Origin of the sequence: Paraburkholderia sp. RL17-373-BIF-A (genome assembly GCF_046030175.1) — a bacterium.
Lineage (GTDB): Bacteria > Pseudomonadota > Gammaproteobacteria > Burkholderiales > Burkholderiaceae > Paraburkholderia.
Window position 1 is genome coordinate 114,129 of sequence record NZ_JARESO010000011.1, and the last position, 57,671, is coordinate 171,799.

Consider the following 57,671-nt stretch of genomic DNA (forward strand, 5'->3'; position numbering starts at 1 on the left):
AGAGCGCAGCATGAATTCGTTTTATTTGCACCATGACTGCTGCTCTCCTGGATGTAGCGATCATTCACGTGAATGACCTCATTAACTCGAGACGCATAGCGTGCAATTCGCGCCTCCTCATTTTTAGATCATATTGAGGATGGACTCCAGAGCTTCGTAGGGTTCATGTGTTCTTGTCGGTCAGTGACCTCTTGAGCGAAGGTCGACCATCTCCTGTTGGCAGCTAACAGGCTCATGCAAGCGGCATACGCGACTCGCATAGCGCGGGTCTGAGTGGCGTTAGCGCGCGCGGCTTGCAACCTCGCGTGACAAACGCAAGCGCCAATTTAACTCCTCGTCGATGACAGTTCGATGCGCTTGCGCTGCAAGAACCGGCGCACGGCCGGATCGCGTTCGAGTCCGATCGCGAGATCGTAAGCGCCGAGCGCTTCGGCCGTCGCGCCGGCACGCGCGAGCAGATCGGCGCGCGCGGCCCAGTACGGCTGATAGTCGGCCAGCCGCGGATCGTGCGCATACGGTTCGAGCGCGTCGAGCGCCGCCTGCGGGCCGTCACGTTCGGCCAGCGCGAGCGCGCGGTTCACCGCGACCACCGGTGATGCTGCAATCGTAAGTAGCGCATCGTAGAGTTGCACGACCTCGTCCCAGTTCGGCCGATGCGTCCGGCAACGGTGGACGTGCGCAGACTGCAACGCGGCCTCGAGCTGAAAGCGTCCGATTGCGTTGAGCGTGTTCGCGCGCCGCAGCAGTGCATTGGCTGCGTCGATCATCGGCGCGTTCCATGTCGCCGGATCCTGAGCCGACAGCGGCACGTAGTCGCCGGCCGCATCGCGTCGCGCATCGCGCCGCGCCTGCGCATACAGCATCAGCGCGAGCAGACCAAGCGTCTCTGGTTCCTCGGGCAGCAATTCGACGAGCAGTTGTGCAAGAAACAGCGCCTCGCCGGCAAGATCGCGTCGCGCGGTATCGCCGCCGACCGGATCGGTCCACCCTTCCGCATACGCCGCATAGACCGCTTCCAGCACCGCGGCGAGCCGGCCGGGCAACTCCTCGCGCTCGGGTACGCTGAACGGAATGCCCGCTTCGCGAATCTTGTTCTTTGCCCGCACGAGGCGCTTGCTCATCGCGGCCGGCGACATCAGGAACGCGGACGCAATCGTCTTCGCTTCGAGCCCCAGCACCACCTGCAGCATCAGCGGCGTGCGAATCGCGGCCTCGAGCGCAGGGTGCGTGCACGCGAACAGCAGCGCAAGCCGCCGGTCGGGCAACATGCCTGCTTCACGCTCGTCGATCTCGTCGGCGAGGATCGCCAGCTGGTTCACCACTTCGTCGCCGACACGGCGATGACGCGCGCCATCGACCGCCCGGCGGCGCGCAACCGTCATCAGCCACGCTTCGGGATTCGCGGGGCAGCCGCGCTGCGGCCAGTCCGCGAGCGCGGCCGCAAACGCGTCGGCCAGCGCGTCCTCGGCCGCGGCGACGTCGCGCGTGCGCATCGCCAGCAGCGCGACGAGCTTGCCGTAACTGCGGCGCGCGACCGTCTCGGCAATCGCATGCGCGGCGCCGTCAGCGTCACGGTCGCCGCCGCCCGGACTCATGCAGCGGATGGCGCATCGTAAGGCGCAGTCCAGACCGGGCGCACTTCCATGAGGCCGTGCGCCGCGCCGGGACAACGCGACGCCCACGCGATCGCCGCGTCCAGGTTGGGCACGTCGATCAGGTAGTAGCCGGCGAGTTGCTCCTTCGAATCGGAATAAGGTCCGTCCAGCACCTGCGGCTTACCGTCGACGAGCCGCACCGTGGTGGCCGTGCTCGTCTGCTGGAGCCGGTTGGCGCCCACCAGCGCGTCCGCTTTTTTCAACGATTCGGTGTACGCCTGATAGGCGGCAACCCCTTGCTGCCGCTCGCTGTCGGTCATCTGGTTCCAGCCGTTTTCTTCCGAATAGATCATCAATAGGTATTGCATATGAGCCTCCGTCATGGGGTTAAGGCGGCTGAATGACATCGGGCCGCCATTACAATGACGCTCGGGCCGCATGCTGACGGACAGGCGGCGTTAAAAAAATCGCGAACGACGCACCCGCGTCAATCGGTCGCCTCCGTCGAGGACCCTGCGCGCGGTCACTTCGGGCGAGCCCGCCATCCGCTCCGCGCGGCTATCAATTTCACCGCACCATTGCAGACTGCATTAAAGCCCGGTTCCCGCAGGGATCGCAACAATCTCGGTGAGGATATCTGACTTTCAACTGTCCCACGCTCGACACCCACCAAGGTCGCTCGACTTCTCCCGCAATCGCTCTATCGATAACCTGCCGAGTAACTCGAAGAGTCAATAACTACACCTTGAAGCTGTCGATCAGGTGACACCCGGCCCGCGGTCCGTTTCACCCGCGACGATGCCTGACTGTCGGCAATGGCCGATTGCACGACAGCGGCGATTACGGATGTACAAACCCCTCCACCTCCTGCAAGAATGCGGGGCAACGAGGGCTCCACGATCCGATCCGCGCACGGCGCCCCGCAACCTGAGCCAAAAGTAGGAGTGCGTCCATGAGCAGGCTTGCCAAATCTGCAGCAAGCAACCGCAGTCAGTGGCTGATGGCCGCGATGCTGGCGGTGCTCTGCTGCCTGTGCCAGAGCGCCTTCGCGCAAGCGGCCGGCAACGCAGCGAGCCTGCGCGACAAATTCCAGAGTCTGACGCAGCAGCTCGCGCACAACCAGTTCCAGCGACCGCTCTACCTCGAATCGCAGGAGTTGCCCTCGGCGCTCAAGGGCGATATTTACGGTGTGCTCAACTATCCGTTCGCGACGGTCAACGGCACGCTCAACGACCCGACTCAGGGCCCGGCCAACTGGTGCGACGTGCTGATCCTGCACCTGAACACCAAGTACTGCCATGCATCGACGAGCGCCAGCGGTACGGTCCTCGCGGTGAACATCGGCAAGAAAACCGAGGAATCGCTTTCCTCGTCCTACCGTGTGCAATTCAACTATCGGCCGGCCGCGACCAACCCGGATTATCTTCGCGTGGAACTCTCGGCCGCCACGGGTCCGCTGAGTACGAAAGACTACCGTATCGTGATGGAGGCGATACCCGTGGGCGATAACCGCACCTTTATCCATCTGACCTACGCCTACGGCTATGGCACGACAGGACGGCTTGCGATGAAAACCTATCTGGCGACCATCGGCAGCGACAAGGTTGGCTTTTCCTCCACGCCCGATCAGTCGACGGGCGAGACGCAGTACATCGGCGGCGTGCGCGGCCTGGTGGAACGCAATACCATGCGCTATTACCTAGCCATCGATGCGTACCTGGGTGCGCTTTCCAGCCCGCCCAACGCCCGCCTCGAAAAACGCCTCACCGACTGGTTCGATGCGACCGAGCAGTATCCGCGGCAATTGCACGAGGTCAGCCGCGCCGACTACATGCAAATGAAGCACAACGAGTATCAACGTCAGCAGACCGCCCAGTAGATTGCGCAGCAGCGCGGGCGTCGTTGGGACCGGCAGGTTCTGTGAGGTCGCGCAATGGATTCGGAAGCGCGTCGTCCGATATCAATTCTCGCCGGCGTTGCACTGGCGCCGTCACGACTCAAAGTTTTGATCCCTTGGCAAGACCGAGTTTTTCCATTGCCTCATGTGCATCGATCACTAGCGTAGCGATCTCGCTCACCGTGACCCGGAGACTTGTCGCTCTCGAACGAATGTGCTCGTAGGCTTCATTTTCGCTGAGCTGGTGCGCCTCCATGAGGATGCGGATGGCCTTCTCGACGTGGCGTCGCGCCTTGATCGCTTCCTCGAGCTTCGCGACCTTGCTGTGCAACCGCTGCTGATAGCCTGAGGACGCGCGCGCGAGCACCAGGGTGCTCAGGATGCCGGTGGAACGGTAGGGCTTCGTGATGACGCCATGCGCCTGCGTATCCACCAGCATTTTTAGCGCCGTTGGATTCTCGTAGTCGGATAGCGCGATCAACGTTGCTTCGGTATCGGCTGCGCACCAGTTGCCCGCGCTGCGGGTTTCGGGGCCGACGAGAAAGAAAATCGCGTCGACATCGGCCGGCAGCTGCGACGGAAACGGCCAGAGCACGCGCACCGGACAGCCGATGCGGCGCAACTGCTCTTCCAGAACAATGCGGTCGTCGCCCGGCGGATGAATCACGAGGACGCGCAGCGTGCGTAGATCGTCGAAAAGGCGACGGGCCCCCGTGCTCATACCGATTCTCCATCGAGCCAGAATTCCGCGAATCCGTACGACGTCAGATACGGATCAGGTTTGATCGGACCTCGCCCCTCCCAGACTATGTCGAACGAGCCGTCCGGCCGGCACACGGCAATGCGCGGCGTCAGTATCGCGTGATTGTTCTCCGGGTCGATTTTCAGCAGCCCTTCCGGCGAATCGAATTCGACTTCGTGCACCGCCTCCACCAGCTTCGCCGTATCGAGACTTCCGCTACGGGCCAGCGCCAGCGCAAAGAGATGCACCTGGTTATACGCCATCTCCGACCACATGCTGGCCGGTTGATCGCCGAATCGCGCATGCCATGATTTCAGAAAGCGCTCATTACTCGCGAGGTTCAGCGTGTTGACGTAACTCGCCGAGATGATGTGGCTGCCGCATAGTTCGGGGCCAATCATCCGCGTTTCGCCTTCGGTCATCGTCAAGCTTGCAATCGGAATCTGTGCAGGGTCGATATCGTGCTCGCGATACAGCCGATAAAAAGCACGCGCACCTCGCCCGATCAGAGTGGAGAACACGACGTCGGGCTCGACGCTCCTGATCTGCCGCACCACTTCTTCCAGCGCCGCCGGATCTGCGTCGCTCGGCAGATAGAGTTCTTCCACGATTTCACCGCCATGCTGCTCGACCATGTCGCGCATGATCCGGTTCGATTCTCGCGGATAGATATAGTCGGCGCCCACCAGAAAAAAACGGCGGCCATGATTGCGCAGCAGGTAGGCCGCCAGTTGCATGCTGTTCTGGTTCGGCACCGCGCCGGTGTAGATCACGTTGGGCGAATACTCAAACCCTTCGTAGATCGAGCAGTACCATAGCAATGCGTTGGTGCGCTCGATCACCGGCAAAACCGCCTTTCTGCTCGACGAGGTCGAACAGCCGAAAATCACGGTCACGTCGTCTTCCTGCAGCATCCGGGTGGCGAGCCGGCGGTATTCATCGGGATCGCTCTTCGGATCGTAAACAACGGGGTCGAGCAGGCGCCCGCTCACTCCGCCGGCCGCGTTGACTTCTTCAATCGCGAGCGCCGTGCCGAAAAAATGCTCCGACTCGGTTGCCGAAGTCACGCCCGTGCGCGAGTACAACACGCCGATGCGCCAACCATCGTCCGCGGGCGCCGGATTGGCCGACTGTCGCGAGCTTGCCTCCATTTCGCTTCCTCCTTGCATCGCTTCCTCGTTTCCTAGGTCGCGGGAACACGTCCCACTGACGCAGCGATCGCCTGCTCGACGAACGCAGCAGCCTCGAGGCATCGGGCATCGTCCCACGGGCGGCAGATCACCTGCACGCCAATCGGGCCGCCTCGTGTGCCCTTCAATCCGGGCACGTTCACGCACGGGCAGCCGAGCAACGTCCAATTGCGATTGAATGCGGGGTCGCCTGTGGACGCCAGGCCGTCGGGCGCTTCGTCGGGTGCGCTGGGCGTCAGCAGTCCGGTCATACCGTCGAACAACCCGGCAAGCCTGGTCTTCGCCTGTTCCGCGAGAACACACGCCTTGGCGTAGCTTGTCGTATCCACCCTCGCAGCACGCTCAAGAAAACCGGCGAGCAGTGGCGATAGATCGGCACGGTGATGATCGTACTCGAAGCCCAGTGCCCGATATGACTCGTAGCTCTGAATCGTATTGTGCGCGGCGACCAGGTCGGCCATCCACGGAGCGAAACGCACACGCCGCACACGGCCCCCCGCCTGCTCGATGGCCCGCACCGCCGTGTCGAGCGCGGTGCTGGCATTCGCGGACGGTTCGGTCCATGGGTAGCTGTCCGGCACGCCGAATACCGGGTTGGCGGATACATCGTCCACGGCCAGTTGGTGGCCCGACAGCACCTGCGCGAGGTAAGCCACGTCGCGCGCGCCGGCGCCAAACAGGCCAACCGTGTCCAGCGACCACGAAAAGCACTTCATGCCGACGGTCGGCAACATGCCGAGCGTGGGCTTGTAGCCAGCGATGCCGCAGAACGAAGCGGGCCGGATGGTCGAGCCGCCGGTCTGCGAACCGATCGCGAAAGGCACGATCCCGGCGGCCACCGCGGCGGCCGACCCGGATGACGATCCGCCGGGGGTACGCGCCAGGTCGCACGGATTGCGCGTCACCGGCGGGTTCATATAGGCAAACTCGCTGGTGACGGTCTTGCCGATGACGATGCCGCCGTTGCGCCTCAACAGCGTGACAATCGCGGCATCGGACTTCGGCTGATGGCCTTCGTAAATTGGAGAGCCGTAGCAGGTGAGCAGGTCGCTCGTGTCGAAGATATCTTTCACCGCGATCGGCATGCCGGCCAGCGGCCCCGTTGCACCAGCAGCCGCGGTCAACGCCGTTTCGCGCTGCGCAACGGCCGTCAACGCCCTCACCTCCGGCTCGACTTCCTCGATGCGCGCGAGCGACTCGAGGACGACGCGACCGCGCTCGCGAGGGTCGGCGGCAGTTTGCTCGAGCATGTCCAGTCCGGAGCGGGGTCGATAAAATGAGTTTGCGTTCATCATGTGTCGCCTATCGTCATGGTCGTCCCGCATGTTACACACGCAAGTGTTCGAAGATCGATCCCACCGCCGCTTCATCCTTCGCGTTGCCATGCTCGAGGATCTCGCCTTGCTTGAGTACCGCGTAGCGGTCGGCAACCTCCAGCGCAAAGGGAACATTTTGCTCTACCAGCAGCAGCGCCGTGCCGTGCTGGCTGCGTTCCCATAGCAGCGCGTCGGCGAGACGTTCGATCACGGACGGTTGCAACCCTTCCGTAATCTCATCGAGCAAAATGAGCGAAGGACGCATCATGAGCGCGCGCGCCACCAGCAGCATCTTCTGTTCGCCGCCGGAAAGCGTGCCGGCCAATTGCTTCAGACGACTCGCGAACACCGGGAACACCGGCTCGATCCCGGCAAAGCGTTCGTCGAACGCCGATGCCTTCGCGAGCCCAAGACGCAGATTGTCGCGGATGGTGAGGTCCTGAAACAATGCGTGTTCCTGAGGCGCGTAAGCAATGCCTTCTCGCGCGATCTGGTGAGGCGCCATGCGCGTGATATCTTGCCCCCGCGCCCGGATGGCGCCGGCTTGCTTCGGCAGATAGCCCATGATTGTCTTGAGCACCGTCGTCTTGCCCATGCCGTTCTTGCCGAGCAGCGCGACGGCCTCGCCGTCGGCAACGGTCATCGACAACTTGCGGAGCACGACCGAAGCCTTGTACCCGCTCGTCACGTCCTGCAATTCCAGCGCGATCCGGCTCATGACGCCTCCTGTTGTCCGACGTTTTCGCCTGCCGCGGCGCTTTGCGCGGTCCCTGCATAAATCGTTCTGACCAGCTCCGAGTTGACTACTTCGTCGAAGTTGCCTTGCATCACGATACGCCCCTGATGCAGCACCACGATGCGCGTGGCAATCCCGGCCACGAAATCGAGGTCATGTTCCACCAGCAGACAGCAAAGCTGATACTGGTGAGCCAATGCGGCGAGCACATCCCCGATTTGCGTGCGCTCCGTTTTGGTCAAACCTGCCGTGGGCTCGTCGAGCAGCACGATCCGTGGCTCCAGGGCGAGCACCATCGCCAGTTCCAACGCCTGCTGCTGCCCGTGCGACAGATCCTTCGCCACGGCGCCCAGCCTCTGATCGAGATGAGTGGTACGAAGCACCTCCAGCGCATACGGCGGCAGCGCAAGCGTAGTGGAACGTCGGAACAGCGATGGCCGTTCGATGATGGTGCCCGCGATTTTCAGGCACTCGGCAACGGTAAGCGTCTCGAAGATATTCGCGTTCTGGAACTTGCGCCCCAACCCGAAATGCACGCATCGGTCCGGCGGCAATTGACGGACATCGTGGCCACACAGCACAACCGTGCCGGCGGAGCGTTCCGCACCATCGCTCATGCAGCGCATGAGCGTCGTTTTGCCGGCGCCGTTCGGGCCGATGAGACCAACCAGCTCACCTCCATTGGCGTTCAGGTCGATGCCTTGCAACACTTTCAGGCTGCCGAAATGCCTGGCAACGCCGCTCATCTGCAGGGCCGGCGCTGACAGATCCCGTTGATGAGCCACACCTACGTCGCGTTCGACCAGTTCCGGTTCGGCGCCATGACCGGCCAGATGGCGCAATGGCTTTAGCAACAGCGGCACCAGACCTTGCGGCAATAGCACGATGACGGCCACGAACGCGGCGCCCAGGATCAGTTGCCACGCGAATGGCATGCTGCCGCTGAGATAGGCGGTCCCGACATTGATCAGAAGCGCGCCGATCACCGGCCCCCACAACGTTCCTCTGCCGCCGAGCGCGACCCAGATGATCAGTTGGGTGCCGAGGACAAACCCGGCCAGCTCGGGCGCGACCACGCCGCTGAACGATCCGTAGCCGAATCCCGCGAGACCGGCGATGGCTGCGGTCGCAACCAGCAAGGCGATCTTTACGAGCGACGTATTGATGCCGAGGTACGAACAGCGTGATTCGTTGTCGCGAATGGCAGCCAGCACGCGGCCGCCGTCGCTTCGCACGAATAGCCACGCAAGCGTGGCGACGACCAGCAGCGCCGCACCGGCAAGCCAGTACCAGGCCTGCAGCGAAAGATCGAAGGTCTCGTAGCCGGTGAGTCCCGAACTCGAACCGGTCCACGCGCCGCCGGAGAGTAGCAACTGGCTGAGAACGATCGGCAATACGAGCGACATCACAGTCGCGAAAAACGGCGACGCGCCGCGATAGAACGACAACCAGCCGAGCAACGCAGCCACGGCCGAGGTCACCGCGATTGCCGCGCCCAGTGCGAGCACCACATAACCCGCCGAGAAACCACCGTGCGTAAACACGAGACCTGCGGCATAGGCCCCAAGACCGAAGAACGCCGATTGCCCGAACGTCAGATAGCCGGTGTAACCCCACAGAATATCCACGGTCACGGCCACGATGGAAAAGAAGAAAGCCTGAATGAGGACGTTGAGCAGATACGAGCCGAAAACAAGCGGACCGGCGGCCAGCAGAACCACACCCACCCCACCGGCCATGAGCAGACCGCGTCCGTGAATGGTTGGCCGTTTGCGTGCTTGCCCGTCGCCTTGCACAGTTGGAGCACCGGCACGATGCACCGATTCGTCGACTTTAGCCATGAGAGAACCCCTTGGGACGAATCCGCAACGTGAGCGCCGCCAGCACGGCGATCGTCAATCCGCCCAGTACCGGACTGACGAACGTGCTGACCAGCACCTGGCAAGCGCCGAACACGAGGCACGTCACCAGCAGGCTGAGCATCGAGTGTCCTGAAACCATGACCAGCATGAACGCGCTCACCAGCCACGGCAGCCCCATATCGGGATCGACGCTCGATAGCGGCGTAATGAGCGTGCCGGCGAGGGAACCGAGCGCCGCGCCCAGACTGAAGGTAATGAAACGGATGCGGCCGGAATGAATGCCGAGACCTCGCGCCAGGTCCTCGTTCATGATCACCGCGCGTGTCCTGATGCCAAAGCGCGTTCCCGCGAGAAGCGCGCTCATGAGGACGCACAGACCGAGCGCGATCGGGATCAGCAGCAAACGGTAGGCAGAGTAATCAGTCCCCGCGATAGTGACAGCCCCTTTGAGCGGCGTCTCCACGAACTGCGCCTCGCGGCCAAACGCCATCACGATGAGCTGCCCAATCACGATACCCAGACCCCAGGTGGCGAGGATCGCGTCGAGCGGACGCTTGTAGAGCGGCCGGACGATCACCTGCTCGACGAGCATGCCCACGGCGGTACCCACCACAATCGCGAGTGGCAGCCCGAGCCACGGACTCAGCTTGAGCTGCGTCACGACGAAGCTCGCGTAGGCGCCTATCGTCAGCAGCGCGCCATGGGCGAAATTGACGATTTTCATCACGCCGAAAATCACCAGCAATCCTGCGGTCACGATGAACAGCACCGCCGCGGTTGTGAAAATATCGAGTGCAAGAACCATTGTCTTCTCCAGTCGCATCCGCCTGTGCGTTGCCTGCGGATATGCATCAGGCGGATGCCGTATTTCGAGTTGCTTCTACTTGATGTTCGGGCACTGCGCGCCCGGGTCCACATTCGGGAAGGTCTGCAGGATCCTCACCGAGCCGTCCGGCTGTATCTGGCCGAGGCGCATGGCAAGAGGCGTGTGCCGGCTCCTGTTCATGGCCACCGGTCCGCGCGGTCCGTCAAACGACACTTGGCCCAGCGCCTTGATCACCTTGTCGGCGTCGGTGGAGCCCGCCTTTTCCACCGCGGCCTTGTACAGGAAGAAGGCTTCGTATTGCGGCTCGGACAACTCGTTCGGCGTCTTTAGATCCTTGCCGAATTTTTTGTCCATCGCAGCGAGAAATTTTTTGTTGCCCGGCGTATCGATGCCCGTCAGGTAGGAGCCCGACATGTACATACCGGCGGCGACGTCGCCCATGCTCTTCGCGGTGCCTTCGTCGATCGCCAGGTTGCCATAAGGCAGCGTCATGCCGGAACCCTTCAGCTGTTTGGCAAGCGACACGTTGGGTGCGCCGCCGGCCGTCGCGCTGATCAGCGCATCAGGGTGAGCCGCACGGATCTTGGAAAGGATCGGCGTCCAGTCGGTGCCGTCGATCGGCAAGTACTCCTCGCCGACTACCTTGCCGCCGTGCTCCTCGATATATTTTCTGGTGAATCCAAGCATGCCGCGGCCAAAAACGTAGTCGTTGCCGACCAGATAGAAGGTCTTGGCGCCCTTGCTTTTCGCGAAATAATCGACCACCGGCGCGACCTGCTGCTCAGGCACCCAGCCGTTCACGTACATCCACGGACTGCACGAACGGCCCTCATAAAACGACGTGTACACCAAAGGCTTCTTGCCGCGCGCCACGATTGGCAGCGCCGCGTTACGCGCGGCGCTCGTTTCCATGGAAATGATCGCGTCGACGTTCTTCTGGAACACCAGCGTGTCGTACGCCTTCTGCGCGCCGACTGCACCGGATGCGTCGTCGGTGATGTCGAGCTGCACCTGGCGGCCCATGATCCCACCCGATGCGTTGATTTCGTCGACGGCGAGTTGCGACGACTGCACGACGGCCGGCGCAACCACACTATTTGCGCCGGACAGTCCCACTGCTACACCGATTCTGATCGGATCGGCGGCGAGTGCGCTGATGCAGGTGCAGGCCGTGGCGAGCGCCACGACTGCGCCGACAAGGATGGGTTTGTTGAACGGAAGCATGGATTTTTTCCTCACAGTGGTCGAATGAAATGTTTGTGCTTCATACAGGTGCGATGGGATGCGTCATGAACGCGACGCAGGCCAGCCGGTGCCCAGCATCGGGTCGTACACGTCCGCGCGCCGGTCGTGCAGCACGTGATTGAAGGTGTTCAGCGTGCGTTCCGAACGGGTGCGCTCCAGATCGATTGAGGCGTACAGGATTTCTTCGCGATCGACACTGGCCGGGCCCGCGACAGGCCATCCGTTACCGCCCACGATCAGGCTCTGGCCGATGAACGGCTGACCGCGCTCTGTGCCGATGCGGTTTGCGCATGCGATTGCCACGCCGTTGCTGTGCGCAGCCGCCATGGTGAGCGTCGTGGCCATGGCGGGACGATCGTCCGGTTGCGCGGGCATCGGCACCCAGTTGGTCGGCACGCAAACGATGTCCGCATCCTGCATCGCGGCAAGCCGGTATGTTTCGGGAAACCACCCGTCGTAGCAGATTGCGATGGCGATTCGTCCCAGCGGCGTATCGAATACTGGAACGCCACGGTTACCCGGCTCGAAGAAGAGATGTTCGTTATTCCACAGATGCAGCTTACGATAGACGCCGACGTGACCCGCGGGGCCGGTCAGGATTGCTGAGTTGTAGAGTTGGTTGCCAGCCCGTTCGGCGATACCGCTGACGATATGGACACCAAGACGGCGCGCCGTTTCAGCAAGCAGTTGCGCGGTTTCCCCTTGCGGCAACGGTTCGGCCAGCGCGAACGCCTCGGCGCGATCTGTGAACACGTAGCCGGTATTGGCCAGCTCCGGCAACACCACCAGGGACGCACCGTGATCCACAGCGGCTTCGATGTGCCGGATGCATTGCGCCACGTTCTCGCGCTTTCTGCCGACATGAGGCTCCATCTGAACGCATGCAATGACAAGGCCCTCGAGGCCACGTTCCGCGGAGTTGTACTGCAATGTCACCATTTTGTCTCCCAAAAGCAAAAAGCCCCCGAACCTGCGTTGGACGCGAGTTCGGGGGCTACATAGCCTTCCAAATGTGGCACGGCATCGTTGCCGTGGAACTGCCAAAAACTGACAGTTCAGTGGGAGAGAATTTATGAAGTCAAATTCACGATGTCAAGAGGTTTGGCAGCCTATAGGGAAAGTACTCGCGGGTCGCCCACCATGCCGGCCAGCGTCGCCGCCACAAGGTTCCATGCGTTCCGAAATCCCGCGCCCAGTGCGCCCCTTCCGTCTCGCTGCCGGTGCACTCGACCCGAAGGTCTGATCATCTGACGGAGCGTCGCAACGAACGGCCCTTGAACGCACTCGTTCCCCTAGGCCTACAGTCAGATCGACGCACGCACCTGGATACGATTGACGACGCCCCCGATCGCATCCATGCACCAGGCGTCCTGTTCCGCTTGCCGGCTTTCGGCTTCGGTCGCCACCCAACCTGCTAGCGTGATCCTGTGGTTTTCCACGTTGATGGTGATCTGCGCGGCGCGCACGCGCGGATCGGTTTCGAGCACCAGGTGCAGGACGTCGGACATTTCATCGTCGCCGTCCGCTTCGGCGGGCACCAACTCCAGCAGGTTCACCACGTCGCGGCAGCCGCCGACCCACCAGGCAGTCACACTCGCCAGGCGCCTGTGAGACAGGCTGATCACTTGCCCCGTCAAGGTCACCACACCGTCCTTGACCGTTATCTCGATGACGCCGCTGCCGTCGTTGCCCGCTTCGTCCATGGTGCCGCGCAGCACTTCGAGCTCGCCCTTCACCCGTGCACAGATCACACAGTTGCGGAAATCCACCGCCTGAGCCAGCCGCTCGCAGATACGTGTGCGCAATTCGCCATCCGCGACCGGCGGGTTGGCGGTGACACGCAACTGGTCGACCACGCGTTTGCCCTCGCTGTGTAGCCGGGTCAACTGAAGAAGGCGCTTCTTGGATGCGACATCCGGCACCTCGCCTGCCACGGTCAAGGCATCGTCGTCGAAACTCATATGAATGGGATGATTGTGAAGCTTCAGGTGTGATTCGCGTTCGAAGGCTGCCACCACCTGCTTCAGGACCGTATCGCTGCGTTGCATGATCCGCCTCGCGCAAAGGTTGGGGACGCAGCGCGCTTTAGGCCGCGCTGCGCAAACCGGGCCGGTCACATCGGCATACCCTGCATGCGACGGGCGAAGCGTGCCCGCTCGGCTCGGTCCATCAGATCCAGGAATTGATCCGTGTCCATATGGATCAGCTCTTCATGATCGCCGGCCTCGAAATAAACGTCCGGCTGCAAGGCGAGGCTCTCGTCGAGATAGGTTTGCATGCCATAGGCCGTACAGACCGGCGGGAGCGCTCCCGCGTCGCAATCCTTGAACAACTCCCGCAGATCGGTCTCTTTGGCGAGCACGAGATGGCGTCCGGTCTTTGCCCATAGCTCGGAGAGCCGCACGGCGTAGGTCGATGGCAGCACGGTGGCCACATAGCCATGTTCGTCTTCAAAAAGCACGGTCTTGGCGAGGCGATCGCCGGGAATATGCGCTGCCGCCGCGGTTTCGACGCTGGAATGGCTGTATGGATGATGCACGATTTCGTACTGCGAGCCCTTGCTGCGCAGGCAGTCCTGGAGCGTGGCTGAGATAGACATGACGCACCTCCGCTGAAAGCAAACAGGAAACTACTTCGCGAGATCCTTTAAGAATAGTTCGCTTTCGCTAGCGTGTGAAAAACATGCGGACGGCAGCGCCGTGACTGCGCGGGCGCGACAGTGAATGGGACGGTTACCTCATATGGCAGATGGCCCACCGCCGCTATGATAGGTAACGCCGCCGAAGGTTTCATCGGCCGCCGCGGTGGGCAAGGGCCAGGTCACTGATTTATTTCAATGCCTGACGCGTCACGATGGTTGACCCGCTCCGGAACCTCCGGGCGCTGTTGCGGGTGCAGTCAGGTCGTCAGCCGCTGCATGCCTAGCCGGCATGCCGCCTGATTCGGTTATTTCAACCCGCAGACTTCCTTGATTATTCCAGTAGGCCCAACTGGCATCGTTGGCGAAGCAATACAGGTACCCCGAGTAGGGAGCCTTAATCTCCACTTCCCTACCAATCCTGAAGTAGAAGGGTTCAGGCGGCACGCCTGTCCTGCCCGGTTGTCCTGGATGTGAGATTGCACCGCAGAGTTCGAACCAGTTCGCTTCCCCGACCCGCCTCGCCCACGCAAACAGGTGTTGCATCCAGTTACCCGGCGTTCCTTGCGCGCCGGATGGAGTGTCCCCATTCAGCCACGCTTGCCCTTCAGGCACCTTGAACCGGTAGCTCGTCCCTTCCTTCATGAAAATACCTGTCCAATTCCACAACGAACTGGCGAAAACCCGCACCTGAACCGCCGACGCAGGGTCTATGTTCGGTCGATAGGGAGCCTGAAAGATTGGCGGACTAGCCTGCCGTTTCAATGTCAGATCCGATATCGATTCAGAACATCTTCGTGAACCCTTCGCCAGATACGGAAAGGATCGAGGGCGAAAGCCGATTCTCCTGTAAAAGCCGGTGAGCGAATTGTGAAGCACGCCATGTATTGCCGATGGCGACAACTGGTCCGCATGGGCTAACTGCTTCAACATGTCGGGCTCAAACACCGCGCCGCACTGCGCGGCCTCCGAGATCATCCATTTGAGCGTGGCATCGGAAAGGCCGGTCTCTTTGTAGCCACCCCCAACGTCAGCATGCACGCCAGGAAACCACACTTGCGTCACGCGTGCCAGGTCGCAACCATCCGAGTCCATCCACAACGTTGGAGAGAAGTTGTTCCGCTGCTCATCGATTGCGAGGGCATGTACCGCGCGTTCAACTTCCGGCGGGAGCCTCGTGTCATGAAATTCATAGCGCTTTCTGCCGAAGCCGAATATGTCCACAATTTCCGGGATGCCGAGCGCGCCCACCGTCTCCCACACCCCCAGGAAACGAATGGGCGGAGGTTTGCCATGCTCGATGCGAAACCGTTCCTGCCGGCTGACGCTTTCCGGTATTTTCGGGTCGAGCCGGTAGAGGTTCCATGCTTGCGTCACCAGCGTCCAGCTTGCCTCGCGAGGAAGTCCACAGTGGTGAAGCATGCCGACCAGGCTTCGAGCCGTGAACGCGCCACGCGAGAAGCCGATGACAAAGATTTCGGAACCTCCTTCGTAGTGATCGGACAGCCACTTGTACGCGGTTCGAATGTCGCGGGAGAGGCCTAGTCCTAGCGCGCCATCCACGAGGCGACGCACCCGGCCTTCGTTAGCGCCAATGCCGACGTGATAGTACCGGAGCTGCTCGACGCCATCGTCGCCGCGCTCACGCAATGCGTTGAAAAAACGCACGACATTGGTTGGTACGGGCACTCCCTGAAACTCGTCGCTCTCCGAGTTCCATGTGCCGTCACAGCAAACGAAGAGTCTCTTCATGTTTGCGGCCCTGCTCGTCCGGCGCGATTCTGATACGAAAGCATGACCCGGCATGTCGGGAAACGAAAGGTGCGCCCCGTTTGCTTTTACGGCGATTCACGCGCAGCCCGGCCTTTCCGCCAGGCCCTGGTGATTGACACCAACATGACATTGAACCATGTCCCGGCTCGTTACGCGCCGGCCAACCTTCGCGCGAGCGTATCCGCCACCGTTGCGAGGTTCGGCTCGACGACGAGATCGGTATGCGCGCCGTCGATGTTCTTCACCAGCAGACCATTCTTCGCGACGCGCTGCCAGGCCGGCAGTGGATCGCCCTGCCCGCCTTCCCTGACGGACGCGCGCACGTAGACAATCGGGCTGCCGAGATAGCGGCGCGGACGGTACGTCGCCATCGCGACGCGCATCGACTCGCGCACCTGCCGCAGTACCGGCGGCAGGCCCTGCGTATCGGCTGCCGGCCTGGAAGCCATCTTGCCGAGCCGCATGCGAATCCGGTCGGCGGCTCCGGACACCCTGTCCTTCAGGTAGGCAAGGCGACCGCTTGCGGAAAGCGCGCGGAACGCTCGCACGCGCTTCGCCATGACCTCGCACTGGAAACCGAACCACGCATGCAACGGCAAATAGCGTTCATCCACGTAGGTATCGAGCAGACACAGCAACTCGATCTTCTCGCCCTCCGCGACGAGCTGCTGCGCTATCTCGAACGCGACTAGCCCGCCAAACGAATAGCCGACCAGCGCATACGGACCGCTCGGCTGCACCGCACGCATCTGCTCGACATAGACGCTCGCCATCTCCTCGACGCGCCGCTGCGGCTCCTGGTCGCCATCGAGCCCGCGCGCCTGCAAGCCGTACACAGGCCGCTCGCTTTCCAGCGTGCCGGCCAGCGTCAGGCACTCCATCACCGAGCCTGTGATGCTATGAAGCATGAAGACAGGCCGCCCGCGCCCCGCACGCATCGGCACGACGTTGGGATGCGCGCCCTGCACGCTTTCTCCCGCGATGACGGCCGCGAGCCGCGCAATGGTCGGCGCGATGATGAGCGTCGCAAGCGGCAGGGTTCGGCCGGTTGCCAGCCTTATTTCGGCGAGCATCTGCGCGCCGAGCAGCGAATGGCCGCCGAGTTCAAAGAAGTTGTCGTCGAGACCGACCGGCGAGAAGCTGAAAAGCTGCTCCCAGAGCGCGCATAGATAGACTTCCACCTGCTCGGCCGATTCGCCGGGTTCCGGCAACTCGCGACGTGTGCGGGCAAGCGCGGGATGCGCGCTGATATTCTCGACGCATCCGGGGTTCGCCAGCGACGACAGGTTGCGCACCGGAAGCCCGTTCACCGCATCGCGCGCGGCCGCCTCCGATGCCTTGCCGTTATGCGTGACGGGCAGCGCTTCGACTTCGGCGATCACGTCCGGCACGAGCGCCGCCGAACCCTGCAGCATCAACTCACGCCGCACGCGCGAAGCGAGTGCCGCGCTCATCTTCGCGCCCCTGCGCAACACGAGCAGCAGCACGACGCGCTGGCCTGATCCGCTCGCGTCATGGGCAGTCTGCGCGACGACCATCGACTGATTGATCTCGCCAATACTGCTGACAATGCGGTAGATCTCACCGGGGCTCACGTTGATGCCGCGCACATTCAGCACGCCGTCGCTGCGTCCGTGCAGGCGCGCCGATCCCTGCGCCGAAAACTCGATGATGTCGCCGTGCGTCCACACGCCCGGGTTCGCCTTGAAATAGGCGGAGTGAAAGCGGGCGCCGTCCGCGTCGCCGAAGAAGCCAAGCGGGCGCGACGGAAACGGATTGACGCACACCAGTTCGCCGGTCATGGAGGTGAGTGCGCCCTCGTTCCACGCCTGCACATCGAGGCCGAGACTCCTGCACTGTGCTTCGCCTGCATAAACCGGCAGATTCGGGTTGCCGAGCACGAAGCAGCCGATGATATCGGTGCCTCCTGAAATCGACTGAAGCTGCAGCGGCTTGACGTAGGAGCGCACCCATTCGAACTGCGAGTCGTAGAGCACGGCGCCCGTCGACATCATCGCGCGCAGCGCATCCAGCCCGAACTGCTCGCCAGGTTTCAGGCCCGAGTCCTCGCACATCTTCAGATAGGCGGGACTCGTGCCGAACACGGTCACGCGTTCATCGGCGACCAGCCGCCAGAGTGTGTCGACTTCCGTAACCGGTCCGTCGTACGTGACGATCTCGGCGCCCGAGGCCAGCACCGACAACTGCCAGTTCCACATCATCCACGAGCAACTCGTGTGAAAGTACAGCTTGTCGCCCGGACCCAGGTCGCTGTGCAACTGATGCTCTTTCAGATGTTCGAGCAATGTGCCGCCGGCGCCGTGCACGATGCACTTGGGCTTTCCCGTCGTGCCCGATGAGAACATGATGAAAAGCGGATGATTGAACGGAAAATGCCGCCATTCGAACCGTGCTGCGTCACCGTGAACGATGAGATCGCGCAGCGAGTGCTGAGGCTGGCTGACCGTGCTCGGCAGCGGCGTTTCATCCAGACAGATGACGTGGGTGAGCGTCGGCAATGCCGCGGCCACCGCGGCGACGTGCGCGGCGATCGAGCCAGCCGTATCGAATGAGCGCTGCGTCGTGTGCGCAAACAGCATGCGTGGCTCGAGCGGCTCGAAGCGGTCGAGGATCGCCTGCACGCCAGTCTCAGGCGCCGCGGTGGATAGCGTCGCGCCAACCGCCGTCACCGCGAGCGCCGTGATGATGGCTTCCGCGTCATTTCGCATCATGGCGACGACGCGGTCGCCCGGACGCAAACCGAGTTCGCTGAGCGAATAGGCAAGGCGCGCGACCCGGTCGCGCAGATCGCCGCGCGTCATCGTTTCGCGGCGGCCATCGGCATAACGCGCGGTGAGTGCCGGCGAGTCGTCCGGCGCGATCCTTCGCCCAAGGACGCTTTGGGCGTAATTCAGTTCGACATGCGGAAAGAAAAGCGCGGTCTCGCATTCGTCGCCGATGCAGGCCGTCTCCATGCTACCGCCCCATTCCATTCCTCCGGTCCACTGCAGAAAGCACTGCCAGAAGCGGCGGAATTCGCGCGTCGAATAGGCATGCAGTTCTGGATAGTCCGCGAAACGCTCGCCGGTGAAGTTCTCCAGCGCCGCAGTGAAGCGTGACATGCGCGATTGAGCGACGCGCTCCGGCAAGTTCTGAAATAGGGGTTCGCGCGCATACATGCGTATGCTCGCCCCGACGACCCTCTCGTGATTCATCCGCGCACCCGTATTGGAACAAAGCTTTATAAGTATTTATCTGTCTGCCGGCAGGCGCCGGCGACCAGTCGCATTCCGACAATGCCTTGTGCTTGACCATGAGCACCGTCCCCTCGCAAACAGATTACTGCGCGAGGCAACGATGCTATGTGCGACCTCACACAAAATTACATGCGTCGCAAAGAACGTCTCGCGGCACGATGCTTTAAATACCGATTTGTTGCGAGCAGATGAATCTAATTCTCGCGCCGCTTTGCGCTGTGTTATCTAGCGTACCGAACGCGCGCGCAAAGAACGCTCCAATCGACCGGAAACGATCAAACTGGAAAGAGGATCAGGCTCATGCGCTGCACGATAAGAACATTGGGCGGTGCGTTTGCAAACGAGATTGCAATATCCGTTCTTCGCCACGCGGCCGGCTTCGTGGCCCCTCTTCGGCCGTCCACGAGGGGAAGAATGTGAAACGATGGATTCCAGCGCTTCTAAAAGCGGTCGTGGTCATCTCCATCGCGCTGCCTGATGCAACCCGCTATCGTGCGCAAGGGATCGGGACGTCCGCACCCTGGATAGGCACGTGGTCAGTTTCGCCATCCATCACGGACGATGACGGCTTCAATAATCAGACGTTGCGGCAGATCGTGCGCACCAGCATCGGCGGAACATCCGCGCGAATCCATCTGTCGAATCTATTCGGCTCCGAGCCCCTGGTAATCGGCGAAGCTCAGATCGCGCGGCGCGCGCAAGGTCAAAAAACAGTGGCCGGCAGCGACCGCGCCGTCACGTTCGGCGGCCAGCGGAACGTCACGATTCCCGTGGGCGCTTCGGTCGTGAGCGACCCGATCGCGTTCGAGGTCCCTCCGCTTGCCGATGTCGCCATCAGCCTCTATCTCCCCGTGCGGACCCCGCCGCGTTCGACGGGCCACGTCGATGGCCTGCAAGACCTGTATATTGCCGCTGGAGACGTGGGCGCCGACCCGGCCTTTACCGGCGGGACCACAATCTCCCCAGGCGGCCAGTCCTACTATTTCTTGACGAATCTCGACGTGCAGAACGAGGCGGCGACGGGCGCGATCGTCACGTTTGGCGCCTCCATAACCGACGGCCTCATATCGAGTGTCAATGGCAACCGGCGCTGGCCCAATCGCCTCGCGATACGGCTGCAACAGGCCGGAATGACGGTGGGCGTGCTCAACCAGGGCATCAGCGGCAATAACTTCTTCACGAATAGCGCCGGCCAGGCTGGTCTCAGACGCTTCGGTCGCGACGTGCTCCAGCAACCGGGAGCGAAATGGGTGGTCATCTCGGACGATGCAATCAATAATCTGAATACCGACAGACCTTCCACGGCTCCCCAGTTGATCAGCGCATTGCGACAGCTCGTCGAGCGGGCGCATCGCGCCGACATCAAGGCAATTTGCTCCACGCTGACGCCGTTTGGCGCGACGGACAGCATCGAAGCTGCGCGTCAGGAAGTGAACGCATTTATCCTGAGTTCGACTAGCGGCTGCGATGCGGTACTCGATCAGGCGAAGGCAGTCAGCGACCCCGCCAATCCCGCTGTTTTACTGCCGGCCTATAACAGCGGCGATAACCTCCATCCAAACGAAGCGGGCTTGCAAGCAATCGCCAACGCGTTAGATCTGGATGCTCTGACGGCCGGGTCGCCCATTCAGGCGCCGTAAGCGTGCGGTCAGAGGATCGCGTTCCGCGAGAACGACTTCACCGCAACATGCGAGCCGAAGGCCGTCTGACGGTTGTGCAGGCAAACTCATTTACGCAACCATCTTCGACGTCCGTTCGGCTTTCGTGCTCCAGCATTGTTCTTTGACATCTTCTTTTTGTCGGACGTAGAAAACAGGACGTCCACCACCGCCAGCAACGAGAGCACGACAACCGCGACGAAAACAACCGTCCCGATGATGCCCAAAAGAGTCATATGACCTCCGTGAGTCAAGGGCAAGCGCGGATCGATGCAGGCTTTACCAATCCCAGGGTTTGCAATCTAATCACATGTCATTGCGCATGCGGACGTTGTTGGCACATCCGGGTGCCACACCCGATTAGCTAGCTCAACCCTGCCTTTCCTATAAAGCTCCATTAAGTTGTTAGCAAGACACGCGATACCCGCGCCGCCCCCCCTGAGCGGCTGGCAGGCAAAAGCGCCTGGAGCGGCTCAGGGAGGACGACGAGTTCTGCACTGTACCTCACCTGCCCGCGTCCGTTAAGCCGCAGCAAGAATCCCATGGCTGGGAATATGACCACGGCGGCGTTCATCGCGCCTGGATCACTGCCCATTAGCCGGGTTGCTTATTGTCCGCGTATTCCTGCGCAGTTTGATTTGAGTGTGCGCAGCGCCGCAGAAGAGGCGTGCCTTTAGCTCCAACATCGCCATCAAATACATTAAAAGAAGGGGGACCAAAATGGCGATCGGTAAATATACGGCACCAGGTTGAATCGCCTGGATTGAACGCTCCACAGTCGTTCGCGCCCATCAATCGATTCCAATAAATCAGGCTCGCCATGACCACATTAACCACAATTATTCTAATAGTTTCAGTATGGCTCTTCGTCGTACTCTTCCTTTGCGCGCTGGTTCACAACGGCGCAATACGGGAGCGAGAGGAATACGAAAGGCCGCTCGCAAGCGGGAAGAGGAAGGCTCAAGCACGGCGTCCGGTTACTCGCGACGATGCCGATAGCGCTCACGCAGACTCGCCCGAGATTCATGGGCCGTCCGGACGAAAGAGAACGCCGTGATAGGGAAGGATGTGAATTCTGACAGCCCCGGCGTCACGCGGGGCTGTTTGCTTCAATAGCCCCGCATGCTGGATTCACCGAGTGCCGTCTACGACTCTGCTTGATGACTCGCCATCGCCAAGGCGTTGTGCAGTCTGCCGAGATGCAGTATCGCTAAGGGATTTATGCCGCGGTGAGTCACAATTTACCGCGCGTTTTCATCCCGTCGATAAGAGTCAATCTCCCCGCCCGGTTGAACGTATGCACGCGATCTATGCTTGCGTCCCAGTTGGCTTCTATCCGGCTGGCCGGCGTCTCCTTGTAGGTCGTCTCGTCGATTACGTCGATACGCTGAAACGACAATGCGCGCCCGTACTTACCGCTGCAATCCTGCGCGGGTCGATACCACTGCCCCTGGTGCTCGAAAATGTTCCCTGCGGGGCGGGCAGTTCTGATATCCGACACGATCGGGTTGCACGGATGAGGATGCCAGTCCTGCGTCAACAGCGAATCGGACCAGAACAGAAACAACTCATCGGACAGCGGTGCGTGCTCGTTTTCCCGCATGCAGGCGAACAGCCAATATTTGCCGTCGTGACGCCAGATCGTGGTGTCGACGGCCATGACGTCGTCCATCAGGTTCATGACGTGTTCCCATTGATCCGGGAACCGCGTGCACCGGTAGATCTCGATGGCCTTGCTCTCGTTCGTCTCCGGAATCATGTGGAGCTCACCGTCCTCCTCCAGCATGAAAGGATAAGACAGGTGATACGGCCGCTCCAGAATCTTCACAGGAGGCAAGATCGGTTGATCGTTTGCATCGAAACGGATAACCGAAAGATGACCCCTGTTCTTCGAGTATTCAAGTTCTTCGAGGAACACCGCATACTCGCCATGTCTTTCGACGACAAACGGGTCCGCCCAGAAACGGTCCTTGGGAGGCACCAGTTGCTTGAATTCGAAAAGACGGTCAGGGAGATGACCGTTCTCGCCGAAGTGATACAGCAGCATCCACTGTTCGAACTTGCGCAGTCCGCTTGCCTTCTTTGCAACGGTGCGCGCCAACAACTGGCCGATGAACTTGCCATAGGATCCGCTGGTCGGCTCGGCGATTTTCTCTCCGGAATAGAACGCCGGCGGCGTATCAGCCTTCGTGTATTTCAGCCTGAAGTTTTCCTCGCCGATCTGCCTAAGCTCGCGCAACCTTCTCGGCGCGAACGAAAGCGTCTTCCAGTAGCAGTGGCTGCGATTCCTGTGAATCGACACCGGGTAGGTCATCGACCAGGATCTTTGCAGCGTGTGCGGGCGCTCGCCCGCGCGGGTCTGAAACTGCAAGGCGGACGCCGTCGTTGCGCGGTCGAGAAGAATGTCCCACACGCCGACGGGTCCATCACGTTCGACAACCTCATCACCATGCCGATACGACCAGATGCCGCAAGAAGCCGTATCGAAGATCTCGCCGCAAGGGCGCAGCGAGCCCAGCCGCAAGAATACGGTGATGCCATAGGCGGCGATGTTCGCGAGGTCGCGAGCATCTAAGTGATCCCCGCATTCCCTGCTCTCCACCTCGACATTCAAGGTCGGGATTCCCGGCAGCGTCGAGACCAGCGGCTCGGTCCTGAACGCGTCATGTCCAACCTTGACGAGCCGCTTGTCGAGCGCCATCCACAGCGACAACAGCCACGGAGCGGCCTGCGCAGCGATCTTCTTTTCCGGCCGCTGTTTATACGCATATTTGACGACAAGGGCGACCTCCATGCCCTCCTCCGTGGCAATCTGCCCCAGCATGTGATTCACCCAGGCCGGCAACGCAATGTCGTCGACGAGAACCCCGACCTTTATCTTGTTCATCGCTGATTGTCTTCGTAGATCAATATGCATGTGCCCCGCGCGTCATTCCACCGTCACCGATTTCGCGAGGTTGCGCGGCTTGTCGACGTCGGTCCCTCGCGTACACGCCGTGTGATACGCGAGCAATTGCAGAGGCAGCACGTGCAGGATCGGCGACAACGCCCCGTAGTACTCGGGCATCTGGATGACGCGCAGCCCTTCCTCGTTTGACAGATTCGCATCGGCATCGGCGAAGACGTACACCTGGCCTCTGCGCGCACGAACCTCCTGAATGTTCGACTTGAGTTTCTCCAGCAAGCCGTCGTTCGGCGCGGTCACGACGACCGGCATCGCATCGGTCACGAGCGCAAGCGGTCCGTGCTTCAGTTCGCCGGCGGGATAGCCCTCGGCGTGAATGTACGAAATCTCCTTGAGCTTTAACGCGCCTTCCAGCGCGATTGGGAAGTGCGCCCCGCGGCCGAGGAAGATCGCGCTGTCCGTGCGCGCGATCTCGTGCGCCCACGCGATGATCTGCGGTTCGCGCGCAAGCACGCCCTGCAGCGCCGTGGAGAGGCCCGAGAGCTGCGACCGATAGTTCGCTTCCTGCTGGTCGTCAACGTATCCGCGTGAGCGGCCGAGCGTCACCGCGAGAACGAACAGCGCCACGAGTTGCGTGGTAAAGGCCTTGGTCGATGCGACGCCGATCTCGGGCCCGGCTTGCGTAATGAACGACCAGCGCGACTGTCGCACGATCGCGCTCGTCGCCACGTTGCAGATGGCGAGCGTGTGTTCCTGACCCAGCGATTGCGCATGGATCAGCGCACCCAGTGTGTCGGCGGTTTCGCCCGATTGCGAAACGGGCACCACGAGCGTGTTCTTGCCCGCGATCGTCTCGCCGTATCGGTATTCACTGGATATCTCGACCTGGGTCGGAATCTTCGCGATCGATTCGAACCACGCCTTGGCGGTCATCGCGGAATAGTGACTCGTGCCGCAGCCGAGCAGCAGGATGCGGTCGATCTGCGCGAACGCATTCGGATCGGTTGCGCCGAAGAGCGTGGCGTCGAACGCGCTGTTGCGGGGGAACGTTTTCGACACAGCGAGCGGCTGCTCGAAAATTTCCTTTTGCATGAAGTGACGGTACGGCCCGAGCGCTGCCTCGGTGGGCGGGTGGCGCAACGTGCGCGCCTCGCGCACGACCGGCTCGCCGTCGCGGTTCATGATGCGAGTGCCGCTGCGGGAGAGGTCGGCGATGTCGCCGTCCTGCAGGAACACGAACCGGTCGGTGACATCGGACAGCGCAAGCGGGTCCGACGCAAGAAACGATTCCTTGCCGTTTATCCCGATCACGAGCGGCGAGCCATATCGCGCGCCCACCACGCGTTCCGGTTCGGCTTTGCAGAAGACGGCGATTGCATAGGCGCCGCGCAGTTCGCTTACCGCGCGACGCACCGCATCCGCCAGATCGCCCTGGTAGCAACTGTGAATCAGGTGAGCGATCACCTCTGTGTCCGTCTGGCTCGCGAATTCATAGCCCGCGCGGCTCAGTTTGATTTTCAGCGCCTCGAAGTTCTCGATGATGCCGTTGTGAACGATCGCGACCTCGTTCTTCGAGAAGATGGGATGCGCGTTCTGGGTCGCCGGCGCACCGTGCGTGGCCCAACGCGTGTGCGCGATTCCCGTCGCGCCTTCGAGGCCCATCTCGCGGACCTCGGCATCCAGGGAGCGAACCCGCGTCAGACTGCGCACGCGGTGTGGCGCGCCGTCCCGAAGCACCGCCACTCCGCAGGAGTCATAGCCACGGTATTCCAGCCGCCGCAGGCCTTCGAGCAATACCGGAACGACATTGCGTTCCGCGATCCCCGCCACGATTCCACACATATTCCCCTCCGATGGTTTAGCCCGTATCGCGACTCAACAGTGTTGGAATATCGCGTGGACTTCATAAAGCATGCTGTGATGCGCTAAAGCGATCCGTTGCTTCGCGCATATTTCTTCTCTATAGGCATCCGAATTAAATCGTCCGCCTCCAGGCAACGGCGGCGCCCCACAATCAACTCAAACCGTTTCCCCAAGCAGCTGGTCCGCGCTATGGCTGATGAGTTGCATCATCGCCGCCTTCGCACCCCCTGCATCGCCAGCTTCGATCGCACGCACGACTTTCCCGTAGTCGGCGACCCGCGTATCGTACGCGAGCGCTTGCACGTGGGAGATCGCCTGCATGGCCCTCAGCCCCATCCGGACGATACTGCCCATCTGGCTGAGCAACGCGTCGCCGCTCGCATCGACGATGGCCGCCTGCAATGCGTCTTCGGCGGCTTTCTCCGCGACGTAATTCCCACTCGCACGCTGGAGCGTCTGATACATGGCGGTGATCGCAATGCGCTGATGCCGGTTCGCGCGAGTGGCCGCGAACGCAGCCGCGCGGGGGTCGACGAGCTTGCGGAACTCGATCAGCCCATGCAGATACTCCGGATCTGGCGTGGCGCGCAGCCGCCACTCGGCAACTTCATGATCGATGATCAGCCAGTCTTTCGCAGGCGTGATGCGGGTCCCCGTCTTGGTCCTGACATCGAGCATCCGGCGCGAAACGAGGATGCTGATCGCTTCGCGCATGATGGCCCGGCTCACTCCATGCTTCTTCGAGAGGATCACCTGCGGAGGAAGCACGTCGCCGTCGTAATCCCCGTTGATGATGCCGGTCACCAGTTGATTGACCACTCGCTTGACGAGCGAGGCTTCGAATCCGTGGTTCATTTTATTTTCTCGTCACACTGTGAAGTGTTATGTGCAAGATCCGCCTTTTCTCGAATCTTCGCCGTGGTTTACAAGGCTTTCCCCCGTGCCTTTGTATAACCACATGGTGCATCGGGTTTCGCTCCCGCAACGTACGTCCTCACACACTGACCATCTAAAGAAATTCAAATCGCAGCGCAACACGTCGCTCGCAACAGCCCGGGCGGCACGCATGAGCTACCCCGCCCTGCCGCCCGCACCTCAGTGGCGCGGCCGCTCCGCCCCACGCGGCGCGACCACCGGAGCGTGCCGCGTGATCATCAGCCAGCGCGGCGTCCTGATGCGCACGATCGCCACATAGAGCTGAACGTAGACCAGGATGAATGCGATGGTTGCGCCGGCAAGCGCGATCGGGCGGTCCCAGAAGAACGTAGCCGGAACAATGCCGACGAGGCTCAGCACCCACAGATAAACCGAGGTAAATGAATTGCGCAGCGCGCGCTGGCGCAGATTGCCCGCGTCGAGACCCTTTCGCACGATGCGCCGGTACACGAGCGTATGCAGATGAAGTCCGTCAGGAGCGCCCGCCGGCCTTCCGCGCACGATCCTGCGGCGATAGATGGAAAAGAGCGTCTCGAAGGTCGGATAGATGGCGACAGCCATGGCGTACCACGCAGACACGCTCGGGTTGCGCACGATCAGGAGGATGAGCAGCTCCGCCATGATGAACCCGACGAAATAAGCTCCGCCATCTCCGAGGAAGACGGAAGGCACCGGAAAGTTCCACAGCACGAAGCCGCCGATCGCTCCGATCATCGTCAGTGCCATGCTCATGATGAGCCAGTCGTTGACGCTGTGCGCGACGTAGCCGATCGAGGCGAAGATCAGCATCGTCACGACCGACGCGAGTCCGTTAAAGCCATCGATGATATTGACCGCGTTCGTCAGCCCGGCGACGCCGAGCATCGTGAAGCCGATCCCGATCGGCAAGATGCGCAGCCACTGATCGACGAGCGGCAAGTCCACCCGCGTGAGCGTCGCGTGCATCAGCAGGCAGGCCGCGAGCGCCGAAGCGAGCGCGCACAGGAGCCGCACGCGCGGACTCACTCGCTTGGTCATGTCCTCGATCACGCCGCCCGCGAACACCGGCACGGCGCACAACAGGAGCAGCAGTTGACTCGTCCCGGGGTTGGTCGCCCACAGCGGCTGTATGACCGGTACGACAGTGGCGGCACATGCAATCCCAATTCCGCCGATTCGTGGCACCGCGTAGGCGTGGTTCTTCTGAATGCCGCGCAAGTCGTGGTCCATCGTAAGCGACCCGTGCAGACCCGAACTTCGCACGATAAAAAAGATAACCAGGAATGAGACAACAAAGCCAAGCGCAAGATTTAACATCTCGGTCTCCAATATTAACGGAGGAATTTTTATTTTCTTGTCGCTTGAACGTCTTTTTAGGACAAGGATAGTAATGCACACCGTCTCTTATTTTGAGTCTTTCCTCTGTGGCATTCCCAACACAACCCCGACACGATCATTTTATGAACCGACAAATAAGCGTAAATGCGGCGTGCTGCCGAATACACCGGTTCAGGTTATCGGCGGATCGGGACGTGTATATGAAATGACCATTGCTCGTTCTCGTGTCCGGTTCGCACAGGAAGCGCGCTTCGCATTGACGAGCTCCCGCGCGGCTACTGGACACCTGCTCAGAGAAAGTACTTGTACGTGTCCAGCAGATAGTTCTTGATAACGTCGTAGGTCAAAATACCTAAGACAAAAGCGACGGTCCACAGGACCAGCGAATTCTTGAGGCGGATCTCCGGCAGCAGGAACGCCAACAGCAGCGGCCCATAGTAGACAATGCGCTGGGTCCCGAACGGATACACGAAGAAGGAAATGATCAGGAACATGAGCAGGCCGATATGCATGATCGCGATCTTATGGACGACCATTTCGCGCACCGTGTTCTCGATATTTTTTCGACGCAGCATAAGCACGAGCGTCGGTACGATCAGATACAGGGCGAGCGATATCAGGAAGTTCACCGTGAACTCTTCCTGCTGGGTGTATTCTTCGAGCCGGCGGCCGCCGAACGTGTTGAAAAGCCAGGCTGACGCCAGCGACATCGCGAGCGCCGCACCGACCACACCCACGATTGCCAGCGCCTTGCTTCGCCTCATGAGAACGTGCGCGAGAATCAGGAACAAGGCCGGATACGCGAACGTGGTGTGAACGATGCTGGCGAGAAGCGCGCCTCGAATGGGCTGCTGCCGGCACATCGCGAAGTACATGGCAATCGACAGAGCAAATCCCTGACGGATCTGAAATAGCCCGACCGTCGCGAGGCCGGTAGGGATCACCGCCCACAACAGCAGGCCGAGAAATGGCCGGCGCGTGCGGCTGAGGGCAAGCGCCATGAGCACGTTCAGCACGACAACCGTCAGCCGCACCGCGGTATCCGGTGAGAAGCCCAGTGAATCGATGCCTAGTACCCAGAGCCGCCAGCCGAGCTCATCCGTGATCGTCTTCACGATGAAGAGCACCGTCGAATGGCTAGTGGACCAAAGATGCATGATCCAGAGCGGATCGGCATCCCTGAAGTACGCAACGTAATTGTCCTGATCGAGCAGTTTGCTCCGATCGCCGAAGGCGATCCTGCACAGGATGAGCACTGCCAATGCCAGGAATGCCAGCATGGAAGGCCGCAACCATCGGTAGCCGACTGATTGGAACTGGAACTTCGAGTTGAGTTGTTGTGCCACTTTCATCTCCCTCTTGCCCGTCGGCTTGCCAGCCCTGCGCAAACCGGAGGAGGTGTTGATTTTTATGCCGCTCAAATGTGCTCCCGGCAATCGCCGTTCAGCGGACCGGGCTCTGCAATCGACGATGCTATCGAGCCATTGAATGGCCTTCGAACTGACATCGCATTACGCCCCTGCACGCTATCAGGCTTTTGTTCGACATTACGAGCGGAATGGCACACAAGTTTTGAATCGACCACGGAACGTTAGTCCGTCAATTCGTATCAACAATAAATCGCATCCGCAATGGCCGCGGACAATTGTCCCGGTCTGTGTACGATGCCGAACGGTAAGGCGGCTGCCCGATCACTTAGCCTTTCACCAGTCTTACCGTGATTACGGATATCAACTCCGTTAAACGACGCGACAGGAAAAGGCAGCCGTCCGCAAGGCATGAATGGCGTTTGCGGAACTGAGTGCTGCTGCAAATGAAGCCTGTTTGCCCAACCGAAAAAGATACGGGTTTACATCAACGAATGCCGAACCGTGCGAACGAAATGAAAATCGTCCATATAATCTCGGGCCTCGGTTTGGGCGGCGCCGAAACGCTGCTGCTGAACCTCGTTTCGGAATCGCGCAGCACCGGCGGCACGCACGTCATCATTTCCCTGTCGTCGCTGGATATCATGGCGGAGCGTCTGCGCGCCGCCGGCGCGGAAGTCAGGCTGCTGGGCATGCGACCCGGCATTCCGAATCCGCTGCTCCTGATTCGACTGGCCAGGTGGATCGTCAAGGCCAACCCCGATGTCGTCCAGACATGGATGTATCACGCGGATATTTTCGGCGGCGTGGCGGCACTGCTGGCGCGGCTGATGTTCCGGCTCAGGGGGCAACGCCACCGGTTCGTGCTCGTCTGGGGCATCCATCGAACCGAAGTGCCCACGGCCAAAGTCGGGCGCGTTCTGAATGCGCTTGCGCGAATCGGCGCAATGACTTCCAATCAGTTGCCGGACTCGGTCATTTGCTGCGCCAACGCGTCGTACAAGACTCACGCCGAGTACGGTTACGATCGCTCCAGGATGCGCGTGATTCATAACGGCTTCGATGTCCGCAAGTTCGTGCCGGATGCCACTGCAAGGGCTACGCTCCTGAACTCGCTCGGCTTGTCGCCACGCTCGATACTGATTGGCATCGTCGGACGCTCCAATCCCGCCAAGGATTACGATAACTTCCTGCGCGCGGCCGCCCTGCTTCATCAGCGCGTGCCGGAATGCCATTTCGTCATGGTCGGCAAGGATGTCGATGCCAACAATAAGGCGCTTGCACGCATGATGAGCGAGCTTGGCTTGACCCGCGTGTGTCACTTGCTGGGCGCGCGGAATGACTTGCATCGAATCATGCCGGCGTTCGACATGTTGTGCCTCTCATCCCGAACGGAAGGTTTGCCCACGGTCGTCGGCGAAGCGATGGCCTGCAGCGTTCCGTGCGTGGTCACGGATGTGGGCGATACCGGCCAGCTCGTCGGCGACACCGGTCTGGTCGTTCCGCCGCGAGATCCCGTCAGTTTGTCGGATGCGCTGGAAGAGATGGCGACGTTGAGTCTGGAGCAGCGCGAGAAACTCGGCAAGCTGGCACGCGAACGGATTGTCGAATGCTTTTCTATTACGGTGTGCTGGCAGAAGTATCGGGACATGTACGCGACATTACTGCGTGCGAAAGGCGTAACGCGTTAAGCGTTACGCTATTGAACGCGGCTACCGGATGATCGTGGGATTCGTGATATCGATCTTCGGCCCCGCACGGTCGTAGTCGGTGCTCACAAAGGCGTCTCTCCTCGGACGGATCCACGTCGGTGAATTGCTCGTGATATAGCCGGTCACGATGCGGCCTTTCGTCGCCAATCCGGATACGCTGTAGGCCGCTTCCCTGCTGTCTTCATCCTTGTGTCCACTGATCACGACGCTGACGTACTTTTCCCGGCTGCCCGGCAGTGCCTCCAGATAGACGAGAATGCCGAACTGGCAGTGTCGTGTCGTCGGATTGACGATCCGGATATTTTCGATAACGTCCGTGTTGGCGTTCGGCTCGATGTCGAGTCCGGCGGAAGGAAGCGTACCGGCGATGTTTTCCCACACGGGATGATCGAACAGAATATTCCTGCCGCTGATGATCGACACCCCTTGTCGACGGCAACCCGAGGCATAGTGATTCATCACCCGGATGTCGCTCGAGTAAGGCAGGCCGTTGCCGAAGCTGTTCGCGATATAGATGCCGTCGCCCCAACAGTTGGTCGTGTTGGGGGAAAGTATCGTCACATCGGTGCTTCCCGCGATCGATATGCCCATGCCCCACTCTCCGCCGGTCACGGTGTTCAGCTCCTTGCTGCCGTCCACGCGCGGATTTTCCAGCCGCACATGCCGCACGTCCCAGATACGGATGACCTCATAGTTTTGAGTGTCGTGAGGAAGCAGTTTGAGCGACGCGCCGGGAGCAAAGCGCACGCGGCTGTTGCTGCGCATGTGCAGCCCTTGCGCATCGATCCTGCATGGGCCTGTGATGACCAGTGTCTTGCCGACTGAACTGTCGACTGCCTTTTGAAGCGCGGCACGGTCATTCGTCTTGCCGTCCGCGCTGACGCCGAACCATCGATCGACGACCTCGTCGGCCGCGGCCCGCTGATTGGTCACGACGTCGGCCACCGCAGCGAGCGGGCGCGTGATCGCACCCACCATGCTGCTGAGGAGAAAAGCATTCACCGCTCTTCGGCTATTTCGCACCGTACACCCCCATAAGAAGTTCAGCCCCTCATGCGGCGCATGGCACGCAACGGAGTAGACGTTAAAAAGCGCATCGCCATCGCGATGCCCGGGACGGGGGCTTCGACGCTCGCGGCCTCTGCGAAAGAAATGAACCGCGAGCGGTTTTTCTTCACGAATCCGATGATTCCGTCGATCTCGGCCTCGCTTAGCGTATTGACATGCAGGCAGATGGAATACACGCCAAAGCCAAAATGCACCGGCGTGGCGAACAACTGCGGCACCGCGGTCAGACCGCCGAATTTGTACGGATAGACGCCGCTGCCGTCCGTCAGGTACTTGAAGTCCAGATCGGCTAGTGCGCGGAGCGTCGCTTCATCGAACGAGTGGGAAGGCGCCATGAATACCGGCTGCCAGACACCTTGTTCCTGGAGTATCTTTTTTCCCGCCTGCAGCTTGGCAAACTGCTCGTCGTATGAGAGGCCGGCCAGTTCCGATTTGCTGCCAAGACGCAACAGCCCGGGGTGCTGGGTGACGTACTGATGCGTGTATCCGTGCTGCGCGATGCTCCAGCCGCGATCGACCCAACCGCGGACCGCATCCCAGAACGCGTCTCTCGCCGGCTCGACAACCAGCGTCTGATCGAGGCAGTTCGGCACGACACCGACGAGCAACGGCAGGTCCTGATCCATGGAAAGCTCATCGAAGGGATCGAATCGCGACCAGGCCATTTCCGGGGTGACGTCATCGAAGCGCAGTATGAATTTCGGAGCGACCATACCCACTCAATCTCCTTCAGGATATTTCTTTGAATCTGTCCTGGCGTCCGACGGCTATCCGCACGGAGGCGCCAGCCGGGTTCAAATCTGCCGCTCGCGCTGACCCGCGATGACGACTTCTTGAGGCACGGGGTCCAGCAATTCGCTGTAGACCCGTAATGTCTTGCTGATCACGATCGATTCGTCGAATTCGCTCAGGGCTTTTTCCCGCGCCGCGAGACCGAGTCTGCGGCAGAGCTTCCGGTCGTCGTCCAGGCGGCGGATCGCGTCGGCCAGCGCCGCGCTGTCGCGCACGGGAATGAGCAAGCCGTCTTCTCCCGAACAGCTCACGACCTCACGGCAGCCCGGCGCATCGGTCGTGATCAGCGGCAACGCGCACGCGGCCGCCTCGATCAGCGTCTTGGGCAAGCCTTCGCGATAGCTCGGAAGCACGACGACGTCCACTTCGGACAGCAGCTTCGGCATATCGCTGACATGCCCCAGCCACGTGAGAAGGCCGTCGTTGACCCACCCTTCGACGAGTTCCCGGGAAACAGAGGCGGGATTGCCGTCGTCGGGAGAGCCGGCAAGAAGGAACTTCACCGAGCGGTTTTCACTTCTCAGTGCCCGTGCCGCCTCGACGTACTCGGCGATTCCTTTGTCCCACAACAAACGGGCAGCCAGCACAACCCGCAATGGAGCCCGAGTTTCCTCATCGGTCTCCTGCCGGGCGGAGAACCGCGAACAGTTCACGCCGGATCCCTTGATGAGCCGTATCGACCGGTCATCGACGATTCTCGCCCGTTTGAAAACCGCGACGTCGTCGGGATTCTGCAATATCAGCGCATTGCGCCGGCCATTCAACGCGGAGCGCATCAACTGGCGCACGATAGGCCGCAGTACACGGGCTTTCAAATCCCGGCTCGTGAAGACGTAACCCATACCGGCGACGGCATTGATTCGCGCGGGCACGCCGGCAAGCTTGCTCGCCAGCGATCCGTACACCGCGCTCTTGATCGTGAAGCCGTGGACGAGGTCCGGCTTTTCACGTTGAAGAAACCGCACGAGCCACGCGAGCACGCCGAGTTCGCGCAACGGATTGAGGCTTCGACGATTCATCGGCATGGCATGCCAGCTAAACCCCAGCGCCTGCAGCTTGGGCCCGAACTCGCCCGGCGGAGAGAGCAACACCACTTCATAACCGTCTTGCCGCAGCTTCTGCGCCAGCGAGAGGCGGAAGTTGTAGAGATACCAATCGGTGTTGGCAAAGAGAACTACTTTACGTCCGTTCATGTCCGCTCCTGAATCTCTGAGCTTTTTGTGAATACGGCAGGTCACGACCACAACGATGCCATCGGTTCAATTCAATGCGTCGACTCAACAGGCCTGCCGCGCGCCCCGACCCGCTCGAACAACTCGTCCCAGATCTGCAATACCGCCTTCAATGAATAGCGTTCCCGTACCGACTTGGCGGCCTTCCTGCCCAGCTCGGCGCGCAGCGGGTCGTCCGAAATCAGGCGGTGTAAAGCGGCGGCCATGGAATGCGCGTCGCCTGGCGGGATGAGCAGTCCGTCCTCGCCGTTTCGCGTCAACTGCCTCGGTCCGCTAGGACAGTCGAACGACACGACAGGCAGTCCAATCGCCATGCCTTCCATCAGCGCCATGGGCAAGCCTTCATGACTCGACGACATCGCAAAGACCTGTCCCTTGGCCAGCTCGCTCCACGGGGTCAGCGTCCGTCCCGGCAGGAAAATCCGCTCCCCCATGTGCAGTTGCTCGATCTGAGCCTCCAGCGCGGCGCGCTCAGGTCCTTCTCCCCAGATCCACAAGTCCCAATCAGGGCACTCGTCTGCCAGCAGTGAAAAGGCGCGAATCAGCAAGTCGAACTGCTTTGTCCTGTTCAACCGCCCCAGCGAAATAACGCGCTTGCGCGCCGTCGCTTGTTGCCGTTGCTGCACGAACAGTTCATCGGGCAGTGGATTGGGCATCACCGCGATGTCCTTCATTCCTGGCACGACCTTTCTGAATGGCGCGACCACGTCGTCGGTCAGCAGGGTCAGGAGATCTGCCTTCGGATAGATAAACCGGCACAGCAGTCTCCATAACAACGAACGGCGATCGGCCAGAGGATTGGTGTGCTCGCTCACGATGACGGGAATGCCGAGTCCTCGCGATGCGAGAATCGTCGCGACATTCACATTCGTCAGAAACGACACGATCACATCCGCCTGGCTCTCGCGCATGAGCGCGCGCAACGCACTCATGCGCTCGACAAAGGCGAGCGGCCCCCGGCCTCGCCGCGTCACCAGGTCAGCCAGATAGACGAACTTCACACGCGATGAAACCGGGTAGTTGCAGGTGCTCCGCCCGGAATACGTGGCGACTAGCGTGACCGAGTCGCCCCGCTCGACCCAGGCATTGACAAGCGTCGCGGCGACACTCTCGGCACCGCCATCCTGCATCGCGCTAATGAACAAGACGATATTCATGGAATGTCAGGTCTCCGCCCGCTTGATGATTGGAAGCAGCGTGGGGTTCACTCCGTCACCCGCACGGAAGGACGATCGATGATCCCCGAAGGTTTCACGCCGGTTTGCGTGAACACGTCACGCCACATCGAGAAGACCCTGGCCACCGAAAACCGCTCGACGACCGCACGCGCGCGCGCTGCCATGAGTGCCCGCATCTCGTCATCGCTCATCAAGGTCGATAAGGCATTGGCGAGTTCCTGCGGGTCGCCGACTTGACGAACCAGCAGGCCGTCATGGCCGTGCGTGATGATGTCTCCGGGCCCCGCGTCGCAGTCGAAGCTCACCACCGCGCAACCGCTCGCCATCGCCTCGACGATCGTCATCGAGAAGCCTTCGAACCGCGAACTCAGCACGTATAGGTCCGCACGCTCGTACCAGTCAGGCATATTGCCGACCTGACCCGGCAGGAGCACGCGCTTACTCAATCCCGCCGCGGCTATCTGTGCAACGAGCGCATCCCGGTCATGGCCATCTCCGAGAATGACGAGATCCCACGCGGGAAAATCGCTCGCGATCCGGCCGAAGGAGTCGATCAGAATATCGAAGCCCTTTTGCTCGGCCATGCGTCCCGCCGCGAGCAATACGCGACGCCCGGCGCCGACCACCTGCTGCGGCGGCACGATAGGCTCCACGACAGGAATCGGCAGCGAGATCGAATTCGGAATCACGGTGACGGCCTTGCAATTGCAGTTGTCCTGCAACCACAGCTTGCTTTTCTGCGTCAACGCGACGACCTTGTCCGCGAAACGGTACGTCCAGCGGCGCAAGAACTCCCAGAGCTTTCCTTCGAAGAGCATCGGCGGATGAATGTGCTCAGTCGCAATCACCTTGCAGGGCAGGCCGAGGCCGGCCAGGATGGCGAGGATCGACGGCCGCGTCTCGATGCCGAGCACGACATCCGGCTTCACCTGTCTGAGCACGCGGCGCAGAGCCAGCATTCGGCGCACATTCGCGAATACCGCGCCCGCCAAACCGCCACTGCCCCCCGCGAGGTCGAGGGTAATGCGTTCGACCGAGTCGTGTAGCGCATAGAAGTCGCTTGCGGTGGATGTCAACGTCACGACACTGACGTCCAGCCCTTGCGCGACCCATTCGCTCGACAGGTTCATTGCCACGCGCTCCGCACCGCCGTAATGCAAGGAATGGATGAACAGCAGAATCTTCATAGCGGACCCGTCTTGTTCTTTAATGAGCCGTTTGACAACGTGAAAAACAGATAGCAGACGAACGAACAGAGGCCCATGACGCCGGTTGCAAGAACGACCCCCGTGATGCCGAGCCATCGAATCAGGAAGTAATTAGCCACCACCTTGACGGCGAAATTCGCGGCCGCGATGCCCGCCATTGCTTTAAAGCGGCCTTCGCTCGCCAGCAGCTGCACCAGCACCAGCACCGAGAAGTAAAACGGTATCTGAATCAATCCCCAGCGAAACAGGCCAGACACCGCCACCGTGTCCGCAGCGCTAAAGGCGCCGCGCTGAAACAGCAGCTTCACCACCATCGGCGCGAGAAGCCACGCCACCACCGCCACCAAGCAACCGACCGCCAGCATGAATAGCGACCACTTTAGCGCGATGCTTCGGGCGCGAGCGTTGTCTCCTGCACTCAGCAGCTCCGATAAAACCGGCAAGGTCGCCCGGCTGATCGCCACGGCGCCCATGCTGACGAGCAGGCCGAGCACGCGGCTGGCATAGCCGAGCGTCGCGATGTTGCCGTCGCCGAGGCCCGCCACGAAATACTGGTCCAGCGGCGTAGCCAGACTCATGATGAACTGGCCGATCATGAACACGCCGACCGCGCGGTACATGTGGGGCCACTGCGGCGAGCTGACAGAGAAGCTGAGCCGTGCGCGGATGTTGTCGGCACGCCCGGAAAGCACGCCCAATATCACCGCCTGAAGGAGAAAGCCGAGCGTGCTGCCCAAGATCAGCGGCACGGGGGAGCTCGGATCGTGCCAGGCCAGCACGAAGCCCAGCAACACGACCGCCGGCACGCACTCCAGCAGCGTGTTGACATGCTTTTCGCGTGCCTGGAGCCGTGCCGCATACACGCAGATCGTCAGCATGACGATGCCGACCGGCGCCATGCCGAGCATCATCCGGCGCGACATCAGGCGGGTTTCTTCCGACAGGTTGCGCGCCATCAGGTCGAGCGCATGCGGCCAGGCGAAATAGAGAAGGACCGCGAACACCACGCCGACAAAAATCGCCATCACGTCGAGTTCGCCGAGAAACTTCGCTTGCTCCTGCCTGGGCCTACCGCGCAGCTCGACGAGAGCCGGCACGAGCACGACGCTCAGCACAGCGACAAACGTAGCCGGCAGCCAGGTGACCAGCGTGAGCGTGAGCTGATAGGCATCGACGACATTGCTGATGCCATACCGATACGCGATCGCCATTTCCTTGAGCGCGCCCGCCGACTTGCCCATGAGCGCGAACAGGGAAACCCAGACCGCACTGCGTGCGATCCGCGAATGATCGGGATGAATCTGCAGCAGACGGCTTCGCCAACCTGCGATCTGAGACATTGACGTTACTGCCTTAAAAAGATCAACGCGTTGCGCATCCGTCATGCCGAAGCACGCCCGTGAGACCGGGCGTCTGAAGACATCACCTTTGCGATACGAACTCGATGTACCAGGGCATCGCTTTGGACAAGCCTTCCACCAAGGGAATCGTGTTTTCATAGCCGAGCAGCCGCTCCGCCTTGTCGACATTTGCCTGTGAATGCCGGACATCGCCGGCGCGAAAAGGCCCGAACACCGGGCGCTTGTCGCAGGAGACACCGTTGTCGGCGAGCACGGACCGCAAGCCGTCGTAGAGCTGGATCAACGTTGTGCGATCGCCGACGGCGACGTTATACACCTCGTTGCGTGCCACCTCGTCCGCCGTCGCCGCCAGGATGTTCGCCTTCACTACGTTGTCGATAAAGCAGAAGTCCCGGCTGGTTTCGCCGTCGCCATTGATCACGACGTCGTCTCCGGCAATGAGCGCGGCCGTCCATTTGGGAATGACCGCGGCGTAAGCGCCGTCCGGATCCTGGCGCTTACCAAACGCATTGAAGTAGCGCAGGCCAATCGTCTTGAAGCCGTAGGCACGAGCAAACACCGATGCGTACAGTTCATTGGCGTACTTGGTGACGGCATACGGCGAAAGCGGCTGCCCGATCTGGTCTTCGACTTTCGGCAAGCCGGGATGGTCGCCATACGTCGCGCTCGATGCGGCATACGTGAAGCTCGACACTTGCGCGTCGCGCGCGGCCACGAGCATATTGAGGAAGCCGCTGATGTTCACTTCGTGGGTCGCGATCGGGTCAACCACCGAACGCGGAACCGAACCCAGCGCCGCCTCATGCAGCACGTGATCGACGCCATTGACGGCGTTCACACAATCTTCCGGACGCCGGATATCGCCTTCGATGAATCTGAAGCGCTGCCATTGCTCCGGCGAAACGACGGAGCGTACTTCGTCGAGATTGCGCTGGTAGCCGGTAGAGAAATTGTCGAGTCCGACCACGGTCTGGTCGAGCTTGAGCAGCGCCTCCAGCAGATTCGAACCGATAAAGCCGGCCACGCCGGTAATCAACCACTGCTGCGGATGCCCGGCGAGTTGTTGCCGTGTTGTGTCGTAGCGATCAGGCATCGATGCCTCCGGATAAGATGAGGAGGCCATCACGTCGTGATGGCCTCGCGTGCGATGTGCTTAGGGTCTGCTAGAGACGCAGATCACTGGCGTCCGCGGGCAGCAGGTACTTCAGGTCGTACAGTACATGCCCGGGCTTGCCGAAGACACGAATGGCTTGCGCGCCCAATTCCTGGAACCGGCTGTGCGCGACGGCCAGAATCGTCGCGTCGTAGACGCCTTCGGCGGGATGCTCGATGGGGTCCAGGTTGTGTTCGCGCCGGGCCTCCTCTTTCGAGACCCACGGATCGTAGACATCGACTTCGACGCCGTATTCCCGCAACTCGGCAACGATATCGACGACCTTGGTGTTGCGCAGGTCCGGACAATTTTCCTTGAATGTCAGACCCATGATCAGCACGCGGGCACCGGCGACGCCGATCTGCCGCTTGGTCAACGCCTTCACCAGTTGCGACGCAACGTAACCGCCCATGCTGTCGTTCAGGCGCCGGCCGGCGAGGATGATCTCCGGGTGGTATCCAATGGCCTGCGCCTTGTGCGTCAGATAATACGGATCGACGCCGATGCAATGGCCACCCACCAGACCCGGTCTGAAGGGCAGAAAGTTCCATTTGGTTCCGGCTGCCTGCAGGACCGATTCCGTGTCGATGCCCATCTTGTTGAAGATGATCGACAGCTCGTTGATCAGCGCGATATTGACGTCGCGCTGCGTATTCTCGATGACCTTGGCCGCCTCGGCGACGCGAATGCTGCTCGCCTTGTGCGTGCCTGCGACGATGATCTCGCGGTACAGCGAATCGACGAGTTCAGCGATCTCCGGCGTCGATCCCGACGTGACCTTTCTGATATCCATCACGCGGTGCGCCTTGTCGCCCGGATTGATCCGCTCGGGACTGTAGCCGACAAAGAAATCCACGTTGAATTTCAGCCCCGAGGTCCGCTCGAGAACCGGCACGCATTCCTCTTCCGTGGCACCCGGATAGACGGTCGATTCATAGATGACCACGTCATTCTTTTTCAGCACGCGGCCGATGGTCTCGCTGGCGCCGATCAGGGGCCGGAGATCAGGACGCTTGTAGTCGTCGATCGGCGTCGGAACGGTTGCGATGTACACGTTGCAGGCTTTGAGCTCCTCCACGTCCGACGTGAAGGTCATGCCCGTGGCCGCGGCCAGTTCTTCATCGCTGACTTCGAGCGTGATGTCCCGTCCTTCACGTAACGCCGAGATGCGCACGCCGTTGATGTCGAACCCCACCACCGGGCGACGCTTGCTGAACTCCACCGCAAGCGGCAATCCGACATAGCCAAGACCGACCACGGCGAGTTTCAGCTCGTTTAACGAATGCATGATTGTTGCTCCCCTTTATTATAGATACGCGTCTTTTTTAAAACCCCGTGCAAGATTCAATTGGCCTGAACCTTTGCACGGGCTACGCGCGCTATTTCATTGCCGAATCGGAGTAATAGGCGTCGTATGCGTAGCCGCCATACCGGCGCGACTGGGCGTAATTGCCGCGACTGACCTTGAATCCATTCAGCAGAATGCCTTCCACTTTCGAACCGGTTTGCGCCAGACGCTTGACCGATTCCGAGATCTCGCCGGCGCGCGTATCGGCGAAACGCGCGACCATGAATATCGAGTCGGCGACGGGCGCCATGGTCACCGTATCCGACACGGCAAGGATGGCGGGTGCGTCGAGCAGCACAATGTCGTAGCGCTCCGAAGCGGCACGAATGGTTGCCCTGAAATTGCTGCTCAACAACAGTTCAGCCGGGTCGTGCGGATACTCGCCGCACTGCAGGACATCGAGATTCGGCAGCACTTCCTTGTGCACGGTGTCTTCGAGCGAGCCAGTGCCGGCGATCACGTCGGCAAGCCCCGCGGCGCGCGGCAAGCCGAAATACTGATTCAGATGGCCGCGCCGCAGGTCACCGTCCACCAGCAGCACGCGCTTGCCGCCTGCGGCGAGCAAGGTGCCGAGATTGGCTGACAGGAACGACTTGCCGATACCCGGCAACGGCCCCGCGAGCATCACCACGTTGTTGCGGTCGCCGTTCATCGCGTATTGCAGCGACGCGCGCATCGTGCGCAGCGCTTCTACAGCCGGGTCCATCGGGTATTGGAAAGCCAGAGCCAGCTTCTCTTCGCCCGTGGTGGACATTTTCCGCGTCAGCTGGAACTGCTGGTCGCTGACCGGGATCGTCGCGTACACGCTCAGGCCGGTGCGGGACTCCAGCTCTTCCGGATCGGCCACGCCCTTGAACAGGAAATCACGCAGGAAGGCAAGCCCGATACCGATGAACAGCCCCAGCACCGCCGCGATCAGCAGCACGAGCGCTTTCGCGGGCTTGACCGGCCGCTCGGGAACGTCCGCCGTATCCAGCAACTGCACGGAAGCGGACTGACCGGCCTTGACCAGCCGCAGGGTGTCGATGTTGCTACGCAACGCCGCGTACATGTCGGAGCTCATGCGCATGTCCCGCATCAGGCGCAGCGCACCTTGCTCCGCCGTCGGCATGGCCTTGACGCGGCTCGCGAGACTCTCGACGTACTTGTTGGTGCTGGCGATCTGCTGGTCTATCGCCACCACGCTCGGGTGCTCGGCCGTCAAGTGAGCGGTCAGGTCCTGGCGCTGACGCTTGAGGTCGTAGAGGCGCGAGTCCGCTTCAGTGGCCTGTCGCAGGATGAGCCGGCTTTCCTCGTCCGCATCCAGAAGTCCGTGGCTGTTGCGATAGGTGTTATAGGCTTCTTCCGCCTGCTCCATCTGGCGCTTCGCCCCCGGCAGCTGCTGCTCGAGGTAGTTCAGCGACTTCTCGGCGTTGGCACCCTTCTGGTTCACGTTCTGGCGCACATACACCGCGCCGATATCGTTGAGGATGTTGGTCACGAGAACCGGGTCGCGGCCTTCCAGCAGGACGCCCAGCACATTCGACTTGTTGCCTTGCTCGTCGATCTGGAGGCCCTTTTGCAGCTGTTCGAGGGCCTCCTGACGCGAGTGGCGCGTGAGATTGAACACGGCCCCGCTCTCGCCGTCGATCTTGCTCACGAGCAGATTGATCGGCCCGTGGCTGCTTTCGAATTGCTCATCGACGCCGACGCGTCCGGTGACCGGCTGTTCCAGTCCCGGTCCGCGCAACTGGTACTGGCCGCCGGACAATGCGGTGACGGTGTACGCGTTGCCTTCCTGTTTCCTCGGCACTTCGAACGTCGCCACGCTGATCGATTCGTCACCCCAGACGAAGCCGCCCCAGCCGAAGAGTCCGGGCGTCATCCGTGTGTCGGTGTGACGCGCGATCAGGCCGCCGAGCACCGGCAGGCGCTTCGGCTCGGCTTCGATATAGAGCTTGAGGTAATCCACCGTCTGCATGGCGATGGCTTTCGACCTCAGGATCTGCATTTCGCCTTCGGCCGAGGACTTCTCCTGGAACAACGACGACGCATTGCGCACCAGATCTTTCGAATCCGGCAGCGCGGTCGGCGCATTGTCCTCGACCCTGATCGAGATACTTGCTCGATAGATCGGCGTCGCGCAGAACGCGTACAAGGCGCCCATCAAAATGAAGGCCGCTGTTATCGCGGCGATCATTACGCGGTGATTAATCAACGTATCGATGATCGATCCAGGATCGAATTCATCATTACGTTCGGATAATCCCTCTAACGCTAGATTTTTGTGTTTCATGGGCACGTCTCGTCACGTAGTTTTATTTGACCGCTTTTGCAAGCGGATTCGAACGAGGGAAATGCGCGATTTAGCAGTAATGGTCCTTTTCCCTGACGCCACAATACGCACCGTGCTGCGCCAAGTATGCGCGGTAGTGCACACAATCTTCCCGGTGCTGATTCGCTATAAGCGGCCTGGCAAGTTTTTGAGGAAGCGGGAATCGGATTTTTTAAAATAAGGGAAAACCACAAAATGTCCGACCAGACAGATTCGAGTTTTCACGGTGCTCTGCTGCCGCGCGCAGGCAGAGTCTTCCGTCGTTTTCAGGGAGGTCAGGAACGCAGGTTCGCAGCCGGGCGGCAGCGAATTTTTGGATTGCCTGATGGACGCGTCAGGCAATGCATCCGAACATCGCCTGACAGACAACGGCTATAAGAAGGCTTGTGAGCTTGCCGCGTTCCAGCCGCGGCTTGCCCTTTCCAGAAGACGATGATGCGTTCGCGGACGAGCTACCGCATCAAGTATTTCGCGCTGTTGTGACGCGACGCTGTGCGGCCAGCTCGCGACCGACGCGGCGTATCTCGGCCTCGCCCAGCGCAAGCGCGTCTGCGTTCGTATGCACCGAGTAGTAACCGAGCACCAGTGGATACGGATGCTTGATAGCGGAGCCGATGACGAACGACGTCGCCTCCTCGGCGTGCAACTCAATGGGCGCGCCGTCGGACTCCTCGAACACGGCGAGTTGCCCTGCCTCGATCGGCTCGGACGCGTTCAGGCGGCCCTCGTCAATCGCCAGCCACGCGACGTTGTGCCCGGCAGGCGGCGCATATCGCCAGGTCTCTCCCGCGCTCAGTTGAACATGGAAGTAGTTGATGCCTTCAGGCGCGCGAATGTCGCTCGCCGCGGACCCGTGGCGGCCGAGGATGACGCGGACCGGCCCATCCGACTGGACCTTGGCCGGCGAGATGTACTGGCTTTCCGGCGGCGAGTTCTCCATCGAAGGCGGTAGCGCGACCCAGAGTTGAAAGAGGCGTACGGTTTCCCCCGGCAATACATTGCCGTCGTGCCAGACACCGTTGCCGGCCTTCATCCATTCGAGGCCGCCGGCTGAAAGTTCGCCATTCTTGCCGGTCGTGTCCGCATAGGAGATGCCGCCACTCAGCACGGTGGTGAGCGTGGCGATGCCCGAGTGCGGGTGGAAGCCGAACATCGGTTTACCGGTGGGCACGACCACGGCGTGATCGAGGAACACGAAAGGCTTGATCAATTCTCCGATATCGCCGGGACTGGCCAGGCGAGTAATGCCGCCGTGCGCGCTGCCGCCGGTGCGAAAAGCAATCCGGCGCGGCGCAAGCGCTGTTTCCTGAATCGGGGTGAGTACGGCTGTGTCGATGTTCATGGCTCTGCCTCGAGAAAAAAGCTATACACGTAAGGTAAGAGCTTGCACTCCATCTTAAAAGCCTATATTTTTAGATTTCACCTATCGTCTGGAGCGATGGACATGCTTGACGGCCTGACACTGGACCAGCTTCGGACCTTCATCGCGGCAGTCGACGAAGGCAGCTTCTCAGCGGCCGGACGCAAGCTCCGGCGCGCGCAGTCGGTGGTCAGTCAAACCCTCTCGAATCTCGAAGCCCAGCTCGGGGTGAAACTGTTCGACCGCACGGCCCGTTACCCGCAGCTCACCGACGCCGGCAAGAGCCTGCTGCTTGACGCGCGTTCCGTGGCTGACACGATCGATGGGTTCAAGGCGCGAGCGCGCGCGATGCGAGACGGTCTGGAGCCCGAGCTCTCGGTGGCGATGGACGTGATGTACCCGATGGACAGCTTGACGAGCGCGGCCGCTCAATCCCAGAAGGATTATCCGCACACGCCGCTGCGGCTCTATGTCGAGGCGCTGGGTGGTGTGATGAAGCTGGTACTCGACCGGATTTGCAACATTGGCGTGATCGGCACTCTGCCGATCGTGACGGACGAACTCCAGGTCGAACTGTTGCGCGAGCTCGAGCTGGTTACCGTCGTGAGCCCTGCTCATCCGCTTGCGAAACGCCGCGGCCTCGTTTCGGCGGCCGCCATCAAAAAGCACGTGCAACTTGTGCTCAGCGACCGAACCGCACTGTCCCAAGGAAGCGAATTCGGGGTCCTGTCGCCCTCGACGTGGAGGCTCGGAGATCTGGGGGCCAAGCATGCCTTCCTGAAGGCGGGACTAGGCTGGGGCCATATGCCGCTGCACATGGTCAAGGAGGATCTCGAAAGTAGCACCCTGGTGACGATCCGCATTGAAGGCCTGCCGCGCGAAGTCATGATGCCGATGAAGGTTGTCTACCGCAAGGACGCGCCGCCGGGGCCGGCTGCCCGCGCCTTCATCGCACAACTGGGAAAGTGAGCTAATACCGCGATCTCGTCTGAACGGGGTCCGCGTAGAGGGGGAACAAAAAAAGCGATCAGCCCGCGTCCACCATCACCAGTTCGGAATCTTCGAGGGCGGAGATCTGCACCGCGGCGACCTTCGTGATCGCCACGCCGTCTAGCGGCCCAACGGGCTCGCCATTCACTTCGATGCGTCCCGAGGCCACGACGAGATAAGCGCGACATGCCGGACCCAACTCGTGTCGAACGCTTTCGCCTGCCCTTAGCATTGCGCCAAGCACACGCGCATCGGCGCGAATAGGAAGCGCGCCTTCATCGCGGGCGAACCCGCTGGCGAGAGCGACGAAACGCCCTGACCGGTCGCTTTTGGGAAACGGCCGGGTATCCCATGCCGGTTCACCACCGGCCTCGCGAGGCAGCAGCCAGATCTGGTAAAGCTTGAGCGGCACGTCGCCCTTGTTGAACTCGGCGTGGCGTATGCCCGTGCCGGCGCTCATGACCTGGACATCGCCTGCGTGGATCGCTCCCTCGGAACCCAAGGTATCTCGATGCCCGAGCAGGCCCTGGCGCACATAGGTGATGATCTCCATGTCACGGTGTCCGTGCAGGGGGAAACCGGTGCCGACCGCGATCTCGTCGTCGTTCCAGACAATCAGCGGACCCAGGGCGGCGTGCGCGGGATTGCCGTCGGCGCTGACCACGAAGTGATGTTTCGCGCGCAGCCAGCCGCGTTTCGCCCCGTCCAATGATTTCCAACGTCTGTGTGTGAGCATGTTCTCCTCTGTTTCGAGCCACCGCCAATGCGGCGCGCGTCACCTGTGCGAGCGGCCGAGTTGAGCGCCGCTGCAGATGATGAGCGTGGTGTTTCGGGTGAATTCCGCCGTGGTTTCAGCGTGCGGTATGCAGGCCGGCGCCGGCTGGCAGCTTCTCACTGACAAGCATACCGACGGCGATTCGATACCCGGACCGGTGTCGGCCAGGCGGGAAAACGCCTGGCCGTCTCACGCACGCGTAGGCGGTGCGAATTTGAATGACGTTCAGCCAAACAGCTTGTTAGCCGTCCGGGCGATCAGTTCGCCCTGGTGGCGAGCACCGGCAAGCTCGATAGCGCTCGGCTGGCGCTGACCTTGTGCGCCTGCGATGGTCGTGGCGCCATACGGAGAGCCGCCGACAATTTCGTCCAGCGTCATCTGCCCCTGGTGGCTATACGGCAGGCCGACGATGGTCATGCCGAAGTGCAGGAGGTTGGTGATAATCGAAAACAGCGTCGCCTCCTGTCCGCCGTGCTGGCTGGCGGTCGACGTGAAGGCTCCGCCGACCTTGCCGTTCAATGCGCCGCTCATCCAAAGACCGCCGGCCTGATCCAGAAACGCCGCCATCTGCGACGAGATGCGCCCGAAGCGGGTCGGCGTGCCGACGACGATCGCGTCATAGTTGGCGAGTTCGGCAACCGTCGCAACGGGCGCTTGCTGATCGAGCTTGAAGTGGGCGCCCTTCGCCACGTCCTCCGGCGCGGTCTCAGGCACCCGCTTGACGTCGACCGCCGCGCCCGCCGAGCGCGCGCCTTCAGCGACGGCTTCCGCCAGCGCTTCGACATGGCCATACGAGGAATAATATAGAACCAGAACTTTCGACATTTCGACCTCCTTCCTATATCTGCGGTGATGCCACTGTGGGAAAAGTTGTGCGCCCGACAACACGCACCGTGTTGCTGCAAGGGCCGATCCAGGTGAGACGATCCGAACGGTCGGTCGGTCGTCTCATCGGAGCCGTCTTCCTAGCTCACGGTCAGAGGCGAAACGCCCGATGCTGTCCGCCCGGAGCGCGCATCGAGGCTGAACGCGCCGGCACCGAAGTAGGTGATCTGCAAAAGACCACCGGCCATCATCACGTTCTTGAGAAAATGAATCATCTGGTTCTGATCGGCGAAGTTGTGGTGAAAAAACAATGCCGTGACCACGCAGAATACCGCCATTGCCAGCGATACGGCGCGAGCCCTGTAGCCCGACAGCAGCAGCAAGCCGCCGCCCAGTTCGGTCAGCACGGCAACACCGAACGCGAGCGGCGGTACGGGCAGACCCATGGCGGCAATATAGCCAACCGTCGCAGCATACGCTCCGAGCTTGCCCAGCCCACTCATGACAAACGGCGCGCCGATCAAGATGCGGCCCAACAACGGAAGAAACTTAAAACGGTCCATGACAATCTCCTGAAAAGAAATGACGACTGGCATGAATGCTACGGCCGCAATGTTGATGCGCATATCTCCGTGGAGGCAAAGTATCGTTGCTTCTGGCAGAACGATAAGGTTCAGTCAGCGCATGCCAATGGACCGGATCGCTCGCCTGGACGATCGCCGGCGCTTCGCAGAGCTTGTGGGGCGTGGAAACTATTCGGCGGCCCTGGCGCGGGCCGGCCTACACGTCGAAGCTCGAGCGTCGCGTTCGCGCCCGGCCTGCAATTCGGGAGGCGTCCAAACAAGCCGCCTGGAGCAGTTATGTTGCGAGATGAGCGCCGTCCACGGCTAGATCAGCGTCCGTCACGAAGGAGGTGATGGCGGTCGCCCGTGACGATGCTCGCTTTCTGTTCAAGAGCCCGGCTCATGCTCCCTTTGGCGTCAATGCGTGAACAGCGGCGCGACGTCGATGTAGATACGGTAGTCGTCGATTTGCCGATCGCGCACCCGCCAAGTCGTCACGGGCAACCTTTGCGCGCCCGATGACGGGGTCGTTATCGGCATAGACAAACGTGCAGTTGTCCGTCAAGAAGCGCGCTAACCGACGCTCGTCCTTCGAATCAACCGCCTCGTACACCTCCGATACATATTCGAATGCCGCTGTGGACGCCTCGGTGGACATGTCGAGTCTCCTCTTCGAATGGTGATTGAGTACGACATTGCAGATAGCAAGCGCCGCGAGGCAGCCACTACCGGCCGGTCAATGACTCAGCGATCCGACTCCGTCGGGCGGCGCTCCGAAGACGCGCGGCGGTGCAAGCTGCTTGACTAGCAAAGCGATGCACGAAAGGGCTCCAGCGACGGCGATCGTCGCGAAGACACCTTCAAGCGTAAAGTGCCAGCGTACGAGTTCGGCTACGAGAAACGAGCCCGCAATGCCGCCAAAACGGCCCATGCCGAGCATCCACGCGACGCCGGTGCCACGCCCTTCGGTCGGATAAAAGGCGGCCGCAAGCGCATTGATGGAGGCTTGCGCGGTGTTCATCAGCACGCCGGATACCAGTACCATTGGCACGAGTAGAGCCACGTGTCCCGCCGTCTCTCCAATACCAAAGAGGCTGATCGCAGCGAGGAGGTAGCACGCGGCAATCACGAGATTTGCATTGAAGCGATCCATCAGCACGCCGCACAGCACCGCGCCGACACCACCGAGCGGGAACAATGCGGAGATCAGCGTCGCGCTCTTCTGGCTCAGGCCTGCATCTTTCAGCAGAATCGGCATCCAGTTGATCAGCGCATAGAAAATCAGAAGGCCCATGAAGGCGGCGAGCCATAGCATCAATGAACCGACAATGTAGGAACGCGACAGCACGACGCCGAGCCCCTTGTCGCCCGTTCCCGGCGCGCGCTCGGTCAGTGCGAACCCGCGCGCGTGAATTGCTTCAACGGAGATGCGCGCGAGAGTTGTGCGAATACGCGCCGCGGGTTTGCCATTTGCAACCATGAAGCGTACCGATTCCGGCATCTTGAGCCATAGCAGGACACCGTGAAGTATCGGCGCGACGCCGCCCAGCATCAGAACACTTCGCCAGCCGGCATGGGGAATCAACCATGCCGCGAGCAAACCACCCAAAGCCGCGCCGAGTGGGAATCCGCAGCACATCAGACTGGTTACGGTCGCGCGGCGCCGGGTCGGACAGAACTCGTCCATCATGGTCACCGCATTAGCCATGGCTGCACCGAGGCCGACGCCCGTGATGAAGCGCAGCGCGGTCAATTGACCAATGTTCGTCGAGAACGCGGACACGAGACAGGCAACGCCGAAGAGGAATACGGAGGCGATCATCAGAGACCGTCGTCCAACGCGGTCGGACAATGGGCCGGACACGAGCGCGCCGAACGCGAGGCCGAACAGCGCGGCACTCAGGACCGGTGCGAGATCGGGCTTTGCCAGATGCCATTGCGTCAGTAACGACGGCGCGATGAAACCGATTGCCGCAGTGTCGAAGCCATCCAGCACGACAATCACGAAGCACATGAGAAAAACGAGTCGTTGAAAACGGCCGAACGGGTGCTCGTTGATGAAGCCTTGGACGTCGACGACTGAAGCACGTTTCACGGTTTGCCTCCTGTGTCGACCGGAGTTAGCGCTTTAGCGCTTACTCCGGTCCCATGCAAAGCTAGTCGACCAGAGTTGGCGCTTAAGCAAAGTCTCACGTCATCCCGCCAACTATCATTCGACACGAATTCGATTCACATAGAATGATTACAAAACAGAACAATCAAAGTCAATGGGTTCCGCGCGGTAAGCATCGCGAACACAATCGGCACCAGCCGGCGATGAAGCGACACTGACCGCGCCACACAGAGACGACAATCATCAGTGGAACCCTTCCAGCACGGTTTTTCCGATTGCCCTTCCCGTTTCGATCCGTTCGTGGGCCTTGCGCAGATCCGCTGCCGTCAAAGTTGTCAATCAGCGCTATATGACACTGCGGGTTCAACGCGCGCGCGAGACTGGGGGCGCTGCCGGGCGTCGACGTAATCGCCCCGAAATAGTCCACCCCACTGAAGCCGATTGCGCCTTGCGCGAGTTCAAATCGTGCCGTCCAGTTGTTCGAGCACGTCAGCCGGGAGCACGAGCGAGCCAGCCGCCAGGTTCTCGCGCAGATGCATGAGCGACGACGTCCCGGGAATCAGCAGGAGGTTGGTTGAGCGCTGCAGCAGCCACGCCAGCGCCACCTGCATCGGCGTTGCGTCCAGCGACGACGCCACTTCGGTCAGCGTCGCGGACTGCAAAGGCGTGAAGCCGCCCAGGGGGAAGAACGGCACATAGGCGATGCCCTGCTGCGCGAGAGCATCGACTAACGGGCCGTCGTGGCGTTGCATCACATTGAACATGTTTTGCACGCAGACGACCGGGGCAATTGACTGGGCTTCCTCGACCTGCGCGGCGGTCACATTGCTGAGACCCAGATGCCGTATCAAGCCCCGCTGCTGCAACTCGGCAAGGACCGTAAACTGCTCGGCAATCGACCCCTCGGCCGGACGTCTGTCGTCCATCATGGTGCGCAGATTGACGACATCGAGGACATCGACATGCAGATTGCGCAGGTTGTCGTGCACGGCAACGGTGAGTGCTGCCGGACTCTGCGCGGGGATCCATGAGGCATCGCTACCGCGCACAGCGCCCACCTTGGTCACGATCGTGAGGTCGTCACGATACGGATGCAGCGCCTCGCGAATGATCTGGTTCGTTACGTGGGGACCGTAGTAGTCGCTGGTATCGATATGGTTGACGCCGCGCTCCACTGCCTCGCGCAGGACGGCAATCGCCGTGTCTCGATCCTTTGGCGGCCCGAACACGCGAGGGCCGGCGAGTTGCATGGCGCCGTACCCCATGCGGCTCACGTGGCGGTCCCCAAGCATGAACGACCCGGGAGCGTTCGTCTTCGTCATGATGAATTCCTGTGTTGCATTGGTTTGGCTTCTGCCTGCAGGCCGATGGTTTGACCTGTTAGGGATGCTATATCCGCAACGATAATTCGCCTATGTCCTGAATTGCAAAGCAACATTGCGAGTGGTAGAACGTTAAAGGCCCCACTCAGAGCCCCGGATGAACCGAATCACTGACCTCAATGATCTTCGACTCTTCGCTGAAGTCGTCGAGCACGGAAGCTTCACGGCAGCGGCCCGCAGCCTCGGCGTACAGACGTCGAAACTCAGCCGGCGTGTTCGCGCACTGGAGGAAGAGCTTGGCGTTCGTCTGCTCAATCGCACCAGCAGGAGCCTGTCCCTGACGGAAACCGGGCGGCGGTTCCATCAGCATTGCCTCGCCCTGGTGGCGGAATCGAGGGCCGCCAAGGATTTTGTGGACCAGACACGCTCAAAGCCGCAGGGCACCATACGGATAAGCTGCCCCGTGGGACTGCTGACCTCCGGCATCTCCACAATCATTGCGCAGTATGTCCAGGACAACCCGCAGGTGCAGGTCCTCGTCGATGCAACCAACCGTCGCGTGGATGTGGTCGAGGAAGGTCTGGACTTCGCCATCCGGGTCAGGCTTCCCCCTTTGGAAGACACCGATCTCGCAGTCAGGCAACTAGGCTTATCCGTGCAGATTCTGGTCGCCAGTCCGCAACTGGCGGCGCGCCATCCGGTGCCCACGTCCCTTGAGTCGCTCGAAGAATGGCCCACGCTCGCCATGTCCAGCAGCAGCGAGCGCTTCGCGTGGAACCTGGTGAACGCCGAGGGCCGCACGACGTCATGGGCGCATCAACCTCGCCTGGCGACGGACGATCTGGCGAGCTTGCGGATTGCGGCTTTGCGAGGCGTCGGCGTGGCCATGCTGCCCCGTGAACTGGTCGACGCCGATATTCACGCCGGCCGGTTGCAGCACTTACTGGCGGGCCTGGCCACGACGCCGGGCCTCGTTCACGCGATCTTCCCCACACGACGCGGTATGGTTCCGGCCGTCCGGCAACTACTGGACGCCCTGGTTTCGGGGTTCGAAGATCTGAACCGGAAGTGATAGTGCGAGCGTAATTGCCTGAGGCTTCGCGAATGGCCTCACGTCGATAAATGCTGCTCAATATGTATCGTCTCTGACGATAGGTCTCATCGAAACATATAGGCTTCTTCCTCGACACGCCAACGCTTACTCTTCCCTCCACTTGATCTGAGATCTTCTCTCACGATTTAACGCAGGATTCCTACGTGTGACCTTCAATACAAACTCTTCCGGCTCATCTTCCTTGACACTTAGTCCATAAGGAATAGTTCATGCAAAACGTCCGTGCCGGTAACGCGCTCATTCCGGCCATAGGCTTTGGCACCTACGGGATGAATGGCGACGACATCTATCGAATGATTCCCGCCGCCCTTCGTGCTGGCTTCCGCCATATCGACACCGCGCAAATCTACCGTAACGAGGCCGAGATCGGCGAGTGCGTCGCCGAATCCGGCATTCCAAGAAGCGAAATATTTCTGACGACCAAGGTCTGGGTCAGCAACTACTCCGCAAGACACTTCGATGCGTCCGTGAACGAGAGCCTGCGCAAACTCAAGACGGACTATATCGACCTGCTCCTGCTGCACTGGCCTGGCTCGGATGTGCCGTTGACCGAACAGATCGCGGAGCTCAATGCGGTCGTGCGCGCCGGCAAGGTCCGGCACATAGGCGTGAGCAATTTCAACCGTGCATCGATGACGGAAGCTATCCGGCTTTCGGCGGCTCCGCTGGTCACGAATCAGTTCGAATACCACCCGTACCTGAACCAGTCCTTGCTCATCGAAAGCACGCGCCAGGCCGGGCTTGCCGTGACAGGATATTGCGGCATGGCGATTGGCCGCGTGTTCTCGGACCCGACGCTCATGGAGATCGCGGCCCGTCATGACAAAACCATCGCCCAGATCGTCTTACGGTGGCTTGTTCAGCAGTCCGGCGTGGTAGCGCTGTCGAGAACCACGCGGGTCGATCGACTGGCACAAAACCTGGCGGTATTCGACTTCGAGTTGGACGGTGCGGACATTGCCGCCATACACGCATTGGCGACGGCAAACAGCCGAATCGTAGATCCCCCCGGTCTTGCCCCGCTGTGGGATAGCACGGGCGCTTGACGACCTGGTCCCCGCCGCGAGACCGGAAGCACAACAGCGTGATCGATCATCATTTTGCGCTGTGCGAGCCGGCTTTACCGAGTGTTCCCAATGGCCGCTGCCATGATCCGTTCAAGGGGGTTTACCCGCTACGACACGAGGCCTGTCTCGAACACGGCGGGTATTTTCTGGTAAGAGAATTTAAGGAGTGAATGGCGAACCACGCATTGACACCGGTCAGCCGCTGGCAGCCATTCGCGTCGTCAGCGATACCGGCTGATCTCCAAACCGGAACCCACCGGCAACGATAGACTCGTCATGCCCGGCTTCGAGCGAACCGCGCGGATATAGCGCAACGCGTTCTCGCCGCCCGGCCGAATCATATCGTCAGCGACGATGATCGCCCCCGGATTGAGCTTCGGATAAAACGCGTCGAGACACGGCACATAGAGATCTTTCCAAAGATCGATGAAGACGAAATCCAGCTTGAGCGGCATGTCCTCGATCAGCGTGACCGCATTGCCGACCTTGAAGTCGACGTAAGCGGCAAGGCCGGCGCGGGTCGTCATCTCGCGTGCATAGGCCGATTTGTCGTCGTGCAATTCCATGGTGGTCACACGGCCGCCCGCGACCCGCGCCGCTTGCGCGAGCCAGAGCGTCGCATAGCCATCCGACGTGCCGAGTTCGAGAATGTGCGGCGCGTGCAGGCTTGCCGCGAGGATGTTGATGAAACGCGCGGTCTCCACGCCCGCCGCGGGAACGTGGCGACCTTTCGTTGCCTTCTGCTTGCGTCGCGGGCGCGGCTTGCGTTCTTTCGTCTGCTCTTCATCTGCGCGCTCCTGATAGGCGTCGAGCACGGCCAGAAAGTCCGGGTCCATCCGTCAGCGGCAACCAATCGCGCAGCCGAGCAGACTGAACGCGCCGACAATCCCGACGCCCGCGCCGAGCCCGAACGTTTCGAGCGACGTGGCGCAGCCCTGCAGACCGCAGGCGCACGCCAGCGTGGCCACCATGAGAAGTTGCCGGGTGCAGCTGCGCGCCGGGCGGCTGTATCGACTCCTGTGGATCATCGTTCCCCCTTCCGTGTTGATTGGCCTGAGCCAACGCGAAATCGCTGAAACGAGTGTAGCCAGCGCACTTCGCGCAAAACGGTCGAATACCGGGGGCAAAGACGGAGCCGCTTACAAAAGCTTGCGCAGACGTATTCAGCTTCTGTTCGGCGCATCCCATGAAGTCACGGCCATTTCATCGCAAATGCCGGTTTTCCCACATACCGCCAGCTTACGACTTGTCATCCTGAAGGCTCAGGCGTGTGTATGGCGGGAGATGGCTATGTCGGTCTATGTCGATGAAGGGTTCAGGCCCTGTGTGACGGAATGCGCGACGGTCGCGTTCCGGGTGTGCTGTGATGATCGGGCGCAGATTTTCGAGGTCAGCGCCGAGGCACTAGTGGCCTATTGTGGCGCGGCGAGCAAGCGCAAGGAGGATCTACTCGTCGCATTCGAAGGTGCGCAACTGGAAATCCTTTCAGTCGCCGCGCAGAAGTGGGCCTTTAGACCGACGGAGCCGGTGCGTCTCGGCCTCGACGAATTCCGAATGGTCAGACATTAAACAGCAGGTATGCCAGAATCGCATCATGACCTGGATCGCCGCCCTGCCGATGTATAACGTCACGCCCGCGCTCGACCTCGAGTGGCGCGAGTGGCTCGCCGACGTGCTGCGCATGGTCAAGCCCGCGTGCCGCATCGTCGAACCGGACGAGGAATTGCACGGCTTCTGGCGGCGCCCCAATCTGCTGATCTCGCAGACTTGCGGTTATCCGTTGATGCACGGCTTGCACGAACAGGTTCAACTGATCGCGACGCCGCGCTTCGACGCGCCGGGCTGCGAGGGGGCGCACTATTCGAGCGTGCTGGTAACGCGCGCGGACGCGCAGTTCGACACGCTCGCGGCCTGCCGCGGCGCACGCGCCGCCTACAACCAGGACGATTCGAATAGCGGCATGAACGTGTTTCGCCACGCCGTGGCGCCGCTTTCGAGCGGCGGCATGTTCTTCAGCTCAGTGTTGCGAACCGGCTCGCATCTCGGCTCGCTGCGCGCGGTGGCGGAAAATCGCGCGGACGTCGCCGCGATCGATTGCGTGACCTTCGCTTTCGTGTGCGATGAAATGCCGAAACTGGCCCGCCAGGTTCGCCGGATCGGCACGACTGCGCCGTCGCCGGGCTTGCCTTTGATCGCCTCCGACACGGTGCCCTCGGCGACGATCGAGGCATTGCGCGAAGCGCTGAACGAGGCGCTCGCCAATCAGCCCGAGCGCGCGAAACGCCTGCGTTTGCAGGGCTTTTCCGTGTTGCCGCCCTCGGACTACGAACGCATCGAGCAGCTCGAAAACGAAGCGCGCGCCGTCGGCTATACGCGCCTCGCCTGAGGCCTGAGCCGCGGATTTAGTGCTGCTGCACGTCCAGCACCAGAAGCTGCGCGCCGTCGGCAACCTGATCGCCGACCGCATACAGCACCTCCGACACCGTACCGGCCGCCGGCGCACCGATGGTGTGCTCCATCTTCATCGCTTCCATCACGATCAGCGGCGTGCCCTTCTCCACCACGGTGCCCGGCTCGACCAGCACCGCGATCACCTTGCCGGGCATCGGCGCAGTCAAACGGCCTTCGCCGCCTTCGGCGTCCGCGGCGTGCGCGAGCAGGTTCTGCCACTCGAACGACAGCGCCTCGCCAAGGCAGAACACATGGAACGTATCGACGTCGACGAACACGCGGCCCGTTGCGCGCGCGTCGCCGATCGTCGCGCGGAATTCGTGCGGACCGCTGCCGTCCGACCAGCTGAAATCCTCGCGCACGCCGTCGTGTTCGAGCGTTTGCGTCTTGCCGTCGCGGGCGAACGTGACGGTGAAGGTGCCTTCGCTATCGTTAGCCGTGCTACCGCTGTCCAGATCGCGCCAGCCGAGCGCCTGCGTGTAGCCGCCGTTCAGGCGCCAGTGCGACAGCGCATCCCACGGCGACGCGCCGTGCGCCGTGCCGCCCTCGCGCTTGAGCAACGCCGCGCAAGCCAGCGCCAACGCTTCCTTGAATGGCTTCTTGCGCGGCGCGAACAGGGCGTCGTGATGACGTTCGATCAGGCCCGTATCGAGATCGCCCGTTGCAAACGGCTCGCTCGCGACGATGCTTTGCAGGAACTCGACATTGGTATGCGGGCCGACCACCTCGCATGCATGCAGCGCGCGGCTCAGACGCGCGAGCGCCTCCTCGCGCGTGGCGCCGTGCACGATCAGCTTGGCGATCATCGGATCGTAGAACGGCGTGATGGTGTCGCCTTCACGCACACCGCTGTCGATGCGCACCGGCGCCTTGCGTCCGGGCTCGCCGAGACCGGCCGCGTCGATGGCGAACTCCACGCCATCCGGCATCCGCAGATGCTTGAGCGTGCCCGTCGACGGCAGGAAGCCGCGCGCCGGATGTTCGGCGTAGATGCGCGCTTCGATCGCGTGACCATCGATTTTCAGCTGGGCCTGCGTAAGCGGCAGCGGTTCATCGGCGGCGACGCGCAGTTGCCATTCCACCAGGTCCTGGCCGGTCACCATCTCCGTGACCGGATGCTCGACCTGCAGGCGCGTGTTCATTTCCATGAAGTAGAAGTCGCCCGTGCCGGTCATGATGAACTCGACCGTGCCCGCGCCGACATAATTCACCGCACGCGCGGCCGCCACCGCCGCCTCGCCCATTTCGCGCTTGATTTCACCGGACAATCCGGGCGCGGGCGCTTCTTCCAGCACTTTCTGATGCCGCCGCTGCACCGAGCAATCGCGATCGAACAGATAGACCGCGCCGCCGTGCCGGTCCGCGAACACCTGCACTTCCACGTGACGCGGCCGCGTCAGATACTTTTCGATCAGCACGCGATCGTTGCCGAAGCTGCTTGCCGCTTCCCGCTTGCATGAAGCCAGCGCCGCCGCGAAATCCTCGCTGCGTTCGACCACGCGCATGCCCTTGCCGCCGCCACCCGCGCTGGCTTTGAGCAGCACCGGATAACCGATCGCATCCGCCTCGCGATGCAGCAGTTGCGGATCCTGATCGTCGCCGTGATAACCCGGCACGAGCGGCACGGCGGCCGCATGCATCAGTGCCTTCGCGGCAGCCTTCGAACCCATCGCGGCGATGGCCTCGACCGGCGGCCCGATGAAGACGATGCCGGCCGCCTCGCAAGCATGCGCGAAGTCTTCGTTCTCCGACAGGAAGCCGTAGCCCGGATGCACCGCCTGCGCGCCGGTGGCGCGCGCGGCTTCGATAATGCGCTCGACGCGCAGATAGCTTTCCGCGGCTGTCGAGCCGCCGATGTGCACCGCCTCATCGCACGCGGCCACGTGTTTCGCGTTGGCGTCCGCATCGGAATAGACGGCCACGCTCGCAATGCCGAGCCGCTTGCAGGTCGCGGCGACGCGGCACGCAATCTCGCCCCGGTTGGCAATCAGGATCTTGTTGAACATGAAGTGTCTCGATGAAGTGTGCCGTTTTTTCGGGGCTGTTGTTCTGGTCAAGGCGCGGCGCGCGCCCTGGAATGTGTGCTTCAGTTGCGCCAGGCGGGCGTGCGTTTTTCGAGGAACGACGCGACGCCTTCGCGCCCTTCCGCGCCGGCACGCGTGCGCGCGATACGCGCCGCCGTGTCCTCGATCATCGCAGCGTTCAATTCATGGCCCGCGATGTCCTGCACGAGCTGCTTGCACGCGCGCACCGCTTGCGGACCGTTCGCGCAGAGCGTCTCGGCAATCTGCTGGATAGTGGCGTCGAGTTGCTCCATGCTCACAGCTTCGCTGACGAGCCCGAGGCGCAACGCCGTCGCGCAATCGAATTGCTCGGCGGTCGTGAAATAGCGGCGCGATGCCTGCTCGCCCAGCGCGCGAATCACGTACGGCGCGATGGTGGCTGGAATCAGACCGAGGCGCGCCTCCGAGAGGCAGAAGCGCGCGCTGTCGACAGCCACCACGATGTCGCACGCCGAGATCAAACCCATGCCGCCCGCGTACGCGTCGCCGTTGACGCGCGCGATCACCGGCTTGCTGCAGCGATAGATCGACGACAACAT

General features: G+C 61.3%; 48 protein-coding genes (2 of these 48 cut by a window edge). 8 read left to right on the top strand and 40 right to left on the bottom strand.

All coding sequences use genetic code 11. The features are described 5' to 3' along the window. From P0D80_RS16110 to P0D80_RS16120, 3 genes are all read right to left on the bottom strand, one after another. Positions 1-34, bottom strand: the 5' portion of a protein-coding gene (locus tag P0D80_RS16110) for an SMP-30/gluconolactonase/LRE family protein (RefSeq protein ID WP_408285230.1). It extends 1,898 nt beyond the left edge of the window; only the first 34 of its 1,932 coding nucleotides appear in the window; it begins with the start codon at positions 32-34; the stop codon falls past the left edge of the window. Positions 35-326: 292 nt separating this feature from the next. Further along, entirely contained in the window at positions 327-1,595 is a 1,269-nt protein-coding gene (locus P0D80_RS16115) for an RNA polymerase sigma factor (RefSeq protein WP_408285233.1), read from the bottom strand. Then, on the bottom strand, positions 1,592-1,963 hold the full coding sequence (locus tag P0D80_RS16120; RefSeq protein WP_132377510.1) for a YciI family protein: 372 nt from the start codon (positions 1,961-1,963) through the stop codon (positions 1,592-1,594). The genes P0D80_RS16115 and P0D80_RS16120 overlap by 4 nt, the downstream gene beginning before the upstream one ends. Positions 1,964-2,547: 584 nt before the next feature. On the opposite strand from P0D80_RS16120, the gene P0D80_RS16125 reads away from it, so the two are divergent. After that, positions 2,548-3,474 carry a hypothetical protein gene (locus P0D80_RS16125; RefSeq protein ID WP_408285236.1) on the top strand — a complete coding sequence of 309 codons (927 nt, stop codon included), beginning with the start codon at positions 2,548-2,550 and terminating at the stop codon, positions 3,472-3,474. Between the two features lie 118 nt (positions 3,475-3,592). Here P0D80_RS16125 and P0D80_RS16130 read toward each other — a convergent pair whose 3' ends face one another. The 12 genes from P0D80_RS16130 to P0D80_RS16185 all read right to left on the bottom strand — a co-directional run bounded on the left by P0D80_RS16130 (position 3,593) and on the right by P0D80_RS16185 (position 18,942). Continuing rightward, positions 3,593-4,213, bottom strand: coding sequence for an ANTAR domain-containing response regulator (locus P0D80_RS16130; RefSeq protein ID WP_132377512.1), 621 nt, complete (start codon positions 4,211-4,213; stop codon positions 3,593-3,595). Beyond that, positions 4,210-5,385: a transporter substrate-binding domain-containing protein gene (locus P0D80_RS16135; RefSeq protein ID WP_408285239.1), complete on the bottom strand. Its 1,176-nt coding sequence runs from the start codon at positions 5,383-5,385 to the stop codon at positions 4,210-4,212. Before P0D80_RS16135 ends, P0D80_RS16130 begins: the two co-directional genes overlap by 4 nt. Positions 5,386-5,417: 32 nt before the next feature. Beyond that, positions 5,418-6,719, bottom strand: coding sequence for an amidase (locus P0D80_RS16140; protein ID WP_408178153.1), 1,302 nt, complete (start codon positions 6,717-6,719; stop codon positions 5,418-5,420). 31 nt (positions 6,720-6,750) lie between these two features. After that, positions 6,751-7,458, bottom strand: coding sequence for a branched-chain amino acid ABC transporter ATP-binding protein (locus P0D80_RS16145; RefSeq protein ID WP_408178154.1), 708 nt, complete (start codon positions 7,456-7,458; stop codon positions 6,751-6,753). Next, the gene (locus P0D80_RS16150) at positions 7,455-9,317 is read right to left on the bottom strand and encodes an ABC transporter permease subunit (RefSeq protein ID WP_408285244.1); all 1,863 of its coding nucleotides are present in this window, start codon (positions 9,315-9,317) and stop codon (positions 7,455-7,457) included. Before P0D80_RS16150 ends, P0D80_RS16145 begins: the two co-directional genes overlap by 4 nt. Then, on the bottom strand, positions 9,310-10,143 hold the full coding sequence (locus P0D80_RS16155) for a branched-chain amino acid ABC transporter permease (RefSeq protein WP_408178156.1): 834 nt from the start codon (positions 10,141-10,143) through the stop codon (positions 9,310-9,312). Before P0D80_RS16155 ends, P0D80_RS16150 begins: the two co-directional genes overlap by 8 nt. Positions 10,144-10,218: 75 nt before the next feature. Further along, positions 10,219-11,388, bottom strand: a complete 1,170-nt coding sequence (locus P0D80_RS16160) for a substrate-binding protein (protein ID WP_408178157.1) — start codon at positions 11,386-11,388, stop codon at positions 10,219-10,221. Positions 11,389-11,451: 63 nt separating this feature from the next. After that, positions 11,452-12,348, bottom strand: a complete 897-nt coding sequence (locus P0D80_RS16165) for a nitrilase family protein (RefSeq protein WP_408178158.1) — start codon at positions 12,346-12,348, stop codon at positions 11,452-11,454. A 365-nt stretch (positions 12,349-12,713) separates the two neighbouring features. Next, positions 12,714-13,526: a BON domain-containing protein gene (locus P0D80_RS16170; RefSeq protein ID WP_408285250.1), complete on the bottom strand. Its 813-nt coding sequence runs from the start codon at positions 13,524-13,526 to the stop codon at positions 12,714-12,716. Further along, positions 13,523-14,008 (bottom strand): aminoacyl-tRNA deacylase, encoded by a 486-nt coding sequence (locus tag P0D80_RS16175; protein ID WP_132377521.1) that lies wholly within the window; start codon positions 14,006-14,008, stop codon positions 13,523-13,525. The genes P0D80_RS16170 and P0D80_RS16175 overlap by 4 nt, the downstream gene beginning before the upstream one ends. Before the next feature lie 249 nt (positions 14,009-14,257). Then, a complete protein-coding gene (locus P0D80_RS16180) occupies positions 14,258-15,799 on the bottom strand; it encodes a T6SS phospholipase effector Tle1-like catalytic domain-containing protein (protein ID WP_408178160.1) in 1,542 nt (513 codons plus the stop codon). A gap of 170 nt (positions 15,800-15,969) precedes the next feature. Continuing rightward, positions 15,970-18,942 (bottom strand): acetoacetate--CoA ligase, encoded by a 2,973-nt coding sequence (locus P0D80_RS16185; RefSeq protein ID WP_408285253.1) that lies wholly within the window; start codon positions 18,940-18,942, stop codon positions 15,970-15,972. 551 nt (positions 18,943-19,493) lie between these two features. On the opposite strand from P0D80_RS16185, the gene P0D80_RS16190 reads away from it, so the two are divergent. Next, a complete protein-coding gene (locus tag P0D80_RS16190; RefSeq protein WP_408285255.1) occupies positions 19,494-20,717 on the top strand; it encodes a GDSL-type esterase/lipase family protein in 1,224 nt (407 codons plus the stop codon). Between the two features lie 86 nt (positions 20,718-20,803). On the opposite strand, the gene P0D80_RS16195 is transcribed toward P0D80_RS16190, so the two are convergent. From P0D80_RS16195 to P0D80_RS16220, 6 genes are all read right to left on the bottom strand, one after another. Beyond that, positions 20,804-20,971, bottom strand: a complete 168-nt coding sequence (locus P0D80_RS16195) for a hypothetical protein (protein WP_408285258.1) — start codon at positions 20,969-20,971, stop codon at positions 20,804-20,806. A gap of 998 nt (positions 20,972-21,969) precedes the next feature. Then, a complete protein-coding gene (locus P0D80_RS16200; protein ID WP_408285260.1) occupies positions 21,970-23,559 on the bottom strand; it encodes a glucosamine inositolphosphorylceramide transferase family protein in 1,590 nt (529 codons plus the stop codon). Between the two features lie 105 nt (positions 23,560-23,664). Continuing rightward, complete coding sequence (gene glmS / locus P0D80_RS16205; protein ID WP_132377527.1) at positions 23,665-25,482, bottom strand: glutamine--fructose-6-phosphate transaminase (isomerizing); 1,818 nt, start codon at positions 25,480-25,482, stop codon at positions 23,665-23,667. 177 nt (positions 25,483-25,659) lie between these two features. Beyond that, complete coding sequence (locus P0D80_RS16210) at positions 25,660-26,358, bottom strand: FadR/GntR family transcriptional regulator (protein WP_132377528.1); 699 nt, start codon at positions 26,356-26,358, stop codon at positions 25,660-25,662. 240 nt (positions 26,359-26,598) lie between these two features. Further along, positions 26,599-27,735 carry an MraY family glycosyltransferase gene (locus tag P0D80_RS16215; RefSeq protein WP_408285264.1) on the bottom strand — a complete coding sequence of 379 codons (1,137 nt, stop codon included), beginning with the start codon at positions 27,733-27,735 and terminating at the stop codon, positions 26,599-26,601. 311 nt (positions 27,736-28,046) lie between these two features. Continuing rightward, positions 28,047-29,102, bottom strand: a complete 1,056-nt coding sequence (locus P0D80_RS16220; RefSeq protein WP_165923923.1) for an EpsG family protein — start codon at positions 29,100-29,102, stop codon at positions 28,047-28,049. 536 nt (positions 29,103-29,638) lie between these two features. On the opposite strand from P0D80_RS16220, the gene P0D80_RS16225 reads away from it, so the two are divergent. Then, entirely contained in the window at positions 29,639-30,814 is a 1,176-nt protein-coding gene (locus P0D80_RS16225; protein ID WP_408285267.1) for a glycosyltransferase, read from the top strand. 21 nt (positions 30,815-30,835) lie between these two features. On the opposite strand, the gene P0D80_RS16230 is transcribed toward P0D80_RS16225, so the two are convergent. The 10 genes from P0D80_RS16230 to P0D80_RS16275 form a co-directional block, all read right to left on the bottom strand. Next, positions 30,836-31,837, bottom strand: coding sequence for a right-handed parallel beta-helix repeat-containing protein (locus P0D80_RS16230; protein WP_243658301.1), 1,002 nt, complete (start codon positions 31,835-31,837; stop codon positions 30,836-30,838). Positions 31,838-31,878: 41 nt separating this feature from the next. After that, the gene (locus P0D80_RS16235) at positions 31,879-32,616 is read right to left on the bottom strand and encodes a DUF2334 domain-containing protein (RefSeq protein WP_132377531.1); all 738 of its coding nucleotides are present in this window, start codon (positions 32,614-32,616) and stop codon (positions 31,879-31,881) included. A gap of 81 nt (positions 32,617-32,697) precedes the next feature. Further along, positions 32,698-33,888: a glycosyltransferase family 4 protein gene (locus P0D80_RS16240; protein WP_132379350.1), complete on the bottom strand. Its 1,191-nt coding sequence runs from the start codon at positions 33,886-33,888 to the stop codon at positions 32,698-32,700. 71 nt (positions 33,889-33,959) lie between these two features. Continuing rightward, the gene (locus tag P0D80_RS16245; RefSeq protein WP_408285270.1) at positions 33,960-35,084 is read right to left on the bottom strand and encodes a glycosyltransferase family 4 protein; all 1,125 of its coding nucleotides are present in this window, start codon (positions 35,082-35,084) and stop codon (positions 33,960-33,962) included. 47 nt (positions 35,085-35,131) lie between these two features. Then, positions 35,132-36,292 (bottom strand): glycosyltransferase family 4 protein, encoded by a 1,161-nt coding sequence (locus P0D80_RS16250; RefSeq protein ID WP_408285271.1) that lies wholly within the window; start codon positions 36,290-36,292, stop codon positions 35,132-35,134. Further along, complete coding sequence (gene murJ, locus P0D80_RS16255; protein ID WP_408285274.1) at positions 36,289-37,653, bottom strand: murein biosynthesis integral membrane protein MurJ; 1,365 nt, start codon at positions 37,651-37,653, stop codon at positions 36,289-36,291. Before murJ ends, P0D80_RS16250 begins: the two co-directional genes overlap by 4 nt. 82 nt (positions 37,654-37,735) lie before the next feature. Then, complete coding sequence (locus tag P0D80_RS16260) at positions 37,736-38,767, bottom strand: SDR family oxidoreductase (RefSeq protein WP_408285275.1); 1,032 nt, start codon at positions 38,765-38,767, stop codon at positions 37,736-37,738. Positions 38,768-38,837: 70 nt separating this feature from the next. After that, positions 38,838-40,115, bottom strand: a complete 1,278-nt coding sequence (gene tviB / locus P0D80_RS16265) for a Vi polysaccharide biosynthesis UDP-N-acetylglucosamine C-6 dehydrogenase TviB (RefSeq protein WP_132377536.1) — start codon at positions 40,113-40,115, stop codon at positions 38,838-38,840. Between the two features lie 91 nt (positions 40,116-40,206). Continuing rightward, the gene (locus tag P0D80_RS16270; RefSeq protein WP_132377537.1) at positions 40,207-42,450 is read right to left on the bottom strand and encodes a polysaccharide biosynthesis tyrosine autokinase; all 2,244 of its coding nucleotides are present in this window, start codon (positions 42,448-42,450) and stop codon (positions 40,207-40,209) included. 499 nt (positions 42,451-42,949) lie between these two features. Further along, positions 42,950-43,831, bottom strand: a complete 882-nt coding sequence (locus P0D80_RS16275) for a pirin family protein (RefSeq protein ID WP_408285278.1) — start codon at positions 43,829-43,831, stop codon at positions 42,950-42,952. A gap of 102 nt (positions 43,832-43,933) precedes the next feature. Between P0D80_RS16275 and P0D80_RS16280 the strand changes: the two genes are divergently transcribed. Then, complete coding sequence (locus P0D80_RS16280) at positions 43,934-44,818, top strand: LysR family transcriptional regulator (RefSeq protein ID WP_408285280.1); 885 nt, start codon at positions 43,934-43,936, stop codon at positions 44,816-44,818. Between the two features lie 58 nt (positions 44,819-44,876). Here the strand turns inward: P0D80_RS16280 and P0D80_RS16285 are convergent, their stop codons facing one another. From P0D80_RS16285 to P0D80_RS16305, 5 genes are all read right to left on the bottom strand, one after another. Further along, positions 44,877-45,575 (bottom strand): pirin family protein, encoded by a 699-nt coding sequence (locus tag P0D80_RS16285; protein WP_408178174.1) that lies wholly within the window; start codon positions 45,573-45,575, stop codon positions 44,877-44,879. Positions 45,576-45,839: 264 nt separating this feature from the next. Next, positions 45,840-46,439 (bottom strand): NAD(P)H:quinone oxidoreductase, encoded by a 600-nt coding sequence (wrbA, locus tag P0D80_RS16290; RefSeq protein ID WP_408285287.1) that lies wholly within the window; start codon positions 46,437-46,439, stop codon positions 45,840-45,842. A gap of 140 nt (positions 46,440-46,579) precedes the next feature. Beyond that, on the bottom strand, positions 46,580-47,002 hold the full coding sequence (locus P0D80_RS16295; protein ID WP_408178226.1) for a DoxX family protein: 423 nt from the start codon (positions 47,000-47,002) through the stop codon (positions 46,580-46,582). A 736-nt stretch (positions 47,003-47,738) separates the two neighbouring features. Further along, complete coding sequence (locus P0D80_RS16300; protein WP_408178176.1) at positions 47,739-49,097, bottom strand: MFS transporter; 1,359 nt, start codon at positions 49,095-49,097, stop codon at positions 47,739-47,741. A 476-nt stretch (positions 49,098-49,573) separates the two neighbouring features. Beyond that, complete coding sequence (locus P0D80_RS16305) at positions 49,574-50,437, bottom strand: aldo/keto reductase family oxidoreductase (protein ID WP_408178177.1); 864 nt, start codon at positions 50,435-50,437, stop codon at positions 49,574-49,576. 157 nt (positions 50,438-50,594) lie between these two features. Between P0D80_RS16305 and P0D80_RS16310 the strand changes: the two genes are divergently transcribed. Continuing rightward, positions 50,595-51,509 carry a LysR substrate-binding domain-containing protein gene (locus tag P0D80_RS16310; protein WP_408178178.1) on the top strand — a complete coding sequence of 305 codons (915 nt, stop codon included), beginning with the start codon at positions 50,595-50,597 and terminating at the stop codon, positions 51,507-51,509. A 251-nt stretch (positions 51,510-51,760) separates the two neighbouring features. Then, positions 51,761-52,597 (top strand): aldo/keto reductase, encoded by an 837-nt coding sequence (locus P0D80_RS16315; protein ID WP_408178179.1) that lies wholly within the window; start codon positions 51,761-51,763, stop codon positions 52,595-52,597. A 242-nt stretch (positions 52,598-52,839) separates the two neighbouring features. On the opposite strand, the gene P0D80_RS16320 is transcribed toward P0D80_RS16315, so the two are convergent. Further along, positions 52,840-53,454 carry an O-methyltransferase gene (locus tag P0D80_RS16320; RefSeq protein WP_408178180.1) on the bottom strand — a complete coding sequence of 205 codons (615 nt, stop codon included), beginning with the start codon at positions 53,452-53,454 and terminating at the stop codon, positions 52,840-52,842. A 3-nt stretch (positions 53,455-53,457) separates the two neighbouring features. Further along, positions 53,458-53,589, bottom strand: a complete 132-nt coding sequence (locus P0D80_RS16325; protein ID WP_279388618.1) for a hypothetical protein — start codon at positions 53,587-53,589, stop codon at positions 53,458-53,460. A 319-nt stretch (positions 53,590-53,908) separates the two neighbouring features. Here P0D80_RS16325 and P0D80_RS16330 point away from each other — a divergent pair, with 319 nt between their 5' ends. Both P0D80_RS16330 and P0D80_RS16335 read left to right on the top strand, forming a co-directional pair. Beyond that, positions 53,909-54,187, top strand: a complete 279-nt coding sequence (locus P0D80_RS16330; protein ID WP_132379356.1) for a DUF1488 family protein — start codon at positions 53,909-53,911, stop codon at positions 54,185-54,187. 25 nt (positions 54,188-54,212) lie between these two features. Further along, positions 54,213-55,004 carry a phosphate/phosphite/phosphonate ABC transporter substrate-binding protein gene (locus tag P0D80_RS16335; protein WP_408285293.1) on the top strand — a complete coding sequence of 264 codons (792 nt, stop codon included), beginning with the start codon at positions 54,213-54,215 and terminating at the stop codon, positions 55,002-55,004. A gap of 16 nt (positions 55,005-55,020) precedes the next feature. Here the strand turns inward: P0D80_RS16335 and P0D80_RS16340 are convergent, their stop codons facing one another. After that, positions 55,021-57,075: an acetyl/propionyl/methylcrotonyl-CoA carboxylase subunit alpha gene (locus P0D80_RS16340; RefSeq protein ID WP_408285295.1), complete on the bottom strand. Its 2,055-nt coding sequence runs from the start codon at positions 57,073-57,075 to the stop codon at positions 55,021-55,023. 80 nt (positions 57,076-57,155) lie between these two features. Further along, positions 57,156-57,671 carry the 3' portion of an enoyl-CoA hydratase/isomerase family protein gene (locus P0D80_RS16345; protein ID WP_408178182.1) on the bottom strand. Its footprint extends 270 nt past the window's final position, so 516 of the gene's 786 nt are visible here — the last part of the coding sequence; the start codon falls outside the window, past its right edge — the gene reads right to left on this strand; it ends in the stop codon at positions 57,156-57,158.

Bases quoted from the DNA above. Each gene is read 5' to 3' on its own strand.
- P0D80_RS16115 (WP_408285233.1), bottom strand. From the start codon at position 1,595: ATGAGTCCGGGCGGCGGCGACCGTGACGCTGACGGCGCCGCGCATGCG.
- P0D80_RS16120 (WP_132377510.1), bottom strand. From the start codon at position 1,963: ATGCAATACCTATTGATGATCTATTCGGAAGAAAACGGCTGGAACCAG.
- P0D80_RS16125 (WP_408285236.1), top strand. From the start codon at position 2,548: ATGAGCAGGCTTGCCAAATCTGCAGCAAGCAACCGCAGTCAGTGGCTG.
- P0D80_RS16130 (WP_132377512.1), bottom strand. From the start codon at position 4,213: ATGAGCACGGGGGCCCGTCGCCTTTTCGACGATCTACGCACGCTGCGC.
- P0D80_RS16135 (WP_408285239.1), bottom strand. From the start codon at position 5,385: ATGGAGGCAAGCTCGCGACAGTCGGCCAATCCGGCGCCCGCGGACGAT.
- P0D80_RS16140 (WP_408178153.1), bottom strand. From the start codon at position 6,719: ATGATGAACGCAAACTCATTTTATCGACCCCGCTCCGGACTGGACATG.
- P0D80_RS16145 (WP_408178154.1), bottom strand. From the start codon at position 7,458: ATGAGCCGGATCGCGCTGGAATTGCAGGACGTGACGAGCGGGTACAAG.
- P0D80_RS16150 (WP_408285244.1), bottom strand. From the start codon at position 9,317: ATGGCTAAAGTCGACGAATCGGTGCATCGTGCCGGTGCTCCAACTGTG.
- P0D80_RS16155 (WP_408178156.1), bottom strand. From the start codon at position 10,143: ATGGTTCTTGCACTCGATATTTTCACAACCGCGGCGGTGCTGTTCATC.
- P0D80_RS16160 (WP_408178157.1), bottom strand. From the start codon at position 11,388: ATGCTTCCGTTCAACAAACCCATCCTTGTCGGCGCAGTCGTGGCGCTC.
- P0D80_RS16165 (WP_408178158.1), bottom strand. From the start codon at position 12,348: ATGGTGACATTGCAGTACAACTCCGCGGAACGTGGCCTCGAGGGCCTT.
- P0D80_RS16175 (WP_132377521.1), bottom strand. From the start codon at position 14,008: ATGTCTATCTCAGCCACGCTCCAGGACTGCCTGCGCAGCAAGGGCTCG.
- P0D80_RS16180 (WP_408178160.1), bottom strand. From the start codon at position 15,799: ATGAAGAGACTCTTCGTTTGCTGTGACGGCACATGGAACTCGGAGAGC.
- P0D80_RS16185 (WP_408285253.1), bottom strand. From the start codon at position 18,942: ATGTCACGCTTCACTGCGGCGCTGGAGAACTTCACCGGCGAGCGTTTC.
- P0D80_RS16195 (WP_408285258.1), bottom strand. From the start codon at position 20,971: ATGACTCTTTTGGGCATCATCGGGACGGTTGTTTTCGTCGCGGTTGTC.
- P0D80_RS16200 (WP_408285260.1), bottom strand. From the start codon at position 23,559: ATGCTGGGGCAGATTGCCACGGAGGAGGGCATGGAGGTCGCCCTTGTC.
- glmS (WP_132377527.1), bottom strand. From the start codon at position 25,482: ATGTGTGGAATCGTGGCGGGGATCGCGGAACGCAATGTCGTTCCGGTA.
- P0D80_RS16210 (WP_132377528.1), bottom strand. From the start codon at position 26,358: ATGAACCACGGATTCGAAGCCTCGCTCGTCAAGCGAGTGGTCAATCAA.
- P0D80_RS16215 (WP_408285264.1), bottom strand. From the start codon at position 27,735: ATGTTAAATCTTGCGCTTGGCTTTGTTGTCTCATTCCTGGTTATCTTT.
- P0D80_RS16225 (WP_408285267.1), top strand. From the start codon at position 29,639: ATGAAAATCGTCCATATAATCTCGGGCCTCGGTTTGGGCGGCGCCGAA.
- P0D80_RS16235 (WP_132377531.1), bottom strand. From the start codon at position 32,616: ATGGTCGCTCCGAAATTCATACTGCGCTTCGATGACGTCACCCCGGAA.
- P0D80_RS16240 (WP_132379350.1), bottom strand. From the start codon at position 33,888: ATGAACGGACGTAAAGTAGTTCTCTTTGCCAACACCGATTGGTATCTC.
- P0D80_RS16245 (WP_408285270.1), bottom strand. From the start codon at position 35,084: ATGAATATCGTCTTGTTCATTAGCGCGATGCAGGATGGCGGTGCCGAG.
- P0D80_RS16250 (WP_408285271.1), bottom strand. From the start codon at position 36,292: ATGAAGATTCTGCTGTTCATCCATTCCTTGCATTACGGCGGTGCGGAG.
- murJ (WP_408285274.1), bottom strand. From the start codon at position 37,653: ATGTCTCAGATCGCAGGTTGGCGAAGCCGTCTGCTGCAGATTCATCCC.
- P0D80_RS16260 (WP_408285275.1), bottom strand. From the start codon at position 38,767: ATGCCTGATCGCTACGACACAACACGGCAACAACTCGCCGGGCATCCG.
- tviB (WP_132377536.1), bottom strand. From the start codon at position 40,115: ATGCATTCGTTAAACGAGCTGAAACTCGCCGTGGTCGGTCTTGGCTAT.
- P0D80_RS16270 (WP_132377537.1), bottom strand. From the start codon at position 42,450: ATGAAACACAAAAATCTAGCGTTAGAGGGATTATCCGAACGTAATGAT.
- P0D80_RS16275 (WP_408285278.1), bottom strand. From the start codon at position 43,831: ATGAACATCGACACAGCCGTACTCACCCCGATTCAGGAAACAGCGCTT.
- P0D80_RS16280 (WP_408285280.1), top strand. From the start codon at position 43,934: ATGCTTGACGGCCTGACACTGGACCAGCTTCGGACCTTCATCGCGGCA.
- P0D80_RS16285 (WP_408178174.1), bottom strand. From the start codon at position 45,575: ATGCTCACACACAGACGTTGGAAATCATTGGACGGGGCGAAACGCGGC.
- wrbA (WP_408285287.1), bottom strand. From the start codon at position 46,439: ATGTCGAAAGTTCTGGTTCTATATTATTCCTCGTATGGCCATGTCGAA.
- P0D80_RS16295 (WP_408178226.1), bottom strand. From the start codon at position 47,002: ATGGACCGTTTTAAGTTTCTTCCGTTGTTGGGCCGCATCTTGATCGGC.
- P0D80_RS16305 (WP_408178177.1), bottom strand. From the start codon at position 50,437: ATGACGAAGACGAACGCTCCCGGGTCGTTCATGCTTGGGGACCGCCAC.
- P0D80_RS16310 (WP_408178178.1), top strand. From the start codon at position 50,595: ATGAACCGAATCACTGACCTCAATGATCTTCGACTCTTCGCTGAAGTC.
- P0D80_RS16315 (WP_408178179.1), top strand. From the start codon at position 51,761: ATGCAAAACGTCCGTGCCGGTAACGCGCTCATTCCGGCCATAGGCTTT.
- P0D80_RS16320 (WP_408178180.1), bottom strand. From the start codon at position 53,454: ATGGACCCGGACTTTCTGGCCGTGCTCGACGCCTATCAGGAGCGCGCA.
- P0D80_RS16325 (WP_279388618.1), bottom strand. From the start codon at position 53,589: ATGGTGGCCACGCTGGCGTGCGCCTGCGGTCTGCAGGGCTGCGCCACG.
- P0D80_RS16330 (WP_132379356.1), top strand. From the start codon at position 53,909: ATGTCGGTCTATGTCGATGAAGGGTTCAGGCCCTGTGTGACGGAATGC.
- P0D80_RS16335 (WP_408285293.1), top strand. From the start codon at position 54,213: ATGACCTGGATCGCCGCCCTGCCGATGTATAACGTCACGCCCGCGCTC.
- P0D80_RS16340 (WP_408285295.1), bottom strand. From the start codon at position 57,075: ATGTTCAACAAGATCCTGATTGCCAACCGGGGCGAGATTGCGTGCCGC.